General features: G+C 66.3%; 49 protein-coding genes, 1 other RNA gene and 1 pseudogene (2 of these 51 running past the window's edge). 26 read left to right on the top strand and 25 right to left on the bottom strand.

Annotation, left to right across the window (positions count from 1 at the left end; translation table 11 throughout):
- The 4 genes in view from cobC to ACZY1I_RS17450 are tightly spaced (each overlapping or abutting the next) and all read left to right on the top strand, a layout consistent with a single transcriptional unit that may run on beyond the window.
- On the top strand, positions 1–870 hold the 3' portion of the coding sequence (gene cobC / locus ACZY1I_RS17435; protein ID WP_463755676.1) for an Rv2231c family pyridoxal phosphate-dependent protein CobC. The gene continues 195 nt to the left of window position 1, outside the view; only the last 870 of its 1,065 coding nucleotides appear in the window; its start codon lies off the left edge, out of view; it ends in the stop codon at positions 868–870.
- Positions 867–2,009, top strand: a complete 1,143-nt coding sequence (locus tag ACZY1I_RS17440) for a Nif3-like dinuclear metal center hexameric protein (protein ID WP_463755677.1) — start codon at positions 867–869, stop codon at positions 2,007–2,009. Before cobC ends, ACZY1I_RS17440 begins: the two co-directional genes overlap by 4 nt.
- Entirely contained in the window at positions 2,006–2,743 is a 738-nt protein-coding gene (locus tag ACZY1I_RS17445; RefSeq protein WP_463755678.1) for a zinc ribbon domain-containing protein, read from the top strand. The genes ACZY1I_RS17440 and ACZY1I_RS17445 overlap by 4 nt, the downstream gene beginning before the upstream one ends.
- Entirely contained in the window at positions 2,740–3,873 is a 1,134-nt protein-coding gene (locus ACZY1I_RS17450; protein ID WP_463755679.1) for a bifunctional RNase H/acid phosphatase, read from the top strand. Before ACZY1I_RS17445 ends, ACZY1I_RS17450 begins: the two co-directional genes overlap by 4 nt.
- Positions 3,874–3,907: 34 nt before the next feature.
- On the opposite strand, the gene ACZY1I_RS17455 is transcribed toward ACZY1I_RS17450, so the two are convergent.
- The gene (locus ACZY1I_RS17455; RefSeq protein ID WP_463755680.1) at positions 3,908–4,618 is read right to left on the bottom strand and encodes a 2OG-Fe(II) oxygenase; all 711 of its coding nucleotides are present in this window, start codon (positions 4,616–4,618) and stop codon (positions 3,908–3,910) included.
- Positions 4,619–4,711: 93 nt separating this feature from the next.
- Between ACZY1I_RS17455 and rnpB the strand changes: the two genes are divergently transcribed.
- Positions 4,712–5,127, top strand: an RNA gene (gene rnpB / locus ACZY1I_RS17460) — RNase P RNA component class A.
- Positions 5,128–5,145: 18 nt separating this feature from the next.
- On the opposite strand, the gene ACZY1I_RS17465 is transcribed toward rnpB, so the two are convergent.
- On the bottom strand, positions 5,146–6,729 hold the full coding sequence (locus tag ACZY1I_RS17465; protein ID WP_463755681.1) for a CYTH and CHAD domain-containing protein: 1,584 nt from the start codon (positions 6,727–6,729) through the stop codon (positions 5,146–5,148).
- 151 nt (positions 6,730–6,880) lie between these two features.
- A complete protein-coding gene (gene panB, locus ACZY1I_RS17470; RefSeq protein ID WP_463755682.1) occupies positions 6,881–7,726 on the bottom strand; it encodes a 3-methyl-2-oxobutanoate hydroxymethyltransferase in 846 nt (281 codons plus the stop codon).
- A gap of 284 nt (positions 7,727–8,010) precedes the next feature.
- Here panB and ACZY1I_RS17475 point away from each other — a divergent pair, with 284 nt between their 5' ends.
- The 6 genes from ACZY1I_RS17475 (at position 8,011) to ACZY1I_RS17500 (ending at position 17,186) form a co-directional block, all read left to right on the top strand.
- Positions 8,011–9,570, top strand: a complete 1,560-nt coding sequence (locus tag ACZY1I_RS17475) for an alpha/beta hydrolase (RefSeq protein ID WP_463755683.1) — start codon at positions 8,011–8,013, stop codon at positions 9,568–9,570.
- Between the two features lie 94 nt (positions 9,571–9,664).
- Positions 9,665–11,230, top strand: coding sequence for an alpha/beta hydrolase (locus ACZY1I_RS17480; protein WP_463755766.1), 1,566 nt, complete (start codon positions 9,665–9,667; stop codon positions 11,228–11,230).
- Positions 11,231–11,298: 68 nt separating this feature from the next.
- Positions 11,299–12,639, top strand: a complete 1,341-nt coding sequence (gene glnA / locus ACZY1I_RS17485; RefSeq protein WP_463755684.1) for a type I glutamate--ammonia ligase — start codon at positions 11,299–11,301, stop codon at positions 12,637–12,639.
- Between the two features lie 49 nt (positions 12,640–12,688).
- Positions 12,689–15,673: a bifunctional [glutamine synthetase] adenylyltransferase/[glutamine synthetase]-adenylyl-L-tyrosine phosphorylase gene (locus ACZY1I_RS17490; RefSeq protein WP_463755767.1), complete on the top strand. Its 2,985-nt coding sequence runs from the start codon at positions 12,689–12,691 to the stop codon at positions 15,671–15,673.
- Entirely contained in the window at positions 15,670–16,329 is a 660-nt protein-coding gene (locus tag ACZY1I_RS17495; protein ID WP_463755685.1) for a PaaI family thioesterase, read from the top strand. The genes ACZY1I_RS17490 and ACZY1I_RS17495 overlap by 4 nt, the downstream gene beginning before the upstream one ends.
- Positions 16,326–17,186, top strand: coding sequence for a TIGR03619 family F420-dependent LLM class oxidoreductase (locus ACZY1I_RS17500; protein WP_463755686.1), 861 nt, complete (start codon positions 16,326–16,328; stop codon positions 17,184–17,186). Before ACZY1I_RS17495 ends, ACZY1I_RS17500 begins: the two co-directional genes overlap by 4 nt.
- A 116-nt stretch (positions 17,187–17,302) precedes the next feature.
- Here the strand turns inward: ACZY1I_RS17500 and ACZY1I_RS17505 are convergent, their stop codons facing one another.
- Positions 17,303–18,211 carry a class I SAM-dependent methyltransferase gene (locus ACZY1I_RS17505; RefSeq protein ID WP_463755768.1) on the bottom strand — a complete coding sequence of 303 codons (909 nt, stop codon included), beginning with the start codon at positions 18,209–18,211 and terminating at the stop codon, positions 17,303–17,305.
- Positions 18,212–18,295: 84 nt separating this feature from the next.
- On the opposite strand from ACZY1I_RS17505, the gene pdxR reads away from it, so the two are divergent.
- A complete protein-coding gene (gene pdxR / locus ACZY1I_RS17510) occupies positions 18,296–19,666 on the top strand; it encodes a MocR-like pyridoxine biosynthesis transcription factor PdxR (RefSeq protein WP_463755769.1) in 1,371 nt (456 codons plus the stop codon).
- A gap of 161 nt (positions 19,667–19,827) precedes the next feature.
- Here pdxR and ACZY1I_RS17515 read toward each other — a convergent pair whose 3' ends face one another.
- Both ACZY1I_RS17515 and glnA (ACZY1I_RS17520) read right to left on the bottom strand, forming a co-directional pair.
- Positions 19,828–21,522, bottom strand: coding sequence for a protein kinase family protein (locus ACZY1I_RS17515; RefSeq protein ID WP_463755687.1), 1,695 nt, complete (start codon positions 21,520–21,522; stop codon positions 19,828–19,830).
- Between the two features lie 66 nt (positions 21,523–21,588).
- Positions 21,589–23,025: a type I glutamate--ammonia ligase gene (gene glnA / locus ACZY1I_RS17520; RefSeq protein ID WP_463755688.1), complete on the bottom strand. Its 1,437-nt coding sequence runs from the start codon at positions 23,023–23,025 to the stop codon at positions 21,589–21,591.
- A gap of 230 nt (positions 23,026–23,255) precedes the next feature.
- On the opposite strand from glnA (ACZY1I_RS17520), the gene ACZY1I_RS17525 reads away from it, so the two are divergent.
- On the top strand, positions 23,256–23,678 hold the full coding sequence (locus tag ACZY1I_RS17525; RefSeq protein ID WP_463755689.1) for an RDD family protein: 423 nt from the start codon (positions 23,256–23,258) through the stop codon (positions 23,676–23,678).
- Between the two features lie 2 nt (positions 23,679–23,680).
- Here ACZY1I_RS17525 and ACZY1I_RS17530 read toward each other — a convergent pair whose 3' ends face one another.
- The 5 genes from ACZY1I_RS17530 to sucB all read right to left on the bottom strand — a co-directional run bounded on the left by ACZY1I_RS17530 (position 23,681) and on the right by sucB (position 28,985).
- The gene (locus ACZY1I_RS17530) at positions 23,681–24,433 is read right to left on the bottom strand and encodes a DUF4191 domain-containing protein (protein WP_463755690.1); all 753 of its coding nucleotides are present in this window, start codon (positions 24,431–24,433) and stop codon (positions 23,681–23,683) included.
- Between the two features lie 103 nt (positions 24,434–24,536).
- Positions 24,537–25,457: a lipoyl synthase gene (gene lipA / locus ACZY1I_RS17535; protein ID WP_463755691.1), complete on the bottom strand. Its 921-nt coding sequence runs from the start codon at positions 25,455–25,457 to the stop codon at positions 24,537–24,539.
- Positions 25,454–26,143 (bottom strand): lipoyl(octanoyl) transferase LipB, encoded by a 690-nt coding sequence (gene lipB, locus ACZY1I_RS17540; protein WP_463755770.1) that lies wholly within the window; start codon positions 26,141–26,143, stop codon positions 25,454–25,456. The genes lipA and lipB overlap by 4 nt, the downstream gene beginning before the upstream one ends.
- A 56-nt stretch (positions 26,144–26,199) precedes the next feature.
- Positions 26,200–27,111 carry a TIGR01777 family oxidoreductase gene (locus ACZY1I_RS17545; protein WP_463755692.1) on the bottom strand — a complete coding sequence of 304 codons (912 nt, stop codon included), beginning with the start codon at positions 27,109–27,111 and terminating at the stop codon, positions 26,200–26,202.
- 35 nt (positions 27,112–27,146) lie between these two features.
- Positions 27,147–28,985, bottom strand: a complete 1,839-nt coding sequence (gene sucB, locus ACZY1I_RS17550) for a 2-oxoglutarate dehydrogenase, E2 component, dihydrolipoamide succinyltransferase (protein ID WP_463755693.1) — start codon at positions 28,983–28,985, stop codon at positions 27,147–27,149.
- 225 nt (positions 28,986–29,210) lie between these two features.
- On the opposite strand from sucB, the gene ACZY1I_RS17555 reads away from it, so the two are divergent.
- Entirely contained in the window at positions 29,211–30,992 is a 1,782-nt protein-coding gene (locus ACZY1I_RS17555) for an SDR family oxidoreductase (RefSeq protein ID WP_463755694.1), read from the top strand.
- Between the two features lie 2 nt (positions 30,993–30,994).
- On the opposite strand, the gene ACZY1I_RS17560 is transcribed toward ACZY1I_RS17555, so the two are convergent.
- The 3 genes from ACZY1I_RS17560 to ACZY1I_RS17570 form a co-directional block, all read right to left on the bottom strand.
- On the bottom strand, positions 30,995–31,336 hold the full coding sequence (locus ACZY1I_RS17560) for an aminopeptidase (protein WP_463755695.1): 342 nt from the start codon (positions 31,334–31,336) through the stop codon (positions 30,995–30,997).
- 83 nt (positions 31,337–31,419) lie between these two features.
- The gene (locus ACZY1I_RS17565; RefSeq protein WP_463755696.1) at positions 31,420–32,967 is read right to left on the bottom strand and encodes a leucyl aminopeptidase; all 1,548 of its coding nucleotides are present in this window, start codon (positions 32,965–32,967) and stop codon (positions 31,420–31,422) included.
- Between the two features lie 11 nt (positions 32,968–32,978).
- Positions 32,979–34,082: an adenylate/guanylate cyclase domain-containing protein gene (locus tag ACZY1I_RS17570; RefSeq protein WP_463755697.1), complete on the bottom strand. Its 1,104-nt coding sequence runs from the start codon at positions 34,080–34,082 to the stop codon at positions 32,979–32,981.
- 42 nt (positions 34,083–34,124) lie between these two features.
- Here ACZY1I_RS17570 and gcvT point away from each other — a divergent pair, with 42 nt between their 5' ends.
- Both gcvT and ACZY1I_RS17580 read left to right on the top strand, forming a co-directional pair.
- Positions 34,125–35,228 carry a glycine cleavage system aminomethyltransferase GcvT gene (gene gcvT / locus ACZY1I_RS17575; RefSeq protein WP_463755698.1) on the top strand — a complete coding sequence of 368 codons (1,104 nt, stop codon included), beginning with the start codon at positions 34,125–34,127 and terminating at the stop codon, positions 35,226–35,228.
- Between the two features lie 53 nt (positions 35,229–35,281).
- Complete coding sequence (locus ACZY1I_RS17580) at positions 35,282–36,400, top strand: branched-chain amino acid aminotransferase (protein WP_463755699.1); 1,119 nt, start codon at positions 35,282–35,284, stop codon at positions 36,398–36,400.
- Positions 36,401–36,407: 7 nt separating this feature from the next.
- On the opposite strand, the gene ACZY1I_RS17585 is transcribed toward ACZY1I_RS17580, so the two are convergent.
- The 4 genes from ACZY1I_RS17585 to ACZY1I_RS17600 are packed head-to-tail and all read right to left on the bottom strand — an operon-like array spanning position 36,408 to position 39,454.
- Positions 36,408–37,157, bottom strand: a complete 750-nt coding sequence (locus ACZY1I_RS17585) for an adenosylcobinamide-GDP ribazoletransferase (RefSeq protein WP_463755700.1) — start codon at positions 37,155–37,157, stop codon at positions 36,408–36,410.
- Positions 37,154–38,206, bottom strand: a complete 1,053-nt coding sequence (gene cobT / locus ACZY1I_RS17590; RefSeq protein WP_463755701.1) for a nicotinate-nucleotide--dimethylbenzimidazole phosphoribosyltransferase — start codon at positions 38,204–38,206, stop codon at positions 37,154–37,156. The genes ACZY1I_RS17585 and cobT overlap by 4 nt, the downstream gene beginning before the upstream one ends.
- Positions 38,203–38,736: a bifunctional adenosylcobinamide kinase/adenosylcobinamide-phosphate guanylyltransferase gene (gene cobU / locus ACZY1I_RS17595; protein ID WP_463755702.1), complete on the bottom strand. Its 534-nt coding sequence runs from the start codon at positions 38,734–38,736 to the stop codon at positions 38,203–38,205. The genes cobT and cobU overlap by 4 nt, the downstream gene beginning before the upstream one ends.
- A gap of 37 nt (positions 38,737–38,773) precedes the next feature.
- Positions 38,774–39,454 (bottom strand): DUF3043 domain-containing protein, encoded by a 681-nt coding sequence (locus ACZY1I_RS17600; RefSeq protein WP_463755703.1) that lies wholly within the window; start codon positions 39,452–39,454, stop codon positions 38,774–38,776.
- A gap of 151 nt (positions 39,455–39,605) precedes the next feature.
- Here ACZY1I_RS17600 and ACZY1I_RS17605 point away from each other — a divergent pair, with 151 nt between their 5' ends.
- Together ACZY1I_RS17605 and ACZY1I_RS17610 are read left to right on the top strand one after the other, a co-directional pair.
- Complete coding sequence (locus ACZY1I_RS17605; RefSeq protein ID WP_463755771.1) at positions 39,606–40,682, top strand: glycerate kinase family protein; 1,077 nt, start codon at positions 39,606–39,608, stop codon at positions 40,680–40,682.
- Between the two features lie 114 nt (positions 40,683–40,796).
- On the top strand, positions 40,797–41,153 hold the full coding sequence (locus ACZY1I_RS17610; protein ID WP_463755704.1) for a HesB/IscA family protein: 357 nt from the start codon (positions 40,797–40,799) through the stop codon (positions 41,151–41,153).
- Positions 41,154–41,434: 281 nt separating this feature from the next.
- On the opposite strand, the gene ACZY1I_RS17615 is transcribed toward ACZY1I_RS17610, so the two are convergent.
- Complete coding sequence (locus ACZY1I_RS17615) at positions 41,435–42,127, bottom strand: Rv0361 family membrane protein (RefSeq protein ID WP_463755705.1); 693 nt, start codon at positions 42,125–42,127, stop codon at positions 41,435–41,437.
- Positions 42,128–42,343: 216 nt separating this feature from the next.
- Here ACZY1I_RS17615 and ACZY1I_RS17620 point away from each other — a divergent pair, with 216 nt between their 5' ends.
- Positions 42,344–43,318 (top strand): carbohydrate kinase family protein, encoded by a 975-nt coding sequence (locus ACZY1I_RS17620; protein WP_463755706.1) that lies wholly within the window; start codon positions 42,344–42,346, stop codon positions 43,316–43,318.
- A 79-nt stretch (positions 43,319–43,397) separates the two neighbouring features.
- Here ACZY1I_RS17620 and asnB read toward each other — a convergent pair whose 3' ends face one another.
- Positions 43,398–45,392 carry an asparagine synthase (glutamine-hydrolyzing) gene (gene asnB, locus ACZY1I_RS17625; RefSeq protein WP_463755707.1) on the bottom strand — a complete coding sequence of 665 codons (1,995 nt, stop codon included), beginning with the start codon at positions 45,390–45,392 and terminating at the stop codon, positions 43,398–43,400.
- A gap of 245 nt (positions 45,393–45,637) precedes the next feature.
- Here asnB and ctaC point away from each other — a divergent pair, with 245 nt between their 5' ends.
- From ctaC to ACZY1I_RS17645, 4 genes are all read left to right on the top strand, one after another.
- Complete coding sequence (gene ctaC / locus ACZY1I_RS17630; protein WP_463755708.1) at positions 45,638–46,738, top strand: aa3-type cytochrome oxidase subunit II; 1,101 nt, start codon at positions 45,638–45,640, stop codon at positions 46,736–46,738.
- Between the two features lie 7 nt (positions 46,739–46,745).
- Positions 46,746–47,165 (top strand): cytochrome c oxidase subunit 4, encoded by a 420-nt coding sequence (locus tag ACZY1I_RS17635; protein WP_463755709.1) that lies wholly within the window; start codon positions 46,746–46,748, stop codon positions 47,163–47,165.
- A 182-nt stretch (positions 47,166–47,347) separates the two neighbouring features.
- Complete coding sequence (locus ACZY1I_RS17640; RefSeq protein ID WP_463755710.1) at positions 47,348–48,304, top strand: MmpS family transport accessory protein; 957 nt, start codon at positions 47,348–47,350, stop codon at positions 48,302–48,304.
- Entirely contained in the window at positions 48,304–48,954 is a 651-nt protein-coding gene (locus tag ACZY1I_RS17645) for a DUF2561 family protein (protein WP_463755711.1), read from the top strand. Before ACZY1I_RS17640 ends, ACZY1I_RS17645 begins: the two co-directional genes overlap by 1 nt.
- Before the next feature lie 381 nt (positions 48,955–49,335).
- Here the strand turns inward: ACZY1I_RS17645 and qcrB are convergent, their stop codons facing one another.
- Genes qcrB through ctaE form a run of 4 tightly spaced genes read right to left on the bottom strand, consistent with a single transcriptional unit; the run spans position 49,336 to position 53,774 of the window.
- The gene (qcrB, locus tag ACZY1I_RS17650; RefSeq protein ID WP_463755712.1) at positions 49,336–51,048 is read right to left on the bottom strand and encodes a cytochrome bc1 complex cytochrome b subunit; all 1,713 of its coding nucleotides are present in this window, start codon (positions 51,046–51,048) and stop codon (positions 49,336–49,338) included.
- Positions 51,045–52,280, bottom strand: a complete 1,236-nt coding sequence (gene qcrA, locus ACZY1I_RS17655; RefSeq protein WP_463755713.1) for a cytochrome bc1 complex Rieske iron-sulfur subunit — start codon at positions 52,278–52,280, stop codon at positions 51,045–51,047. The genes qcrB and qcrA overlap by 4 nt, the downstream gene beginning before the upstream one ends.
- Positions 52,277–53,122 (bottom strand): cytochrome bc1 complex diheme cytochrome c subunit, encoded by an 846-nt coding sequence (gene qcrC / locus ACZY1I_RS17660; RefSeq protein ID WP_463755714.1) that lies wholly within the window; start codon positions 53,120–53,122, stop codon positions 52,277–52,279. Before qcrC ends, qcrA begins: the two co-directional genes overlap by 4 nt.
- 40 nt (positions 53,123–53,162) lie before the next feature.
- Positions 53,163–53,774: an aa3-type cytochrome oxidase subunit III gene (gene ctaE, locus ACZY1I_RS17665; protein WP_463755715.1), complete on the bottom strand. Its 612-nt coding sequence runs from the start codon at positions 53,772–53,774 to the stop codon at positions 53,163–53,165.
- 172 nt (positions 53,775–53,946) lie between these two features.
- Here ctaE and trpD point away from each other — a divergent pair, with 172 nt between their 5' ends.
- Positions 53,947–55,050, top strand: a complete 1,104-nt coding sequence (trpD, locus tag ACZY1I_RS17670; protein WP_463755772.1) for an anthranilate phosphoribosyltransferase — start codon at positions 53,947–53,949, stop codon at positions 55,048–55,050.
- On the opposite strand, the pseudogene ACZY1I_RS17675 reads toward trpD, so the two are convergent.
- Positions 54,988–56,856 (bottom strand): annotated as a pseudogene (locus tag ACZY1I_RS17675) (DEDD exonuclease domain-containing protein); the annotation flags it as partial. The gene trpD and the pseudogene ACZY1I_RS17675 sit on opposite strands and share 63 nt — an antisense overlap.
- Before the next feature lie 193 nt (positions 56,857–57,049).
- Here ACZY1I_RS17675 and ACZY1I_RS17680 point away from each other — a divergent pair.
- Both ACZY1I_RS17680 and ripC read left to right on the top strand, forming a co-directional pair.
- Entirely contained in the window at positions 57,050–57,313 is a 264-nt protein-coding gene (locus ACZY1I_RS17680; protein WP_463755716.1) for a hypothetical protein, read from the top strand.
- 173 nt (positions 57,314–57,486) lie between these two features.
- Positions 57,487–57,671 carry the 5' end (the start) of a peptidoglycan hydrolase RipC gene (gene ripC, locus ACZY1I_RS17685; RefSeq protein WP_463755717.1) on the top strand. 988 nt of this gene lie beyond the right edge of the window, so only the first 185 of its 1,173 coding nucleotides appear in the window; it begins with the start codon at positions 57,487–57,489; its stop codon lies off the right edge, out of view.

A 57,671-nucleotide genomic window follows, 5' to 3' on the forward strand; every position in this document is an offset into this window, starting at 1 on the left:
GCTCAGGATGCGGTTGCTTCCCGGCATGGCCGATCGCGCGATGAGGTGTTGCCGCTGGCCGGGGCCGCGGAAGGCTTCGCGTTGCTGACCAACCTGCGTCCGCGCAAAGCGGCCATCATCGCACCGTCTTTCACCGAGCCGGAGGCGGTGCTCGATGCGGCCGGAATCCCGGTGCACCATGTCGTTCTGGACCCACCGTTCAGCCTGGACGCTGCGGCCATTCCCGACGACGCGGATCTCGTCGTGGTGGGCAACCCGACCAATCCGACGTCGGTGCTGCACACTCGCGAGCAACTGCTCGCGCTGCGCCGGCCCGGGCGGATCGTGGTGGTCGACGAGGCGTTCGCCGACTCGATTCCCGGCGAGCCGCAGTCACTTGCCGGTGAGTCGCTACCCGACGTGCTGGTGTTGCGAAGTTTGACCAAGACCTGGGCACTTGCCGGTCTACGGGTCGGCTATGCCCTCGGGGACCCACCGGTATTGGCCCGGCTGACCGGCCAACGCGCGCACTGGCCGGTCGGGACCCTGCAGTTGACCGCGATCGAGGCATGCTGCGCCCCGCAAGCGGTCGCCGAGGCGACGGCCGACGCCGCCCGGTTGGTGGCGATGCGCGCACAGCTGGTGACCGCGTTGGAATCGTTGGGTGTCGCGGTGGTCGACGGCCAGGCCCCTTTCGTGCTGTTCACCAGCCCCGATGCGGAGCTGATTCGGCAGCAGTTGCGGAAAGACGGAATCGCGGTGCGACGCTGCGACACGTTTGTCGGCCTGGACGGCAGCTATATCCGCGCGGCGGTGCGTGCCGAGTGGCCACAGTTGATCGAATCGATGACCGAAGCCCTCGCCTGCGTGCACAGCGGGAGTTGCCGATGAGCGCACGGCTAGCCGACGTCATCGAAGTCTTGGACGAGGCATATCCGCCGCGGCTCGCGGAGTCGTGGGACTCGGTCGGCCTGGTGTGCGGCGACCCCGCGGACCTCCTTGATTCGGTCACCATCGCGGTCGACGCGACACCGGCCGTCGTCGACGAGGTGCCTGACGGCGGCCTGTTGCTGGCTCATCATCCGCTGCTGTTGCGGGGCGTCGACACCGTCGACGCCAGCACACCCAAGGGCGCCCTGATCCACCGCTTGATCCGCTCGGGCCGGTCGCTGTTCACCGCGCACACCAATGCCGACTCGGCTGCACCGGGCGTGTCTGACGCGCTGGCCGACGCGCTCGGCCTCACCGTCGAAGGCATCCTGGAAACCTCGCCAGTGGTGGCAAATCTCGACAAGTGGGTCATCTACGTACCGCAGGACAACGCTGCAGCCGTGCGGGAGGCCATCTTCGATGCCGGCGCCGGACACATCGGCGACTATTCGCACTGCAGCTGGAGCGTTGCCGGCATCGGGCAGTTCCTGCCTCACGATGGAGCCTCGCCCGCGATAGGCAGCATCGGCTCCGTCGAACAGGTTCTCGAGGACAGAGTCGAAGTCATCGCGCCCACTCGCGCGCGAGCCGGGGTATTGGCGGCGATGCGCAGCGCGCATCCCTACGAGGAGCCGGCGTTCGATATCTTCGCCCTGACTCCGCCGCCGGCCGACACCGGGTTGGGTCGCATCGGGTCGCTGCCGCAACCTGAAGCGTTGCGCGACTTCGTTTCCCGCGTCGGTGCGGCACTGCCGCCCACGTCATGGGGTGTCCGCGCCGCGGGGGATCCTGACCTGCCGGTGTCGCGGGTGGCCGTCTGCGGGGGCGCGGGGGATTCATTCTTGGGTGCGGTAACCGCCGCGGGCGTGCAGGCTTACGTCACAGCCGACCTGCGTCACCATCCGGCCGACGAGCATCGCCGGGGCTCTCCGGTGGCGCTCATTGACGTCGCACACTGGGCAAGTGAATTCCCTTGGTGCGCACAGGCGGCCGAACTGCTGCGGTCCCGTTTCGGCGAGTCGCTGCCGGTCCGGGTGTCCACCACCCGCACCGACCCGTGGAACCTGAGCACGACCGAGAAAGAGACCTGGAGATCATGAAGGCCGAAGTGGCACAGCAACGTTCGCTACTGGAACTGGCGAGTCTGGATGCTGAGCTGTCCCGGATCGCACATCGCGTCACCCGCCTGCCGGAGCGGGAGGCCTACGACCGGATACGAGGCGAGCAGACCGCTGCCCGCGACCGGCTGGCCGCGGTGCAGATTGCGGTGGAGGACCTGGAAGCCCAGATATCACGCTTCGAGTCTGAAATCGAAGCCGTGCGCACGCGGGAAGACCGAGACCGGTCGCTGCTCAGCTCGGGGACGACCGACGCCAAGCAACAGGCGGATCTGCAACACGAACTGGAAACCCTGCAGCGCCGGCGCGGCAACCTCGAGGACTCCCTGTTGGAAGTGATGGAGCGCCTGGAAGAGCTGCAAGCGCAACAGGCCGTCGAGTCAGATGCCATCGCGGGTTTGCAGCCCGAACTGACCAGCAGTCAGCAGGCTCTCGACGAGGCGCTCGCCGAAATCGACCAAACCCGCAATGACCGCGCATCGCGACGGGACGTTCTGGCCGCGGAGCTCAACCCCGATCTCTCGGCGCTCTACGAACGACTGCGCGCCGGGGGAGGACCCGGTGCCGGGCCTTTGCAGGGGCACCGCTGCGGTGTCTGCCGGATCGAGATCGGTCGCGGCGATTTGGCGCGCATCACCTCGGCAGCCGAAGACGAAGTGGTGCGCTGCCCGGAATGCAGCGCGATCCTGTTGCGCGTCAAGGCCGCTGCACAATGAAAGTCGTCATCGAAGCCGACGGTGGGTCGCGGGGTAACCCGGGGCCGGCCGGTTACGGCGCGGTGGTCTGGACCGCGGATCGCCGGACCGCACTCGCGGAGTCCAAACAAGCGATCGGGCGCGCGACGAACAATGTCGCCGAATATCGCGGCCTGATAGCGGGTTTGGACGACGCACTCAAACTGGGAGCCACCGAGGCTTCGGTGCTGATGGACTCCAAGTTGGTCATCGAGCAGATGTCGAGGCGCTGGAAAGTCAAGCACCCCGACCTGGTCGAGTTGCACGCGCAGGCGCAGGAGCTGGCAGCGCGGTTTCGCCGGATCGGCTATTCGTGGATTCCCCGGGCGCAGAACGCATATGCCGACCGGTTGGCGAACGAGGCGATGGACGCCGCCGCGGCAGCGCACCCGGATCGACGACCCGATAAGGTCGCTGTCCCGGTCGCCGACTCAGCGCGGCAGGCCTCGTCGGAATCCCCAGCCGAATCCAGCACCGGACCGGGTTGGACCGGTGCGCGCGGCACCCCGACCCGGTTTCTGTTGTTGCGGCACGGGCAGACTGAAATGTCGGCGCAGCGCCGCTATTCCGGGCGCGGCAATCCGCCGCTGAACGAAGTCGGTTGGCGCCAAGCCGGTTTGGCGGCGCGTTATCTGACCCAACGTCGCGGAATCGCGGCCGTCATCTCATCACCGCTGCAGCGGACCCATGACACCGCGACGACTGCGGCCCGGGCGCTGGGTTTAGAGGTAACCGTCGACGAGGACCTCATCGAGACCGACTTCGGCGCCTGGGAGGGCCTGACCTTCGCCGAGGCCGCCGCCCGCGATCCCGAGCTGCATCGGCGGTGGCTGTACGACACTGGTGCGCTGCCGCCGGGCGGCGAGAGTTTCGACGATGTGTTACGGCGGGTTCGACGCGGCCGGGACCGGATCATCGAAGCGTACGACGGCAAGAACGTCCTGGTGGTTTCGCACGTCACCCCGATCAAGTTGCTGCTGCGCATGGCGTTGGATGCCGGGGCCGGCATTCTCTACCGGTTGCATCTTGATCTGGCGTCGCTGAGCATTGCCGAGTTCTATCCCGACGGCGCCTCGTCGGTGCGCCTGGTCAATCAGACGAGCTACCTGTAGACACACCCGCACGACCGTCACCGGCGGCGACCAGTCAGGCGGCGTCGTGAAAAATCAGTCCCATCGCATAGCGCTCGCCGGTCCGAAGGGTCGAGATCCCGTGGCGCACAGGCGCAGCCGACCAGCCTCGGGCCGATGACACCGGGCGATCGCGAGTCGTGAAAACAAAACCGTGGCCCTGTGGCAATTGTGTTGCGGTGCCTCGAGATTGCGCCCGGAACCGTTGCTCGACGAGCAGGAACTCACCGCCGGTGTAGTCGGTGCCGGCATTGCTCAGGTTGATCACGACTTGAAGCGGAAAAACCAAGTCGCCGTACAGATCCTGATGCAGTGCATTCCAATCGTTGGTCTGGTACCTCAGCATCAGTGCCGTCGACCGGGTCTGGCCCGCGGCATGGCAGGCAGTCAACCAATCGTCGAAGTTGTCGGGCCAAGGCGCGTCTCGACCCAGCTTGGCCCACCAGTCGCGGGCTATCGGGAGTAGCCGTGGATACAGCGCCTGCTTGAGTTGTTCGATCGGCTCCGGATAGGGCGCATGAAAGTAGCGGTACTGCCCGGCGCCGTAGCGCTTCGGAGCCATGTCGATCGTCGAGCGGAACAGGGTGTCGTCGGTATAAAGCTTGCGCAGCCGTTCCGCCTCGCCCGGAGTGACCAGTCTCGGCAACAGCGCGCCGCCGAACTCGTTGAGCTCAGTCGTGATGGCGGTCCAGTCGCCGGAGTCGACGCGGGTAGCCCAGTTGGGCATGGGGCGGCCTCCTCACCAGTTGCGTTGCGCTATCCACCTTAGGGACCTCGTCTGGCTTGCACCCCCGCCAACGGGTACCGTGTTCGTCGCGGACGAGTTGGCTGGGCGGCCGCGGCTCCAACCGGCGCGTAAGCATCGGGGGAGTCGAGGAAAGTCCGGACTTCAAAGAGCAGGGTGATTGCTAACAGCAATCCGAGGTGACTCGCGGGAAAGTGCCACAGAAATCAGACCGCCATCCTTGTGATGGTAAGGGTGAAACGGTGCGGTAAGAGCGCACCAGCACCTCGGGTGACCGGGGTGGCTAGGCAAACCCCACCCGAAGCAAGGCCAAGAAGGTCGCGCCAAAAGTGCGGCCGCGCAGACGTTTGAGGGTGCTCGCCCGAGTCTGCGGGTAGGCCGCTCGAGGCACCCGGCAACGGTGTGTCCAGATGGATGGTCGTCGCCGTGCCGCCGTGGATAAAAGCCGCGGCGGCGTGGAACAGAATCCGGCTTACAGGCCAACTCGTCCGCCCCTAGGGGGGAGCAGCTCAGCGCTTGCTGCTTCGGACCGACTTGTCGAGTTTGTCCAGCGCGGATTCCAGCTGCGCGCGGCTACTGCGGGCGATTTCGCTCTCCTGCTGATAGAGCAGGCCGTAGGTGAAGGTGTCTTCACCTGCGAGATGCGCGACTTCGGCTTGGGCAAGCAGATGTTCCCGGCTGACTGAACTGTCTTGGTGATCGCCGAGCAACGTCTGGATCACCTTGGCCTGCTGGGCGACCTGACTCGCGCCGGTGGCCGCCGCGGTGTAGCGCAATCGCTTGGCGCGCTTGCGGATCGCGTGCAGGGCTTCTTCGGCGTCCTGGGCTGTTGCCCCGCTCGCTTCGGTGCGGTCGTCGCCGGCCCCGCTCGACGCAGCCGCTTCGGCCTCGGCTGCCCATGCCGCCTTTGTGGCTTTGCGGATTTTGCGGTACGCCGCATCGATGGTGACCGGCTTTGCTTCCTGGCCGGGCGTGGTGGCGGGCTGCTGGGTCACGATCGCGTCCAGCGCGTCGAGCAGGCGGAAGTACCGCTTGGACCGCATCGCGACCAACGAGCGGCGCAGTCCGGCCTCATAGCGGCGCTGGGACCCCTCGACGAGACGTCCCCATACGGGACCACGAACCAGTGCCGCGTCCAGTCGCGTCAGTTCACGTTCGTACCGCTCGCCGAGCACCTCGGCATCGCGTGCCACGCCCAAAATTCCTGCGAGTTCGCGAAGTTCGTCGAGAACCCATGCGCCGTCGGCTAATCCGAACGATTCCTGGGATTCCTTGAGCAGGCTGCGGATCTTGCGAATGGTGACTCGCATCTGGTGTACGGAATCGAAGACGTCGTCACGCACGGCACGGTCCCACACCAGCAACTCTTCGACATGCTGAGCCACCGCGCGGTGCACTGGATCCGCCGGTGGCGGTGCGGGAGCGGGCTTTGGTACGGATCCCAACGCCCGAGCCAACTTCGAACCGTGCCCGGCCGGCGCGGCACCGGCGTCCAGCAGCCGGTTGCTCAATCGGTTGAGCAACTCGTGACTCGCGGTCTGCTCCTTGCCACCGTCCGCGTTGACCAGCTCGAGTTCCCACTCCCGCCATTGCTGTTCGGCGGGCTCCGAGTCCGAGTTCGTGGCGGCCCACGCCGTGACGTGGTCGTTGCAGAACTCTGCGAGTGCCGCACCTTCGCCGCTATAGAGCACCTGAGTTTCCCGTTGGGTGGTGATGCGCGCGACCGGCGCGACGGGGCTGTCGCGGACGATCGCCAGCACCACGTCCAACAACTCGGCAGGAACGGCATCTACGTCGGCGGCGGAATCGTCGATAGGCGCGTGGATCTCGGTGCGAGAATCCGCTCCCGCGGGCAACTTCAGATGCCAGCCGGAGTCGGAACCACCGGTGCGGCGCCGCAGGGTGACCTTGTTGCGCGCCAGATCCTGCGTCGCAGTGTCGAAATACACCGCGTCGAGCTCTTGGGTCGTCGCCGTCGCGACATGCGCGACAGCGGCGATGCCTTCGAACGAGGGCGAGACCGTCGACTGGCCTACGTCGAACTTGCGCTCGACTTCCAAATGTCGCGCCGATTTTGGCGCTTTAGCAGGCATTTTCTTCTCCGTGAGAGCGCATTGCTGCCGATCGGGGGGCGTTCATCGGTGTCGATAGGCATCGACAGGCTCCCATAGAGTGCCACACCAGGGTTACGAGACCTCCAGCGATGGCGATCGGCTGCCCCCGGTAGGAGATCCAGCAAATGCTTTAGAAGCAGTGCTCCTCGGCCGGGAAAGTGCCGCTGGCTACCTCGTCGGCGTATTGCATTGCAGCACGGCGTAATTCGCCGCCCACGTCGGCAAATCGCTTGACGAAACGGGCCGCCTTTCCGCCGCTCATCCCGGCCATGTCCTGCCAGACGAGCACCTGGCCGTCGCAGTTCGGACCGGCGCCGATTCCGACCGTCGGGATGGTGAGTTTTCCGGTGATCTGCGTGGCCAGTTCGGCCGGCACCATCTCCATCACGACGGCGAACGCGCCGGCTTCGGCGACGGCAATCGCGTCGTGCACGGTCTGCTCGGCCGCGTCACCGCGCCCCTGAACTTTGAAACCACCCAGGGTGTTGACGCTCTGTGGGGTGAACCCGATGTGAGCCATCACCGGGATGCCCGCCGCGGTCAGGCAGGCGATCTGCTCGGCCACCCGCTCACCGCCCTCGAGTTTGACGGCGTGCGCGCCACCTTCCTTCATGAACCGGGTGCCGGCGGCCAACGCGGCCGCGGGACCGGACTCGTAGCTGCCGAACGGCAGGTCGGCGACGACCAGGGCATGCGGAGCGCCCCGCACCACGCCGCGGACCAGCGGAATCAACTCATCGATCGAGATCGGCACCGTGGTGTCGTAGCCGTACACGACGTTGGCGGCGGAATCGCCGACCAGCAGGACCGGGATACCAGCCTCGTCGAACACCCGGGCGGTCGAGTAGTCGTAGGCCGTCAGCATGCCCCACTTGTGGCCTTCGGCCTTCCATTTCTGCAGATGGAGAGTGCGAATCTTGGGTCGAGGCGCTGAAGAAGTAGCAGAGTTCGAGCCGTAAACGTTCTCAGACATCATTGTCCTAATTAATTGGTCTGGTCGATCCTCGTGGCCCGCACGCGGGTCCCCGGGTTCGTCTGACTGCTCCAGTTTGCCATCTTGTCCATACAGATGCACCGTGGGCTACGCCACGACACACCGCCGGTTGCCACGACCATGGGACGACTATGAGAGAGACGACTAGGAGAGCGATGCAGCGGCTCAGCGGGCTTGATGCCAGCTTCCTTGTCGCTACCAGCTAAATCGGCCCCCTGATGTGGCCTGACCTGGATTGGGTGGGCTTTCTGGCACCATAGGTTGCCATGTGCTTGTTTCGCCGCGACAACTTTGCGCGCATGCTGCTGATGTGGACCGCGCTGGGTGCCGTGGTGCTGGTTCTGGCGGGGTGCGTCCGCGTGGTCGGCGGCCGGGCATTGATGTCCGAGCCGAGGTTGGGTGCGCCGGTGGTGTGGACACCGTGCAAGAGCACCAACCCGGCGGTGAAGATCCCCGGGCACGCCATGTGCGGCAAGCTCGCAGTGCCCGTCGACTACAACCACCCCGACGGGGATGTGGCGGCGTTGGCCTTGATTCGGTTCCCGGCGAGCGGCGACAAGATCGGATCGCTGGTCATCAACCCCGGCGGCCCCGGCGAGTCCGGCATCGAGGCCGCCCTGGGCGTCTTCCAAACGCTGCCCAAGAGCGTCCACGAGCGCTTCGATCTGGTGGGTTTCGACCCCCGCGGAGTGGCGGGGTCGCGGCCGGCGATCTGGTGCAACTCCGACGCCGACAACGATCGACTCCGGACCGAACCGCAGGTCGACTACAGCCACGCGGGCGTGGAGCGCATGGAGAACGAGACCAAGCAATTCGTGCAGCGTTGTATCGACAAGGTCGGCAAGAACTTCCTGGCGAATGTGGGCACCGTCAGTGTCGCCAAGGATCTCGACGCCATCCGCAAGGCCTTGGGGGATGCGAAGCTGACCTACCTCGGCTACTCGTACGGCACCCGGATCGGCTCGGCCTACGCGGAGGCTTTCCCGCAGAACGTGCGGTCGATGATCCTGGACGGCGCGGTGGACCCCAACGCCGATCCGATCGAGGCAGATCTGCGTCAGGCCAAGGGATTTCAGGACGCGTTCAACGACTACGCCGCCGACTGCGCGAAGGACTCGGGCTGCCCGTTGGGCAACGATCCGGCAAAAGCCGTCGAGGTGTATCACAACTTGATCGACCCACTGGTGGACCCGGACAACCTGGCGGTGAGCAGGCCGGCGAAGACCAAGGACCCGCGTGGCCTGAGCTACAGCGATGCCATCGTTGGCACCATCATGGCGCTGTACTCGCCGAACCTGTGGCACCACCTCACCGACGGTCTCAAAGAATTGGCCGACGACCATCGCGGCGACACCATGCTGGCGCTGGCGGATATGTACATGCGCCGTGATTCCAAGGGCCACTACAACAACTCCACGGACGCCCGGGTTGCCATCAATTGCGTTGACCAGCCGCCGATTACCGACCGCGCCAAGATCATCGACGAGGACCGCCGCTCCCGCGAGGTCGCACCATTCATGAGCTACGGGAAGTTCACCGGCGACGCCCCATTGGGCACCTGTGCGTTCTGGCCGGTGCCGCCGACCAGCCAGCCCCATCTGGTGACGGCGCCCGAGCTGCCGCCGACCATCGTGGTATCGACCACCCACGATCCGGCGACACCGTACAAGGCCGGAGTGGACCTGGCCCAGCAACTTAAGGGCTCTTTGCTGACCTACAACGGCACCCAGCACACCGTTGTCTTCCAGGGCGACAACTGCATCGACGACTTCGCCGCGGCGTACCTCATCAACGGCACCACGCCACCCAGCGGCGCAAAGTGTTAGCCGTTCGACGCGGCGCGACACACCCCGGCCAGGGCTGATTAGAGACCAAGGCGTAACTGTTTCGCGTCCTACGCGGGTAGTCGGAAGTGAGACGATTTCCGCCATGTTGCGCCTGAGACTGGTGGGCTCGGCGCTGTTGCCGTTAGGGCTGGTGTTCTGTGGGCAGCCGGTGGCACTGCCGCTCGCTGCCGCGACTCCCGAAGCTGATGCCGGGCCGACCCAGGTTCCTGCGGCACCCGCCGCGACGTCACAACAGAGCTGGGGATCCTGCCGCGAGTTCGTCAAAGACCTCTCCGATCTGCCGACCGCGCAGTGCGCGACGGTGTCGGTTCCCGTCGACTACGACAAACCCACCGGCGCACAGGCCAAGTTGGCGGTGATCCGCGTCCCAGCGACGGGGCAGCGAATCGGATCGTTGCTGGTCAACCCTGGTGGACCCGGCGCATCGGCGGTCGATCTGGTCGCAGGCATGGCACCGGACCTCAAGGACAGCGATATCGCTCGCCACTTTGACCTGGTGGGTTTCGACCCCAGAGGAGTGGGTCACTCGACTCCGGAGTTGCGGTGCCGGTCGGACGCCGAGTTCGACGCGTTCCGACGCGATCCGATGGTGGATTACAGCCCGGCCGGTGTGGCGCACATCGAGCAGCTGTATCGCGGGTTGGCCCAGCACTGTGCCGACCGGATGGGGCAGGCATTCCTGGCGAACATCGGCACCGCGTCGGCCGCGCGCGACATGGACATGGTCCGGCTGTCCCTGGGCGACGAGCAGATCAATTACCTCGGCTACAGCTACGGCACCGAACTGGGCACCGCCTACGTCGAGCGGTTCGCACCCCACGTGCGCGCGATGGTGCTCGACGGCGCCATCGACCCGACCGTCGGCCCAGTCGAAGAGACCATCAACCAGATGGCGGGTTTTCAGACCGCCTTCAACGATTACGCCGCGGACTGCGCCCGGTCCACGGCTTGCCCGCTGGGCGTCGATCCGGCCCAGTGGGTCAGCCGCTATCACGCCCTGGTCGACCCGCTGGTGGCCACGCCGGGGAAGACTTTGGACCCGCGCGGCTTGGGCTATGCCGACGCGACCACCGGCACCATAAACGCGCTCTACACCCCGCAGCACTGGAAGTTCTTGACCAGTGGCCTGCTGGGGCTGCAGCACGGTACCGACGCCGGTGACCTCTTGATGCTGGCCGACGATTACAACGGACGGAACCGGCAGGGGCATTACGACAACGGTCAGGATGCGTTCAACGCGATTCGATGCGTCGACGCGCCCACGCCAACAGACGCTACGACGTGGGTTTCGGCCGACCAGCGCATCCGCGAGGTCGCTCCATTTGTTAGCTACGGGCAGTTCACCGGATCGGCACCGCGAGATATTTGTGCGCTGTGGCCGGTGCCGGCAACGTCCGCGCCGCACGCCGCGGCGCTTGCCCCGCCAGGCAAGATCGTCGTCGTCTCCACCACCCATGACCCGGCCACTCCCTATCAGGCCGGGGTGGATCTGGCCCGCCAACTGGGCGGCTCGCTCGTTTCTTTCGACGGCACCCAGCACACGGTGGTGTTCAACGGCAACCGCTGCGTGGATTCCGCGATGGTCAGGTATTTCCTGGACCTGACGTTGCCGCCGCCGAACTTGCGCTGCCAAAACTGAGCATCCGCAACGTGTCTGGCGTGGCATCCGTAACATCGATTTAACAGAACGTGCCTACTGTTCCGAGTATGGATCGGCAGAAGGAGTTCGTCCTCCGCACCCTCGAAGAGCGCGACATCCGTTTCGTGCGGCTCTGGTTCACGGACGTCCTCGGGTATCTCAAGTCGGTCGCGATCGCTCCGGCCGAACTCGAAGGCGCTTTCGAGGAGGGCATCGGCTTCGACGGCTCCTCGATCGAAGGCTTCGCGCGAGTTTCGGAATCCGACTGTGTGGCGCACCCCGACCCTTCGACGTTCCAGGTGTTGCCCTGGGCCACCAAGGCCGGACACCACCACTCGGCGCGGATGTTCTGCGACATCACCATGCCCGACGGTTCACCGTCCTGGGCCGACCCGCGGCACGTGTTGCGGCGTCAGCTGCAGAAGGCCAACGACCTCGGGTTCTCCTGCTACGTGCACCCCGAGATCGAGTTCTTCTTGCTCAAGCCCGGCCCGGATGACGGCTCGGTGCCAGTACCGGTCGACAGCGCCGGATACTTCGACCAGGCGGTGCACGACTCAGCGCTGAACTTCCGCCGCCATGCCATCGAAGCCCTGGAATTCATGGGTATCTCGGTCGAATTCAGCCACCACGAAGGCGGCCCGGGTCAGCAGGAGATCGACCTGCGATTCGCTGACGCCCTGTCGATGGCCGACAACGTGATGACCTTCCGCTACGTCATCAAGGAGGTCGCGCTCGAGGAAGGTGCGCGCGCGACGTTCATGCCGAAGCCGTTCGGTCAGCACCCCGGTTCGGCGATGCACACGCACATGAGCCTGTTCGAAGGCGACGTCAACGCCTTCCACAGCGACGACGACCCGCTGAAGCTGTCCGACGTCGGAAAGTCTTTCATCGCCGGGATCATCGAGCACGCCTCGGAGATCAGTGCGGTCACCAACCAATGGGTCAACTCCTACAAGCGCCTCGTGCACGGCGGTGAGGCGCCGACCGCGGCGTCCTGGGGTGCGGCCAACCGCTCCGCGCTGGTGCGGGTGCCGATGTACACGCCGCACAAGACGTCGTCGCGGCGGGTGGAGGTGCGCAGCCCGGACTCGGCCTGCAACCCCTACCTGGCGTTCGCCGTCCTGCTGGCCGCCGGCCTACGTGGAGTGGAGAAGGGCTACGTGCTCGGCCCCCAGGCCGAAGACAATGTCTGGGATCTGACACCCGAAGAGCGCCGCACGATGGGCTACCGTGAGCTGCCGTCGAGTTTCGACAGTGCGCTGCGTTCGATGGAGTCGTCCGAGCTGGTCGCTGAGGCGTTGGGGGAGCACGTCTTTGACTTCTTCCTGCGTAATAAGCGCGCCGAGTGGGCGAACTACCGCAGTCACGTCACTCCGTTCGAGCTGAGCACCTACCTGTCGCTGTAGGTCGGCTTGATGGGGGCGACCCGCCTGTCAGAAGGACTGCGCTAACGTCATTAGCGTGACTAAGCCTGCGACGCAGCGACCAAAGCTGCCCAGCGTCGGCCGGCTTGGACTGATGGATCCGCCGGCGGGGTCTCGGCTGGCGCAGTTGGGCTGGGACAAGCACGACGACCAGTCGCACGTCGACCTGTTGTGGTCACTGTCGCGCGCACCCGATGCCGACGCCGCGCTGCGGGCGCTGGTTCGCCTGTCGGAGAACCCAGAGGCCGGGTGGGATGAGCTGAACAAGGCTCTGCTCTCCGAACGAAGCTTGCGTGGGCGACTGTTCGCCGTGCTGGGTTCATCGCTGACACTCGGGGACCACCTGATCGCCAATCCGCAATCGTGGAAGCTGTTGCGCGGCAAGGTGAAGCTGCCGACTCGCGAGCAGTTGCACCAGTCATTCCTGGATTGTGTCGAGCAGCCCTCGGGGTCGCCGGGGTCGATCGTTCATCAACTGCGTGTCCACTACCGCGATCATCTCTTGGTTATTGCCGCTCTCGATCTGGCCCCCACAGTCGAGGACGAACCGGTAGTGCCATTCATCACCGTCGCTGCCCAACTCGCCGACACCGCGGACGCGGCACTTGCGGCAGCCCTGCGGGTGGCCGAGCAGACGGTGTGCGGCGAACGCGAGCCACCTCGCCTGGCCGTCATCGCGATGGGCAAATGCGGTGCGCGCGAACTGAATTACGTCAGCGACGTCGACGTGATCTTCGTCGCCGAGCGCGCCGACCCGATCTCCGCGCGCGTCGCCAGCGAGATGATGCGGCTGGCTTCGTCGGCGTTCTTCGAGGTCGACGCCGGACTGCGCCCCGAAGGACGCAGCGGAGAACTTGTTCGCACGGTCGAGTCCCATGTCGCCTACTACCAGCGCTGGGCCAAGACCTGGGAGTTCCAGGCGCTCATGAAAGCCCGCGCGGCCGTCGGTGACGTTGAACTCGCGCAGCGCTACCTCGAGGCGCTGACGCCGATGGTGTGGACCGCCTGCGAGCGCGAGGATTTCGTCGTCGAGGTGCAGGCCATGCGCCGCCGCGTTGAGCAGTTGGTGCCCGCGGAGGTCCGTGGCCGTGAACTCAAACTCGGCACCGGCGGCCTGCGCGACGTGGAGTTCGCCGTGCAGCTACTGCAGCTGGTCCATGGCCGCCGCGACGAATCCCTGCACGTGGCATCGACGGTCGACGCGCTGGCGGCACTGGGCGAAGGCGGTTACATCGGCCGCGAAGACGCGGCAAACCTGACCGCCTCGTACGAATTCCTGCGGCTGCTCGAACACCGGCTCCAACTGCAACGGCTCAAGCGCACCCATCTGCTACCCGCGCCCGACGATGAGGAAGCGGTGCGCTGGCTGGCGCGCGCGGCCCATGTCCGGCCAGACGGCCGCCACGATGCCGCCGGCGTGCTGCGCGAAGAGCTCAAGAACCAGAACGTGCGAGTCTCCCGGCTGCACGCAAAACTCTTCTACCAGCCGTTGCTGGAGTCCATCGGCCCGGACGGGCTGGCGATCGCCCACGGGATGACCTCGGAAGCGGCCGAACGCCAACTCGCCGCGCTGGGGTACGAAAGTCCTCAAACGGCGCTGAAACACATGTCGACGCTGGTCAATCAGAGCGGTCGGCGCGGACGGGTGCAGTCGGTGCTGCTGCCCAGGCTCTTGGACTGGATGTCCTATGCACCCGACCCCGACGCCGGGCTGCTTGCTTACCGTCGACTCAGCGAGTCACTCGCCGGCCAATCCTGGTATCTGGCGACGCTGCGCGACAAGCCGGCGGTGGCCCGTCGGCTGATGCACGTACTGGGCACCTCGCTGTACGTACCCGACCTGTTGATGCGGGCACCGGAGGTCATCCAGACCTACGGTGACGGGCCGTCCGGTCCGAGACTGATCGAGGCGGACCCCGCCCAGGTGGCGCGTGCGCTGATCGCCTCGGCCAACCGGCAGAGTGACCCGGCGCGGGCGGTCGCGGCCGCGCGCACATTGCGGCGTCCAGAGCTGGCCCGCATCGCCTCAGCGGACCTGCTCGGCCTGCTCGAGGTCAGAGACGTGTGTGCCGCCCTCACCTCGATCTGGGTCGCGGTTCTGCAGGCCGCGCTGAACGCGGCGATCCGGGCCAACCTGCCGGAAAATGGCAAGGCCCCGGCGGCTCTCGCGGTCATCGGGATGGGCCGACTTGGTGGCGCCGAGTTGGGCTACGGCTCGGACGCCGACGTGATGTTCGTGTGCCAGCCCGCCGACGGTGTCGAGGATTCTCAGGCCGTCAAATGGTCGACGTCGATCGCGGAGATGGTCCGAAAGCAGTTGGGCGCCCCCAGCGTTGATCCGCCGCTGGAGGTCGATGCCAATCTGCGGCCCGAGGGCCGCAACGGGCCGATGGTGCGAACGCTCGCCTCCTACGAGGCGTACTACGCACAGTGGGCGCAGCCATGGGAGATTCAGGCCCTGTTGCGCGCGCACGCGGTGGCCGGCGACCCGGAGCTGGGTCAGCGATTCTTGCTGATGATCGACAACACGCGCTATCCGCCCAACGGTGTGTCGGCCGAGGCGGTGCAAGAGATTCGCCGGATCAAGGCCCGCATCGAAGCCGAGCGGCTGCCGCGCGGGGCAGACCCCAAAACGCACACCAAGCTGGGCCGCGGGGGACTGGCCGATATCGAGTGGACCGTGCAATTGCTGCAACTACGGCACGCCCACGAAATCCAGGCCCTGCACAACACCTCGACACTGCAATCGCTGGACGTGATCGCTGAGACCGGTCTGGTTCCCGAGGACGAGGTCGACTTGCTGCGCCAGGCATGGCTGACCGCCACCCGGGCACGCAACGCGCTGGTGCTGGTGCGGGGCAAGCCCACCGACCAGCTGCCCGGCCCGGGACGTCAGCTCAACGCGGTCGCGGTGGCCGCAGGCTGGCACAACGACGACGGTGGAGAATTCCTGGACAACTATCTCCGGGTAACCCGACGAGCAAAAGCTGTGGTGCACAAGGTGTTCGGAAGTTGAGTCAGGAAGCTCGCCAGCAGGCCGGGTTGCTGGGCAACGCCCTTTTCGAAGAATTGAGTGTGGCGGAGGCTCAGCGAGCGACCGCCCTGTATGCGCCATTGGCACAAGCCGTCCGCGACCTCGTCGACGCCACCATCCGTACCGACGTCGACGATGCTCTTGTTGCCGAGGCCACGTCCGCAGTCGAGGCAGTCACCCGATCGTTGCGGCAACGGATCCGGCCTGCCGGTGTGAGTTACCGCGTCGGTGATCGGCCGTTGCCGTTGGGCAACGCCGTGGTGGGCGTGTGCAACCCGATCGCGCCGCCCGTCGTCGTGAACCACGAGGGCGGCGGACGCTGCTGGGCCGAGTTCGTCCTGGGCTGCGCATACGAGGGCCCGCCCACGCTGGTGCACGGCGGCGTCAGCGCCCTGGTGCTCGACCACATGCTCGGCGAGGCCGCCAGCGAGGGACTGTCCAAGCCGCGCTTCACCGGAACCATCACGGTCAAATATCTGCGCGGCACTCCGTTGGGGCCACTGCGTTCAGAGGCCTGGATCGAGAGCAAGCAGGGCGTCAAAGTCTTTGCACGCGGCACCATTTCGGATGCCGCTGGCGTCACCGTCGAGGCGGACGGTGTCTTCATCGAGCCGTCATGGGTAAGGAACGGGCAATGAAGTTCTACGTCAGCAGCGCGTTTCTGAACACCCCCGACATCATCGAGATCGCCAAAGCGGCAGATGATCTCGGCTATGACGGGCTCGGCATCCCCGATCATGTCGTCAACTTGGAGACTCTCGAAACTCCGTACCCGTACACCAAAGACGGCCAACGCCGCTGGCAACCCTTCACCGACTGGCCCGACCCCTGGGTGCTGGTCGGCGCGCTGGCACAGGTCACCACCCGGCTCAAATTCGTCACCACCGTCTACATCCCCGCGATGCGCAACCCCTATTCGGCGGCCAAAGCCATTGGCACAGCAGCATTATTGGCGTCGGGCCGGATAGAACTCGGCATCGGAGTGGGCTGGTGCCGCGAGGAATTCGAGTTGATGGGCGAACCGTTCTCCGCCCGCGGCAAACGCACCGACGAGATGATCGAGTTGATGCGAGCGTTGTGGGAACCGGGCTGGACCGAATTCGAGGGCAAGTTCTACCAGGCGCCACGCTTGGAAATGCAGCCGACACCGCCGCCCATCCCGGTGTACGGGGGCGGCCTCAGTGACATCGCGCTTCGTCGCGCGGCACGCTACGACGGCTGGATCGGCGACCTGATCACCACCGACCGCGCCATCGAAAGGGTGAACCGGCTGCGCGAGCTGCGAGCCGAAAACGGTTTATCGATGGACGATTTCACGATCCTGACGCCGCTAACCGATTCGTTCACCATGGCCCACTACCAACGGGCCGAAGATGCCGGGATCACCGGCATTATCACCATGCCGTGGATGTTCTACGCCGGGCCGAATGCAACGCTGGCCGAGAAGATCGATGGGCTGCAACGCTTTCGGAAGGATCTGGCGCTCGACGGCTAGTCGCGATCGCAAGCGCGGCGGCGTTTGGCCGCGCGCCGCGGGTCGCGACCAAACGGCTAGTCGCGATCGCAAGCGCGGCGGCGTTTGGCCGCGCGCCGCGGGTCGCGACCGCCGGACTAGCTGCCCGCGCTGCGACGCGCGCTCGCGACGGCGAGCCAGTCGTCGGCGGCCAAACCGCTGGTGTTCGCCGGGTCGTAGCGCTTCAGCAGCCCCGAGACGGTCAGGTGCTCGCGACCCTCGAAACCGTGTGCGGCGAGCAGTTCGTTGAGACTCCCCTCGGTGAAGTCACTGCGATACGGTTCGCCACGGCGGGCCACGTAGCGGGTCATCCGGCTTGCGCTGCGCCACGGTGTGGTCGCGGCCACGACACCGGCGCAGATGTAGTCGACGATCAATTGGCTGCCAGGCGCGCACAATTCGGTGAGGTCACCCAGCGTTGCCTCGATAGCTTCGCTGCTGAGGTAGGGAGTCACGCCCAGCCAGACGATCAGGCTCCGCTTCGTTGGGTCGAAGCCGCTTCCGACGAGGCGCTCCCGCAGTCGGTCCTGTTCGAAATCGCAGGGCACCCAGATTGTTCGGCTTTGGTCATGGCCCGCTAGCAGTCGCTCGGTCACGGGGCGTTTGCGCGCCTGGGTGGCGGGTGCATCCACCTCGAAGACCGTTACCGGCGCCCCGTCGAGCCGAAGGCTGGTGGTGTCGAAGCCGGCGCCGAGCAGTACGAGTTGGTCGATGCCGTCGCTGACGGCGGCCCGGCGGGCATCGTCGGCGTAGCGGACCCGCAACGCGATATGGGCGTGCAGTCCGCCCCACAGCCGGTCGAACGCACGCAGTGCGACATCGGCCAACAGCGGGTAAGCGAGTATCGCCCGCAGCGCCGGATGTTCGACGAAATGCCGCGACTGCGGGTCTTCGACGAGACGACGATTCGGTGGTCGCAGCGTTTCGGCGACCCGCTGGGCGGCGTTGGCCTGGGCGGTCAGGCTCGCGGTCCGGTCGAGGCGCCGGCCTGGTGCAGTGGAAACCATCACGTGATCGAGGCTACGAAAGCGATCGGTTCATCGGTAAGGTCCAATTCAGTGGCAAATTCATGGACCAGTGAATCGGGCGGAATCGACCTGCATCTCGACCTCCCGCCAGCGCGCGGACGCCGGGTGGCGCTGGAAAGTGCTCTGCGACAAGCGATCCGAGACGGACGCCTGGTTGCGGGCGAGCCGTTGCCGTCCTCGCGGGCGTTAGCCGCTCAACTCGAGGTCGCGCGCGGAACCGTGGTCGAGGTCTACTCACAGTTGGCGGCCGAAGGGTACCTGCGCACCCGGCCGGGCGCGGCCACCGAAGTGGCTCATGGGCCGCACCTGGCGGCACCGGTCAGCGCCGCACCTGTGCGCTCGCGCATCGTCGCCGACTTCCGGCTGGGTCGCCCGGACTTGAGCATGTTCCCTCGCGGCGACTGGCTGCGCGCGCAGCGACGAGCGCTGCACGTCACCGAGCACGCCGAACTCGGTCCGGGAGATCCGCGCGGATCGTTGCGGTTGCGCACCGTGCTGGCGAACTACCTGGGCAGGGTACGCGGTGTGCTCACCACCCCCGACCACATCGTGATCTGCGGTGGTTTCACGCAGGGACTGCGGCTGACCTGTGACGCGCTGGCCGCCCGCGGCGCCCGGGCGATCGCGTTGGAGAATCCGTGCCTGCCCGACCACCGCGCGGTGGTGGCCGCCAGCGGCCTGGCCGTCGCCGCGTTGGAGGTCGACGGCAGCGGTGCCCGGCCGGACGGTATGACCGACTCTGTCGGCGCCGCTCTGCTTACTCCGGCCCACCAGGCTCCGCTGGGTGCGACGCTCGATGCCGGGCGGCGCACGGAGTTCACCCGGATCGCCGCGGCGTGCGGCGTGTACCTCATTGAGGACGACTACGACGGGGAGTTCCGCTATGACCGGCACCCCGTCGGCGCGCTGCAGGGGCTGGCCCCCGAGCACGTCATCTACGCGGGTAGCGCCAGCAAGAGCCTGGCTCCGGGTCTGCGGCTGGGCTGGTTGGCCGTGCCCACCGACCTGGTCGACGCGGTGGTCGAAGCCAAGCGCCGAACAGATCGCGGCACCGATGTGCTGACGCAGCTGGCGTTCGCGGAATTGATCGACTCGGGCGCTCTTGATCGCCATATCCGACGGATGCGCCGCCGCTACCGGGATCGACGCGACGCGTTCGTCCAGACCCTGAATCGGTTCGCGCCGACGGTGGCCGTGCACGGAATAGCCGCCGGGCTGCATGCCGTGGTGTCGCTGCCCGACGGGTTGTCGGAGGGCGATCTACTGAACACCGCCCGGCAGCGCGGCATCGCGTTGACGGGCCTCGCCCCGTTCTGGCACCAGGCAGGCGCCGCGGGGATCGTCGTCGGCTACGGGACACCGTTCCAACACGAATACGGCACTGCGCTCGAACATCTCGGCCGGCTGCTGGGGCAACCGCTACGCACGAATTAGCCGTTGGCCAGCCACCATTGGTGGAGCGCGGCCATGTCCGTGTTGGCGGAGCGGATCGAGCCCAATACGTTATTGCCGTCGGTGGTCTAGGTGATCGTCGCGAGCCTAGTTGACTGCTCCCGACACCGGAAGACGCAACATTGCGGCGCTCCTGCTCGCAGCTACCTGAACTGGACTGCGCTCTGCAGCGTCACTTCGGAGATGTCGGAGTGGCTTCGCCCGCCGGTGCTGCCGAGGGTACTTATCCAGATCAATACGAATGTTGTTGGGGTGGAGGACTTTATAGGTATGACGTTGTGGCCGGGCTGCAGCGGCGACGGCGGAGTCAGTTCGGTGGTGTCACCGAGTTTGGCGGGCGCCATCCCTGCTGATGAGCGGATCTGGGCCACCGTGCCGGTGCTGTTCAAATCGATGGTGACGGCACTGAGCGGCGTTGGCTCAGGAAGTTGCAACATCAGTCCGACACCGTCTTTGAACTTCGGAAAGGGTTGGGGGTCGAAGTAAGTGTCGGTGGACCATGCGGTCGCGGGGTTGCCGTCGATCGCCAACCCGGCCGAGGCTGGGCTGTCTGGTGCGCCGCCTGGTGAAAAGACCGCTGCTTTAACGGGCTTCACTGTTGCGGGCTGGGTCGCCACCAGCGACGGCGTTGGCAGCGCCGATGTGGGCTGCAACCCGAGCTTGTTTCCGTCCATCGCGACATTGGTGTTGAACGCGCCGACGATCCGATCGATCGAGTTGGCAAAGCCGAGCAGGATGACGAGAGTGACTGCCGCCGCGGCGCCGAGAGTTGCTTTGAGGAGTTGACGCCGAGCATGCGCGGCCCGCTCGCTCGGCCCGAAGTTTCGAAAGCCGGCATAGCGCCCGGGAAGTGGCGTTGGGTGTGATTCGCGAGTCGCGCTGGAATTGGTGGAATTCTTTGCCTCGCTGCTTGCTTCGCGCAGCAGTGTCGCAAGTGTCGCGGTGCTGCGGATGCCGTCTCCATCACGCACCAGGCCGGCTGCGGCGGATGACAGCAGGAACGGGACAGCGGGGTCGATCGTCGCGGGTTCTCGGATTCGGCCTTCGGCATCGGTGCCGACCGCCTGCCAATCTCTGGCTACCGCCTCGTTCGCGAACGGCCACCGATTGACCAGCAACGCATACATGACAGCGCCAATACCGCGCAGATCATCCCGCAGTGCTGCGTTCGGATTCGTCGCCGGAAAAGCGAGCACGGCACGCCCATCCAAGTTGACGCGGATTCGATCGGGATGGTCAATTGACAACGCCAGCCCGGCACGGTCTGCCAACGCGGCGGCCTCGACAAGGGACAACACCGCGTCCGCGACACCTTTGGGTGACGGGCTGGTATTTGCCACCTCTTTCAACGTGGCGCCCCGGATCCACTGGGAGACAACGACTCCGCCGCACTCGTCGCGACCCACGTCGATCACTGTCGCCAAATAGGGGCAGTCGATGCCGCGCAGGCGGGCGGTGCGGGACAGGATGGTGTCGATGGTCGCGGTCGGCAGCGTGTTTTCCGGGTCGACCACTGTGACGGCCAGATGCTGGCCGGTCACTGTGTCGGCGGCTTGCCAGAACTGCAGATGCGGGGCTTCGCCATAGAAGAAAAGGAGGCGGATCCGACCGCCCGCGATAGTGGATCCGGCGACCAGTGGGTTCGCCTCGCCGCTAGGTAGCCGAGCTTCTGCCCATAAATATTTGAGGTGCGTGGTTGCCGTCTCGGGCGCCTGGCGTTGGATGGCGGTCATCGCTTTGTCTCGCTCCCGAAGTGCACCGGCCGCATCGGCCCAGACGCGAACGGTGCGGATATTTGTCGTCTTGAAGTAGCCGGGTACGGACGACCTCAAACTCATGAGCTGACGCAAAATCCCCCTGGAACAGCGCTCCAGAGGGACTTTGCGACTGCTTGCGACTAGGGCCTAGACGTCGTAGTACAGCGCGAACTCGTAGGGAGTCGGCCGGATCTGGACCGGCAGGATCTCCTGCTCCCGCTTGAAGTTGATCCACGTCTCGATCAGGTCGGACGTGAACACGCCGCCCTCGGTGAGGTACTCGTGGTCGTCCTCGAGACGGTTGATCACGTCGGCCAGCTGAGTAGGAGCCTGCGGGATGTTGGCGGCCTCCTCGGGTGGCAACTCGTAGAGGTCCTTGTCAACCGGCGACTGCGGCTCGATCTTGTTCTTGATGCCGTCCAGGCCCGCCATCAGCATGGCGGCGAACGCCAGGTACGGGTTGCCCGACGAGTCGGGGCAACGGAACTCGAGGCGCTTGGCCTTCGGGTTGCTGCCGGTGATCGGGATACGGACACAGGCCGACCGGTTGCGCTGGCTGTAGACCAGGTTGATCGGGGCCTCGTAGCCCGGAACCAGCCGCTTGTAGGAGTTCACCGTCGGGTTGGTGAACGCCAGCAGCGACGGCGCGTGGTGCAGCAGGCCGCCGATGTAGTGGCGGGCGGTGTCCGACAGGCCGGCGTAGCCGGTCTCGTCGTACATCAACGGGGTGCCGTCCCGCCACAGCGACTGGTGGGTGTGCATGCCGGAGCCGTTGTCACCGAACAGCGGCTTGGGCATGAACGTGACGGTCTTGCCGGCCTGCCAGGCAGTGTTCTTGACGATGTATTTGTAGAGCTGCATGTCGTCGGCCGCGGCCAGCAGAGTGTTGAATTTGTAGTTGATCTCGGCCTGACCGCCGGTGCCCACCTCGTGGTGGCCCTTCTCCAGGCTGAAGCCGGCCGCGATCAGGTTCTGCAGCATCTTGCTGCGCAGGTCGACGTAGTGGTCAACGGGGGCCACCGGGAAGTACCCGCCCTTGGGCCGCACCTTGTACCCCCGGTTAGGGCTGCCGTCGGCCTCGGTGGCCGAACCGGTGTTCCACCAGCCCGAGATCGCGTCGACCTCGTAGAACGAGCCGTTGGTGCGCGAGTCGAAGGCCACCGAGTCGAAGATGTAGAACTCGGCCTCGGCGCCGAAGTAGGCGGTGTCGGCGATGCCGGTGCTGATCAGGTAGTTCTCGGCCTTGCGGGCGACGTTGCGCGGGTCGCGGGAGTAGGGCTCGAGGGTGAACGGGTCATGCACGAAGAAGTTCAGGTTCAGCGTCTTGGCCTGGGTGAACTGGTCGACGATCGCGGTGTTGGGGTCCGGCAGCAGCAGCATGTCGGACTCGTGGATCGACTGGAAACCACGGATCGACGAGCCGTCGAAGGCCAGGCCGTCCTCGAACACGGCCTCGTCGAAGAAGGAAATCGGGATCGTGAAGTGCTGCATGATCCCGGGCAGGTCGCAGAAACGGACGTCGACAAACTCGACGTTTTCATCTTTGGCAAGTTTGAAGACGTCGTCGGGCGTCTTATCCGTCACAGAAGGCTCCTTTTACTTTGGTGATTCGCGGCCGACGCTAGGGAGCAGATGTTGCCCGTCAGTCAACCCCGTGTTGCGCAGAGGTTACGCACCACGGCGCCCGCAAGAGAGCCCGGATGAACGCCGGGCCCTAAAGTGAAGGCCATGGCCCGCAAGATCGTAACTCCTCCCCAGTTGACGCTTTGCGGGCTGTCCCGGTGCTCGCAGTCGCGGGCGATCGGACAAGCCCGATGACGGGGGGATCAACTCCGGGTTACCCAGGGGAAACGTTGGGCTTACCGCAGTCCGGGTCGCGTTCGCTGGCGCCGATGGGGCGCCGATTAGCCGCGCTGTTCGTCGACTGGCTGATTGCCGCGGGCCTCGCGCTGCTGGCGCTGGCGTTCGGTGCAATCTCCGACACCGTGCTGTCGACGGTGCAGTTGGTCGTCTGGCTGGTGCTCGGCGCGGTGTCGCTGCGGCTGTTCGGGTTTACGCCCGGGCAGCTGCTGTTAGGCCTCGAAGTGGGTGCGGTGGATGGCCGGTTGCCCATCGGAATCGGGCGCGCCTTCCTGCGCGGCGTGCTGATCTTCCTGGTGGTTCCGCCGTTGTTCACCGATGCCGACGGGCGTGGCCTGCAGGACCGGGTGACCAATACAGCGGTGCTGCGCCGCTGAGGCTACTTGCGGCGCACGGTCCGCTGGACGCCCTTCATCTTGCCGGAGTTCGGCAGCGGGCCCTTGGGCATCGCGGCGGTTCCGGCTCGCGAGCCCAGCGCGGCCAGTCGAGACTCCAGGGAGTCCAGCTGCTTGACGGTGATGTTGGCCGGCAGGCGGGTCAGGTGGCGCTCCAGCTTGGCCAGCGCCACCTCGCCCTCGCCGTTGCCAATGATGATGTCGTAGATCGGCACATCGCCGATCAGTCGCGCGGTGCGCTTCTTCTCCTGGGCCAGTAGCGGTTTGACCCGGTTCGCCGCACCCTCGCCGACCAAGATCACGCCGGGCCGTCCGAGCACCCGGTGCACCGCGTCGAAGTGACCGGTCGCGGCGACCCCGGGGGTGACTCGCCACTTGCCGCGCATGTTGTCCAACACCCAGGCTCCGGCGCCGGCCTGGCCCTCAGCTTGCTTGTAAATGCTCTTCTGAGCCCGCCGCCCGAAGACGATGAACGCCACCAGCGCGCCGAGCAGCAGGCCGAGCGGAATCATGAAAAACATGGTCATCCCGCCGGCATAGATGCCGGTCCCGACCGAGATGCCCGCGATCACGACAAACGCGGCGACCATGTACGGCACCAGCCGCTTGTCCTGCTTACGCTGCAGGTTGAACGCCTGCCACAGCTGCGCGCGGCGTTGTTTGGATGCAGCCTTACGGCCGGCCGCGGCCTCGGCCTTGGCGGCCTTGGCTTCGGCAGCACTTCGGGATTTAGCCATAATCAACAAGGATACGTATGCACTTACCCCCGCGGTCGCGTCGGGACCGCAAGCGCGGTCGTAGGTCGCGCGCCGCGGGTCGCGGCAATCCAGCTTGAGCGGGCTAGCGTGCGGAGCGGGCCTGCTCATAGAGCCGGCCGGCCCGGTAGGACGACCGGACCAGCGGCCCGGCCAGCACCCCGGCGAAACCGAGTCCCTCGGCATAGCTTGCAAACTCGACGAACTCATCGGGAGTAACCCAGCGGTCGACCGGGTGATGGCGGGCCGAGGGCCGCAGGTATTGGGTGATGGTGACGATGTCGCAACCGGCGTCACGCAGATCGCTCAGCGCGGTGCGCACCTCGTCGGGCATCTCGCCGAGGCCGAGAATGAGGTTGCTCTTGGTGACCAGTCCAAAGTCACGCGCCGCGGTGATGACCTCCAGGCTGCGCTGATAGGTGAAGGCCGGACGAATCCGCTTGAAGATGCGCGGCACGGTTTCGACGTTGTGGGCAAACACCTCGGGACGGGACTCGAACACCTCGGTGAGCCGGGTCGGCTCGCCGTTGAAGTCCGGGGCCAGCAGTTCGACGCCGGTGTTCGGGTTGAGCTCCTTGATGGCGCGCACCGTTTCGGCATAGAGCCACGCACCGCCGTCGGGCAGGTCGTCGCGGGCCACTCCGGTGATCGTGGCGTAGCGCAGGCCCATGGTCTGCACGCTCTCGGCCACGCGGCGGGGTTCGTCGCGGTCGAGTTCGGCGGGCTTGCCGGTGTCGATCTGGCAGAAGTCGCAACGACGGGTGCACTGGTCGCCGCCGATCAGGAAGGTGGCTTCCCGGTCCTCCCAGCATTCGAAGATGTTCGGGCAGCCGGCCTCCTCGCAGACCGTGTGCAGGCCTTCGCGCTTCACCAGGCCCTTGAGTTGGGTGTACTCCGGCCCCATGCGGGCACGCGTCTTGATCCACGGCGGCTTGCGCTCGATCGGGGTTTGGGCGTTGCGCACCTCGAGGCGCAGCAGTTTCCGGCCTTCCGGAACGACGGTCACCCAGCCAATGTTACGCGGGTAGCGTCGTGTTCCTGGACGGCCAGCGCCCCGTCCAACGCATCGCGAACGGCGTCGGCCACCGCCGCCCGAACGTCGCCGATGGCAACCGGTCGCCGCAGCTCGGCGGACAGCGACGTCACCCCGGCATCGGTGATGCCGCACGGCACGAACGTGGTGAACGCCGCCAGGTCACAGTCGCAGTTGAGGGCGAACCCGTGCAGCGTCGTCGCACGCGCCACGCGCACGCCGATGGCCGCGATCTTGCGCGCCGGTCGGCCGGGAATCCACACACCGGAGCGCCCGTCGACCCGGCCCGCATCCAGGCCGAGGTCGGTGCAGACCTTGATCAGGGCTTCTTCCAGGCGCCGGACGTAGTTGACCACGTCCAGGGGTTCGGCCAGCCCGATGATCGGGTAGCCGACCAACTGCCCTGGGCCGTGCCAGGTGATCTTGCCGCCACGGTCGGTGTCGATGACCGGGGTTCCGTCGAATGGCCGTTCGTGGGGTTCTGTGCGGCGCCCTGCGGTGTAGACCGCGGGATGTTCCAGCAGCAGCAGAGTGTCGGGACCGCCGGCGACCCGGGCGTCGGCCAACTCCCGCTGCAGCTGCCAGGCGGCCTGATACTCGAGGCTACCCAACTGCCTGACGTCGAGCGGGGCCGTGCTGGACCGGATGGAAGCCGTCACAGAAGCCGTCACAAAGGCCAGGTTACCGGGCTACGGGACGCTCGGCGCGGGTCCGTCTAGTCCTGATCCCGCCGCGCGGTGGCGTACCCGAGCGCCTCACCAATCGTGTTGTGGTGGAACTGGAAACCAGCCTGTTCCAACGCGGTGGGGATGGCGCGTTGGCCGGTGAGCAGCCCCTCGTCGGCGAACTCGCCGAGGGCGGCGCGCACCGCAAAGCCGGGTACCGCGAGGGGCGTCGGGCGGTTGATCGCACGGCCCAGGGCGGTGGTGAACTCGGCGTTGGTGACGGGCGCGGGACCGGTCATGTTCACCGGCCCGGACAGAGTCGGGTGCGCGATGACGAACAGCAGCGCCCGCACTTCGTCTTCAAGGCTGATCCACGACATGTACTGGCGGCCACTGCCCAGTCGCGCGCCCAGGCCGACCGAGAACACCGGCCGCATCATGCGTAGTGCGCCGCCCGCCGGTGACACCACTACGCCGATACGGGCCAGCACTACACGCGTGCCCACGTACTGCGCCGGCAGGGTGGCGGCCTCCCAGTCCACACACAGCTGTGCCAGGAAACCCCTTCCCGCTGCGTCGTTTTCGTCGACCACGCGGTCGCGGGTGTCGCCGTAGTAGCCAACCGCGCTGGCATTGATCAGGGTGCCGACGCCCGCGTCGGCGACGGCAGCGGACAACACTTCGGTCGGCGCGATCCGGCTGTCGCGCAGGCTCTGCTTGAAGGCACCCGACCAGCGGCGTTGACCCACGTTGACCCCGCACAGGTTGACCACGACGTCGACATCGATGAGCGCGTCGGGATCGAACTCGCCGCTCTCCGGATTCCAGCGCAGCTCTTCGGAATTCGCCGGCGTTCTGCGCACGATGCGCAGCACATCATAGTCGGCCGCGCGCAACGCCGCAGTTAACGCCGAGCCGATCAACCCAGACGAACCCGCTACGGCGATAACGGCTTTGGCCACAGTCGGTGTCTTCTCGAAGCCCCTTGGAGCCCCGGTCAGAGCCCCAAGTCTGCCTCGAAAGCCGCCTCTTCGAGACGGTGCTTGACGGTGGTCATGAAGCGGCCCGCGTCCGCGCCGTCGACGAGTCTGTGGTCATAGGTCAACGGCAGGTAGGAGACCGAGCGAATGCCGATCGACTCGTTGCCGAATTCATCGGTGACAACCCGGGGCCGCTTGACGATGGCTCCGGTACCCAACATGGCTGCCTGCGGCGGCACCAGGATCGGAGTGTCGAAGAGCGCGCCCTGGCTGCCGATGTTGGTGATGGTGAAGGTGCCACCGGACAACTCGTCTGGCTTCAGCTTGTTCGACCGGGCTCGTGCGGCGATGTCGACGATCGCGCGGGCCAGTCCCGCCAGCGACAGGTCACCGGCGTTGTGGATGACGGGGGAGAGTAGGCCCTGATCGGTGTCGACGGCGAAGCCGAGGTGCTCGGCGTCGTAGTAGGTGATCTCCTTGCTTTCCTCGTTGTAGCTGGCGTTGACGTTCGGGTGCGCCTTGAGGGCGTCGATGACCGCGCGCGCGATGAACGGCAGGTAGGTCAGGTTCACGCCCTCGCGTTCGGCGAACGCCGTCTTGGCCCGGGCACGCAGCGCCACGATCCGAGTCATGTCGGCTTCGTGGGTCTGGGTGAGCTGCGCCGTCAACTGCAGCGATTCGCGGGTCTTCTTGGCGGTGATCTGCCGGATCCGGCTGGCCTTCTGCGTGGTGCCGCGTAGATGTGCCAGCGACGGCGCCGGCGATGCCGCAGCCTTCGCGGCCGGCGGCGCCGATGCGGCGGCGGGAGCCTTCGCCGGCTCCTCCTTCGGCTGCTTCTTCTTCTCGGCCGCTGCCAGCACGTCCTGTTTGCGGACGCGACCGCCAACGCCGGTGCCGGTCACTTCGGCGAGGTCGATGTTGTTCTCGGAGGCGAGCTTTCGCACCAGTGGCGTCACGTACGGCGCGCCGTCGGATTCGCCCTCGGACTCGGTCTTTGCCTGCTGCGGGGCGGGCTCTTCCTTCGGAGCCTCTTTCTTGGGCTCCGGCTTGGGCTCTTCCTTAGGCTCTGGCTTCGGCTCTTCCTTGGCCTCCGGCTCGGGCTCCGGCTCCGGTTCGGGCTCGGGCTCGGGCTCGGGCTCCGGTTCGGGCTCTTTCTTCGCCTCGGGCTTGGGCTGAGACTTCGGCTCGGACTTCTGCTTCGAAGACCCACCGCCGGAGTCGGAACTGCCGACCTGGGCCAGTTCACCGCCAACCTGGACGACGTCGTCTTCCTCGGCGGTGATGCTCACCAGAACGCCCGCCACCGGGGACGGAATCTCGGTGTCGACCTTGTCGGTGGACACCTCCACCAAGGGCTCGTCCACCTGGACCGAATCGCCGACCTTCTTCAACCAGCGCGTCACCGTTCCCTCGGTGACCGACTCGCCCAGCTCGGGCATGAGGACCGGCGTCGCGTCGCCACCGGAGGACTCGTTGGACTTTGCCGGCTCGGGCTCGGGCTCGGGCTCCGACTCCGGTTCGCTGTCGGCCACTTCTTCAGCCGGCTCCGGCTCATCTTCCTGGGCCGCGGCTTCCTGCTTCGAGGAGTCGTCCGACTGGCCGCCGCCGTCGTCGTCGCCTGGGTCGCCGATGAGGGCGAGGTCTCCGCCGACCTCAACGGTGTCGTCCTCTTGGGCGATGATCTTGGTGAGCACCCCAGCGGCCGGCGACGGGATCTCCGTGTCGACCTTGTCGGTAGAGACTTCGACGAGCGGCTCGTCGACTTCGACCGTGTCGCCCTCTTGCTTAAGCCAGCGGGTGACCGTTCCCTCGGTGACGCTCTCACCAAGTGCAGGCATCTGGACTGAGAAGGCCATCTGGTTTGACTCCTCGATCGGTCGGCGGTCGGCACAAGTCGACCTCGGGCTGCTGCGGTCGTGCACCGGGTGCGAAACCCGAGCGAATGACGACGCTATCCTGTCACCCCGCTATCGGGCGCTCGCAGCCAGGGCGTGGCGTACTTCGGGTGCGGGTTGGACGGATCGGCCTTGCTACGGTGTGGCGACTGATCGAGACAGCAAGTCGCAGGTGGCGGAGGTTTGATGCCGGCAACACAACATGCACCCCAGCAGTTCGTCGACAGCGCGGACGGAGTCCGCATCGCTGTTTACGAAGAAGGCAACCGGGAGGGCCCGACGGTCGTGCTGGTGCACGGCTGGCCGGACTCGCACGTGCTGTGGGACGGCGTCGTTCCGCTGCTGGCACAGCGCTTTCGGATCATCCGCTACGACAATCGCGGTGTCGGACTGTCGTCGGCGCCCAAGCCTGTCTCGGCCTACGCGATGGCGCGTTACGCCGACGACCTGGCCGCGGTCATCGGCGAGTTGAGCCCGGGACAGCCCGTGCATGTGCTGGCCCACGACTGGGGTTCGGTGGGTACCTGGGAATACCTGAGTCGGCCCGGTGCCGGCGACCGGGTCGCCACCTTCACATCGGTGTCCGGTCCGGCCCAGGATCAATTGGTCAAGTTCGTCTTCGGCGGTCTCGGGCAACCATGGCGACCCCGTCGCTTCGCCCGTTCGCTCAGCCAGGCGCTGCGGCTGACCTACATGGCGTTCTTCTCGATTCCCGTGTTGGCGCCGCTTCTTCTCCGGCTCGCGTTCCGCAGCGCGGCGGTGCGCCGCAACGTCGTCGACAACATCCCCGTCGACCAGATCCGCCACTCCGACAATGTCGCCAGCGACGCCGCGAATTCGGTGAAGGTGTACCCGGCCAACTACTGGCGTTCCTACTCCAGCAAGTTCCGTCGTCAGGGCGTGCACATCGTCGACGTACCGGTGCAACTGATCGTCAACACAGGCGACAAATTCGTGCGGCCGCACGGCTACGACGAGACTTCCCGCTGGGTGCCACGCCTGTGGCGGCGCGACATTCGGGCCGGGCACTTCTCGCCGATGTCGCACCCGCAGGTGATGGCCGCGTCCGTGCACGACTTTGCTGACCTGGCCGAGGGCAAGCCGGCCAGCCGTGCGCTGCTGCGTGCGCAGGTCGGCCGCCCACGCGGACATTTCGGTGACACGTTGGTTTCGGTGACCGGCGCGGGCAGCGGTATCGGACGCGAGACCGCGATCGCGTTCGCCAGAGAGGGTGCCGAGATCGTCATCAGCGACATCGACGAGGCCACCGTCAAGGAGACGGCAGCGCAGATCGCCGCCCGCGGCGGCGTCGCGCACCCCTATGTCCTCGACGTGTCTGACGCCGATGCCGTCGAGGCGTTCGCCGAGCAGGTCTGCGCTGAGCACGGACTGCCCGACATCGTCGTCAACAACGCCGGCATCGGTCAGGCCGGAAACTTCCTGAACACCCCGGCCGAGCAGTTCGACCGGGTGCTGGACGTCAACCTCGGCGGCGTGGTCAACGGCTGCCGGTCATTCGGGCAGCGCCTCGTTGATCGCGGCACCGGCGGGCATATCGTCAATGTGTCGTCGATGGCGGCCTACGCGCCGCTGCAGTCGCTCAACGCGTACTGCACCTCGAAGGCGGCGACGTTCATGTTCTCGGACTGCCTGCGGGCCGAACTAGATGCTGCCAACGTCGGTCTGACCACGATCTGTCCGGGCGTGATCGACACCAACATCATCGCGGCAACCCGTTTCGACTCGGGCGGCAAGGGCGACGAGGTGGTCGACGGACGGCGCGGGCAGTTGGACAAGATGTTTGGCATCCGCAGTTTCGGACCGGACAAGGTCGCCAACGCGATCGTCTCCGCGGTGCGGAAGAACAAGCCGATCAGGCCGGTGACGTTCGAGGCCTACGCGCTCTACGGCGTATCCAAGGTGCTGCCGCAGGCGTTGCGCAGTACGGCACGCATGCGGGTGATTTAGTGCTACACCCCGACGGTCGCGCCGGTCCGTCGCAAGACCAGCGCGCCGGCGACACCGACGAGCCCGATCACCGTCAGCGGGATCGTCCACATCCGTCTGCTCGACACCGCAGAGTCGCAGAGCGCCACGAAGTCGGTATGTGGGATGAGGTCGTTGAGAATGGGAATGTCGGCCACGGTGCCTTTATTGGCATCCCGGGCACCGGCTGTGTCGGTGACGACGCCGTTCCCACAGCTAACGGTTCCACCATTGCTGTTGGACACCGTGACCGGCACGAGCAGCCCGATCACGCCGAACAGCAGGAGTGCCGCACTTACTGCGATAACCAACCTTTTTGCCGTCACTGTCCCGCGCCTTTCTCGATGGAGAAATCCACTGGGTGCGTAGTAGCCGCCGTCGTGTACGGCTAAACCAGTAGGACTCGGGGTCAGCCGTTCTGCGCGATGTCTTCGAGCACGGCGAAGATGGTCCGGGTCGGCACACCGGTGGCACCCTTGGCGGTATAGCCCCACGGGCCGCCGGTGTTGTAGGCAGGACCGGCGACGTCGATGTGTGCCCAGTCGACTCCATCGGCGACGAACTCCCGCAGGAACACCCCGGCCACCAGCATCCCGGCGAAGCGCTGACCGCTGATATTCGACAGATCAGCCACCGTGGACTTCAGGTCGTCCTTCAGTTCGTCGGGCAGCGGCATCGGCCAGCCGTTCTCGCCCACCCGCTGCGAGATCGAGGCGACGCGGTCGCGGAACTCGTCGCTGCCCATCACACCGGGGATGCGGGCACCCAGCGCCACTGTCTGCGCGCCGGTCAACGTGGAGGTTTCGATCAGGTAGTCCGGGTTGTCCTCGCACGCGCGCACGATGGCGTCGGCCAGAATCAGCCGGCCCTCCGCGTCGGTGTTCTGCACCTCGACGGTGATTCCGCCGTACTGGGTCAGTACATCGCCGGGCCGCTGCGCGGTCGACGACGGCATGTTCTCCGCCATCGGCACGGTGGCGATCACGTCGATCGGCAGTTCCAGTTGAGCCGCCAGCGTCACTGTTGCGATGACCGCGGCCGCTCCGCCCATGTCCGAGGTCATGTGGTGCATTGACGCGGCCGGCTTGATCGAGATGCCGCCGGTGTCGAAGGTTATGCCTTTGCCGACGAGTGCGACCTTCTTGACCTGTTTCGCGTTCTTGGCCAGGCGGGACCCGCGGTGGATCAGCCGGACCAAGCGCGGCGGCCGCGACGAGCCCTGCCCGACGCCGATCACGCCGCCGTAGCCGGCCTTCTTCAGCGCCTTGTCGTCGAGGATCTCCACCTCGAGGCCGACGGACTCACCCAATGTTTTTGCACGCGTGGCGAATTCAGCGGGGAACAGAGCGTTCGGGGGAGTGTTGACGAAGTCCCGGGCGGTCGCGACGGCGGTGGCCACCGCAGCCCCGTGCGCCGCTTGCTTTTTCGCGTCTTTGGCGGTCGAAAGCACGGTGATCTTGCGCAGCCCAGCGTCTTTCGGTGCCGTCTTGCCGCTGCGGAAAGCGCTGAATCGATAGCTGCCCAGGACCAGGCCCTCGACGGCTGCGTCAGTGATTCCCTCGCCGGGTAATGCGGCCAGCGTCGTGACCACCGCCTCGGTCTTGGCCAGCGACCGCGCCGCAACCCCGGCCGCACGCCGAACCAGATCCGCGGGCCATTCGTGCCGCGACTTGCCCAGACCGATCGTCAACACGCTCGCGACCGGCAGCGACGACACCACCAACCGGTTCACCTGCTCGGTGCCGCCGGAGGCGTCCAGGGCCTTCAGTCCGGCCTCGATCTCGGCCACCGCATCGGCGGGCAGAAACGGTTCGGCAGCGGCGACAATGGCGCTCGATTTGTCGTCATCGCCGGATGAGACGACGGGCACCAGCAGGACCGTGGAACCCAGCCCGCGTTTGGGCAGCGCGGTGGCGACGTTGACAGTGGGTGCTCGGTAGCCCGGTTCGGTGGTCACGGGCGCATAGCTTAGTCGGCAGTCTGCGTAGTAGGAGTGCCGAGCAGTTCGTACGCGGGCACCGGAGCGTCAAAACCCTTGAGCGTCAACGGGCCGTGGTCGGCGGTAGGCCAGTTCGGCAGTTTCTCCTGGAGCGCCGTATCGGCAAGTATCTGCGACGGCGCAGCGGCCGAGACCAGACGTGCCGCCAGATTGACGGGGTTGCCGAAGTAGTCCCCATTGATGGCCAGCACCGTGCCGTAGGCGAGCCCGGCGCGAACCTGCAGTCCCTCGGCGCGCGCTTGGGGGTGCTCGACGAGATCAACGGCAGCCTTGACCAGCTCTTCGGGCGACGCGCTGACCCACATCACCTCGTCGCCGATGAACTTCACTACCCGGCCGCCGTGGGCATGGACCACGTCGGACACGGCGCCCGCGAACGCGTTGAGCAACTCCGACAACTGGGCGGGTGTCAGAGTCTGGGTCAGCGCAGTGAAGCCGGACAGATCCGCGAAACCGACACCGCACACCACACTTGCCGATGTGTCGCGCATGACGCCCTCAAAATGGGTCCGGGCGCTGGTCAGATGATGACGATGGACGGCGTCGATCAGCGAGCCGAGTCGCGGGACGAACTCGGCGACTGCGCGGTACGCCTGCGCCGTCGCGAATTCGTCATGCGTGTACGTCACGTGGATGTCCGGCGTGCCGGCCCGGATCATTGTCGACTCGGCCTCGGCGAGCCGTGCCATCGCGGCGCCGAGAACGCGCAATAACCCGAACGCGCCGTCCTCGCCGACCAGTCCTTTGAGCGCGACGAATGTCTTCAGCCCATCGACATCGGCCTGACTCAGCGACGGAACATCGGAGCCGGCAACGGTCAGGCCGAGCAACGCCCAGGCGTGTGCAACGTCGGCGGGGGCGAGTCCTAGTTCGTCGGCGGCTGCAGCCAAGGTGTAGGTCGGGCGTCCCGACCACTGCAGGACATCGCCCGCCAGCCCGAACAGCCGACCGCGCTGCTCGGCCTCGGCCATTTCTTCCGTCGTGAAACCCAGTTCGTCCAGGTACTTGATCAGGTCGGCCCGTCCGCGCGCGTTGGCGATCCCGGCCGCCTCCAGCGCATCCCAATCGAACACCTGCCCAAGTGTGCCAGCAGCGGCGCACTAGGGTGAGACGGCGTGAGTGACGCGCCAGAGCTGCTTCAGGGACCGTTGGACGATCGTCATCGCGAGTTGGGCGCGAGTTTCGCCGAGTTCGGTGGCTGGCTGATGCCGGTCTCGTACGCCGGAACTGTGAGCGAGCACAATGCCACCCGCGAGTCGGTGGGCCTCTTCGACGTCAGCCACCTGGGCAAAGCGCTGGTCAAAGGCCCGGGCGCGGCGCAATTCGTCAACGCCGCGCTCACCAACGACTTGGGCCGTGTCGGTCCGGGCAAGGCGCAATACACCTTGTGCTGCACCGAATCCGGCGGCGTCATCGACGACCTCATCGCCTACTTCGTGGATGAAGACGAGATCTTCCTGGTCCCGAATGCCGCGAACACCGCTGCAGTGGTCGAAGCGCTGCTGGCTGCGGCTCCGGCTGAGTTGACCGTCACCAACCTGCACCGCGACTACGCGGTGTTGGCGGTGCAGGGGCCGCGGTCGACCGACGTGCTGACCGCGCTGGGCCTGCCGACCGACATGGACTACATGGGCTATGCGGATGCGTCGTATTCCGGTGTGCCGGTGCGCGTTTGCCGGACCGGGTATACCGGCGAGCACGGTTACGAGCTGCTCCCGCCGTGGGACACCGCGGGAGTCGTGTTCGACGCCCTGGTAGCGGCGGTCGCCGACGCCGGCGGCCAGCCCGCCGGTCTGGGCGCGCGGGACACGTTGCGCACCGAAATGGGTTATCCCCTGCACGGGCATGAACTGTCGCTGGACATCTCGCCGCTGCAGGCCCGATGCGGGTGGGCGATCGGCTGGAAGAAGGATGCGTTCTTCGGCCGTGACGCGCTGCTGGCCGAGAAGGAGGCAGGTCCTCGACGGCTGTTGCGCGGGCTGCGGATGACCGGCCGCGGGGTGTTGCGGCCGGGGCTGACCGTACTCGATGGCGACTCCCAGATCGGGACGACGACGTCGGGGACGTTTTCGCCGACCTTGCAACTGGGCGTCGCGTTGGCGTTGATCGACGTCGATGCCGGGGTCGACGACGGCCAGCGCGTCACCGCCGATGTTCGCGGTCGTGCCGTCGAATGCGAAGTCGTGCGTCCGCCTTTCGTCGAAGTGAAGACGCGTTAGACCACTACGTCGCACGCAAAAAACTCGTTCGCGCCCGGTTATAGACTCTTCTCATGACCAGCGGCCCCCTCGAATTCACGGTTTCGCGCGCGGACAACCCCGCTACCGAGGCCGAGCGGGTAGCGATTCTGGCCGACCCCGGCTTCGGCAAGTACCACACCGACCACATGGTGTCGATCGACTACGTCGCCCCGGATGCGGGTGGCCCGGGCTGGCACAACGCCCGGGTGCTCGGGTACGGCCCGATCGAATTGGACCCGTCGGCGATCGTGCTGCATTACGCGCAGGAAGTGTTTGAGGGGCTCAAGGCATATCGGTGGGTTGATGGTTCCGTGGTGTCGTTCCGGGCCGACGCCAACGCCGCGCGGTTGCGCTCGTCGGCCCGGCGGCTGGCGATGCCTGAGTTGCCTGACGAACTCTTCCTCGAGTCGTTGCGCCAGCTCATTGCCGTCGACAGCGCCTGGGTGCCCAGGGCCGGCGGTGAAGAAGCGCTCTATCTGCGACCGTTCATGATCGCCACCGAGCCGGGACTGGGGGTGCGGCCCTCCAAGGAGTACCGCTACCTGTTGATCGGATCGCCCGCCGGCGCGTACTTCAAGGGCGGCATCAGCCCCGTGACCGTCTGGATCTCAACGGAATACGTGCGCGCCAGCCCGGGTGGCACCGGTGCGGCCAAATTCGGCGGCAACTACGCCGCATCCCTGCTGGCCCAGGCGCAGGCCGCCGATCACGGTTGCGACCAGGTGGTGTGGCTGGACGGTGTCGAACGGCGTTACGTCGAAGAGATGGGCGGCATGAATCTGTTCTTCGTGCTCGGCAGCGGGGGCTCGGCGCGCCTGGTCACCCCTGAGCTGTCCGGTTCGTTGCTCCCCGGTATCACCCGAGATTCCCTGCTGCAGTTGGCTTTTGATGCCGGCTTCGCGGTCGAGGAACGCAAGATCGATATTGACGAGTGGGGGAAGAAGGCCGGATCCGGCGAGATCACCGAGGTGTTCGCCTGCGGCACCGCTGCCGTCATCACCCCGGTTTCGCAGGTGAAGCACGGCGACGGCGAATTCACCATTGCCGACGGAAAGCCGGGCGAGGTGACCATGGCGTTGCGCGACACGTTGACCGGCATCCAGCGCGGCACCTTCGCCGACACCCACGGCTGGATGTCGCGGCTGGGCTGAGGCGGCGTCAGAACCGCACCAGGCCGGCCAGCAGCACAGCGCACACCGTCGTGTTGAGTTCGATCGCCGCGCCCAGCACGTCACCGGTGATGCCGCCGAATCGGCGCACGCAGTGTGCGACTAGACCGGCCCCACAACACAGCGCGACCAGCACGGCGACCGGGCCCTGCCACAGCCGCGGACCCGTGAACACCGAACCGGCGAACAGCACCACCACCCAGGCCGTAACCACCAGGACGCGCTGAGTCCCGGCGACCTGGACTCCCAGCGCGCTGCCCTCGGCTGCCGGCACCGACCGTCGACAGGCCAGCACTGCGGTCACGCGTCCGGCGAACACGGCCAGCAAGATCCCGGCGAGAGCCGTGCTGCCAAGCGTCGCGAACGCCATCCCCTGCAGTGCGATCACCATGACGACGGCGGCGACACCGAACGGTCCGGTCGAACCGTCGCGCATCACCGCCAAGGCCCGTTCGGGCGGCCCGTAGCAACCCAGTCCGTCGGCGGTGTCGGCGACACCGTCGATGTGCAGGCCACGAGTGGTCACCAGCAGCACCGCCACGGCCAGCAGCCCGGACAACGGACTGGACGCACCGAATGCCACCCCGGCGCCCCACGTGACGGCCGCCGCGAGTGCGCCCAATGCGGCACCGACCACCGGTAGCGTCGACATCGCTCCGGGGCGCATCGGGCCCGTCCAGGAGTCCGGCACCGGCAGTACGGTTCCGAAGGCGAAAGCCGTTGCCAGCGAACGGATCACGGGGCGTCGGCTTGGGGGAGCGCCCCGGAAACTCCTGCCTCGGTGAACGTCGCCATCGAGGACAGCGCCGCCACCGCCGCGCGCAGCACCGGCAACGCCAGCGCGGCGCCGGTACCTTCGCCCAGACGCATGCGCAGGTCCAGGATCGGCTCCAAGTCGAGTGCGGTCAGAGCCAGCGAATGACCTGGTTCGGTGGATCGGTGGCCGGCCCGCCACCACTGCCGGGCGCCGGGGGCCAGTCGCTCGGCGACCAGGGCCGCGGCCGTCACCGCCATGCCGTCCAGCAGCACCGGAGTACGCCGAACCGCGGCCTGGGCGCAGAAGCCGGCCATTGCCGCGAAGTCCGCGCCGCTGCAACTGCGCAGCAATGCGACCGGGTTGTCGACTACCGGGCTGGTCCGAAACAGCGAATCGCGCACTGCCGCCGTCTTGCGGATCCAGGCGGCGTCGTCGATACCGGTTCCGAAGCCGACCACCGCGACCGGTTCGGTGTTCGTCAGCGCCGCCACCAGGACCGCGGCCGGGGTGGTGTTGCCGATGCCCATGTCACCGACGATGAGCAGGTCGGCACCCGCGTCCACCTCGTCGTCGGCGATCTGCTGGCCTGCCGCGATGGCCCGGGCGGTTTCGTCATCGGTCAGCGCGTCTTCGACGGCGATGTCCCCGCTGCCTCGGCGAACCTTGTCTGTTCCCTCGACGGCGTCGCTGTCCACGGACAGGTCGGCAAGGCGCACGGTCGCGCCCGCGACCTCGGCCAGTGCGTTGATCGCTGCCCCGCCGCTTTCGATGTTGGCGACCATCTGGGCGGTCACCTCTGGCGGATAAGCCGACACTCCCGACCGGGCGACGCCGTGATCGCCGGCGAACACCACTACCCGGACGCGCTCGAACTGGCGCGGTGGGCACTGACTCTGACAGGCCGCAACCCAGATCGCGAGATCTTCCAGCCGGCCGAGCGCACCGCGCGGCTTGGTCAGGGTGTCCTGCCGGGCGCGGGCGGCGGCTTCGGCGCCCGGATCGGGCGGCGAAACGGGGGCGAAGCCGATCATGCCGGCTGCTTGATGGACAGAGGTTGCCCGGCTACCACCAAGACCACCCGTTCACACAGCGCGGCTACCCGCTGATTGAGGCTGCCCATTTCGTCGGCGAATCGGCGACCGGCCGCGGTGGGCGGCACCACGGTCAGACCCACTTCCGGGCTGACCAGCACCAGCGTCGAGTCGAAGACGTCGACCGCGTCGAGCAGCTCGCCGACCGGCTCGGCCACCGATCCACCGTCCCAACCGTGGCAGTGGTCCAGCGTGCTGGCCAGCCAGGTGCCTAGATCGTCGACCAGCGTCGGGATGTCGGGAGATTGCCGCAATTCGGCGGCCAGGTCGTCGGTCTCCACCGTCGTCCAGTGTGCGGGGCGGCGGTCGCGATGCGTGGCGACCCGCTGCATCCAGTCTCGGTCGGCCTCGTCGACCGGCCCGGTAGCCACGTAGTGCACCGGCTGATCGGGTGCCAGTGATTTAGCGATGGTTTCCTCCGCCCACCGGGACTTGCCCGACCTGATGCCGCCGAGTACCAGCGTGCGCACGTGCGTTCAAGCGGCTTTCAGATGGTGTGTCGACTTTTCAGGACACATCGCTGCCACGCTTTACCTGCGGTCTGGGCGCCCGCATCCGCCGCATCTGCGAGGCCCGGCCCGCCGCGTAAATGCCTAGCTTCCACCGGCTCTCGGTGTTGTCCGGGAACTTCGCATCGACCAGCTTGCCCACCTTGTGAGCCAGCACGAACCCGTCGCCCGTCATCAGGACCATCAGTCCCAACATCGCGGGCGACACGTAGAACTGCAGTTGCGGCAGGGCGAACATGAAGGCCAGCAGCGCCAGGGCGGACGGCATGAACAGGCCCAGCATGTTGCGCCGGGCGTCCACGATGTCGCGGACGTAACGACGCACCGGACCCTGGTCACGCGGCAGCAGATAGCCCTCTTCGCCGGACATCATGCGTTCCCGCCGATCCGACATCTTGGTACGGCTGGCGTCGCGTTCGGCGCGCCGTTCCTCTTTGCTCAATTTGGGGCCGGCCAAGGTCTTACGACGGGCCCGGGCTTCCGAAGCGGTCATCGGTGCCGGCGCGACCGGGCCCTTCCGGCCCTGTCGCCTCGCCTCGTTGCGCTTGGGTGTCGGCCGGCCCTTTGGGCCGGTTCGCGCCGCCCGCGACGCTGCGTCGGCCTGTTCGGAATCGTGGTCGGGAGCGGCCGACACGTCGTCACCCTCATCGCGGCCCTTGCTACGGCCCAGCAGCTTCACAGTCGCCAGGTTACTTCGCCGGTAATCGGTCTTTCGAATTGCGCCTGTAACGCCTGCGGTGGGATGCCGTGAACACCTACGCTGGCCAGTAATGAATGGCTCGGATGGCGCAGGCGGGGGTGTCGGGCCCGGCCGGCTCCAGCTCCCCTCGATGCGGGTGCTGGTGGCTCCCGATTGCTACGGGGACAGCCTCTCGGCGGTAGAGGCTGCCGCCGCGATCGCCACTGGCTGGACTCGGTCACGGCAGGGTGATTCGTTCATCGTGGCCCCGCAGTCCGACGGCGGTCCGGGGTTTGTCGAGGTGTTGGCCAGCCGGATCGGTGGGTTGCGCCGGCTGCAGGTGTCTGGGCCGCTGAACAAGCCGGTGAACGCCAACTGGGTGTACGACGAGCGCACCCGAACTGCGTTCCTGGAGAGCGCGCAGGCGTGTGGTCTGGCAGCTCTGGACGGCCCGCCGACGCCGGAGACGGCCCTGGCGGCCCACAGCAGCGGTGTCGGCCAGCTCATCAGTGCCGCATTGGAGGCGGGCGCCGCGCGGATCGTCGTCGGGCTGGGCGGCAGCGCGTGCACCGACGGAGGCCAGGGGATGGTCAACGAACTCGGCGGCCTCGACACCGCACGCAAGTGGATGGCCAACGTCGATTTGATCGCCGCGTCGGACGTCGAATACCCGCTGCTCGGCCCATGGGGGGCGGCCCGGGTGTTCGCGCCGCAGAAGGGGGCCGATTCGGCCACCGTCGCCAAGCTGGAGCTTCGCCTCGAGGATTGGGCGCAAGTGCTGGACACGGTCGCCGGCCGCGACGTCAGCGCCGAGCCTGGCGCAGGCGCGGCAGGCGGGATCGGGGCGGCGTTGCTGGCGCTGGGCGCCAGGTGCGAGTCGGGAGCCGCCATCTTCGCCGAACTCACCAACTTCGATGACGATCTGCAAGACGCTGACATGATCGTCACCGGCGAGGGTCATTTCGACGAGCAGTCCCTGCACGGGAAGGTGGTCGGCGAGATCGCGGCCGCAGCCCGAGAACTTGGAATCCCGGTGATTGTGCTGGCCGGCCAGGTGTCTGTGGACAAGGCCACCACCCGTGTGTCAGGCATCATGTCGGCGCTGGCTATGTCTGAATACGCAGGTTCGGTGCGGTTGGCGCTGGCCGACGCGGCCAATCAGCTGATGGGATTAGCCTCCGAGACGGCCGCGCGACTCGGGAATAGCGGCCCGCCGGGGTACCGTTGACCTAGAAGGAAATGCCCTGAGTAGGACCCTGCCTTAACGCAGGTCTGATTTGGGGCGGTACCTGACCCAGAGCTGGCCGGGCCCCACCCGCAGATGAGGCATGTAGGAGAAGCAATGACGGTGCAGAACGAGACGTCCACCACCACCCACGGCGCATCCCTGACGGAGGCCGCTGCCATCAAGGCGAAGTCGCTCCTGGACCAGGAAGGGCGCGACGATCTGTCACTGCGGATCGCGGTCCAGCCGGGCGGGTGCGCTGGCTTGCGCTACAACCTGTTTTTCGACGACCGGGCACTGGACGGCGACTTGACCGTGGAGTTCGGCGGTGTGAAGTTGACGGTGGACCGGATGAGCGCGCCCTACATCGAAGGCGCATCGATCGACTTCGTCGACACCATCGAGAAGCAGGGCTTCACCATCGACAACCCCAACGCCACCGGTTCGTGCGCGTGCGGGGACTCGTTCAACTGATCGATTAGATTCCAGCGTTAACGGGTCGGTCCGGAGACCGGCCCGTTAATCGTCAGTACTGGCCGGCGTGGCGATCGCGAGCCGCGCAGCGGGGTGAAGCGGGTCGCCACCATTCACGTCGGCCGGCCTAATACTGGCCGGCGTGGCGATCGCGAGCGCCGCGCAGCGGGGTGAAGCGGGTCGCCACCATTCACGTCGGCCGGCCTAATACTGGCCGGCGTGGCGATCGCGAGCGCCGCGCAGCGGGGTGAAGCGGGTCGCCACCATTCACGTCGGCCGGCCTAATACTGGCCGGCCGTCCTGAGCACGTAAGAGCACACCATGATCTGGCCGCGCTGGAAGAGCAACTGCGCGATGCCCTGCACCTGTCCTCGCGGTGGCCCACCGTTCGAGGGTGTCACCTGCATGCTGAACAACACCTGGGCCTGATACGGCGATAAGTAGACGATCTTGTCGATCGTCGTGATTTCGACCTCGGTGAACTGCTTGCGGAACGCGTCGCTGCTCAACTTGGCCAGCGCCTGGTCGGACCGCTTGTCCTTCACGGCGTCGTAGATGCCACACAGCGAGTTGCGAACGATGACCTCGACGTCTCGGTGCGCCAGCGCGGTGAGATAACTCTGAATGGCCGTCTTGGCCGAGCCTTCGGAAAAGGTGTTGCCGGTGTTGGCGCCGTTGGTGCGCACCCCGTACACGATGGCCGTCGTCAATGCCGCCACCAGCGCAATCGCCAGCAGAGCACCGATGATCAGTCGCTTGGACCTGCGGTTCGGGGCCTGGTTCGGGTATTGCGCGGGCGCCTGCGTGCCCGGATACGACGCCGGTGGGGGCCCAGCCTCCCCGCCGGGACCCGCAGGAAAGTTGCGGGGAAACTCGAGCGTCTCGGGCTCGTTCTGCCCTGTCTCGGGGTACGGCTGTACCTGCGCCGACCCCTCGGCGCCCACAGCGGGATTCGGCGGGTGCGGACCGGCCATCGTTGGTCTCCTACGCTGGTGGATGAGGCGACGAGCGGTTGCCGTCCGAATAATGGAATTCTGGCAACGAGATGAGTGCTCTAGGCAGGCTAGCGCAAGAGCTGCAGGTGACCTCGGACGTCGGCCTCGGTGCGCAAAGTGTTGGACTTTTGAATTTGGTCGTTCAGCGGATGTCCATGAGAGGCTAACGACCTTAGAAATGAAGGGCGGAAATTAGTGACCATCGCAGTAACGGGTTCAATCGCGACAGACCATCTGATGCGCTTTCCTGGCCGATTCTCTGAGCAGCTTTTGCCGGAACACCTGCATAAGGTGTCGCTGAGCTTCCTGGTTGACGACCTGGTGGTGCACCGCGGGGGAGTCGCCGGAAACATCGCCTACGCGATCGGTGTTCTCGGGGGTAGCGCCGCGCTGGTCGGCGCGGCCGGCGACGACTTCGGCGACTACCGCGACTGGCTGCAGTCCCACGGCGTCAACACCGACAACGTGCTGATCTCCAAGACCGCGCACACGGCGCGGTTCGTGTGCACCACTGACACCGAGATGGCCCAGATCGCGTCGTTCTATCCCGGTGCGATGTCCGAGGCTCGCGACATCTCGCTGGCCGAGGTGGCCAAGAACATCGGCACCCCGGATCTGGTGATCATCGGGGCCAATGACCCGGCCGCGATGGTGGTGCACACCGAAGAGTGCCGCAAGCTCGGGCTGGCCTTCGCCGCGGACCCATCCCAGCAGCTGGCCCGGCTCTCCGGGGACGAGATCAGGCAGCTCATCGACGGCGCCGCCTATCTGTTCACCAACGATTACGAGTGGGATCTGCTGCTGTCCAAGACCGGTTGGTCGGAAGCGGATGTGATGGCGCAGGTCGATCTGCGGGTCACCACGCTTGGTGCCAAGGGCGTCGACATCGTCGACCGCGACGGGAACAAAGTGCACGTCGGTGTCGTGCCGGAGACCAGCCAGACCGACCCCACCGGTGTCGGCGACGCATTCCGGGCGGGTTTCCTGACCGGACGCAGCGCCGGGCTGAGCCTGGAGCGTTCGGCGCAGCTGGGTTCGCTGGTCGCGGTGTTGGTGCTGGAGTCGACGGGAACTCAGGAGTGGGAGTGGGACAAGTCGGTCGCCGCGTCCCGGTTGGCCAGCGCCTTCGGTGAGGACGCCGCCGCCGAGATCGCCGCGGTGCTCGCCTAGCGGCTCACTGCCCCCCGCCGAGCAGACGCAAAGTCGCACAAAAAGCGCCCTGCGCGTGCGAGTTTGCGTCTGCTCGCGGTTATAACTCGACCGGGTAGACCGGCTCGCTGATCTGTGGCACCACGGTGTGTTCGACGAAGATCGCGTGCCACAGCATGAAGATGAGCACGGTCCACAGTCGGCGGCTGTGGTCGCTGGTGCCGAGGCGGTGCTCGTCGAGCATGCGACGCACTGCTGCGAGGTCGACGAGGTGACCGGCTTGCGAAGACTCGACCATCTCGTAAGACCATTCCAACAGTTCGCCGGCGCGCAGCCAGTGCCTGATCGGAACCGGGAAACCCAGTTTGGGCCGGTGCAGCACGTGCGCTGGCACGATCGGCTCCAGGGCGCGCCGCAGCGCGTACTTCGTGGTGGTCCGGGTGATCTTGGCCTGGAACGGCAGCCGCGACGCCACCGCGAACACCTCGGGGTCCAGGAACGGCACCCGCAGTTCCAGTGAGTTGGCCATCGTCATCTTGTCGGCCTTGACCAGGATGTCGCCGCGCAGCCAGGTGAACAGGTCGATGTGTTGCATCCGGGCGACCGGATCCCAGCCGGCCGAGTCGGCGTAGATCGACCCGGTGACGTCGGTGTGGGTCCAGTCTTCCCGGAATCCGGGCAGCACGTCGCGCAGTTGCGCATCGGAGAAGCTGCGGGCGTTGCCGTAGTAACGCTCTTCGAGCGTCAGCGACCCGCGGTGCAGCAGGCTCTTGCCCCGCATGCCCTCGGGTAGCGGTTTGGACATCTTGCCCATCGACCGGCGCAGCGGTCGGGGGAGGTAGTTGAAGGGCTTCAATGACAGCGGCTCGCGGTAGATCGTGTAGCCGCCGAACAATTCGTCGGCGCCCTCACCGGACAGCACCACTTTGACGTGCTTGCGCGCCTCACGGGCGACGAAGAACAGCGGTACCAGCGCCGGGTCGGCGACCGGCTCGTCCAGGTACCAGACGATCTCGGGTAGGGCGGTGACGAACTCGTCGGCGCTGACCACCTTGGTGATGTGGCGAGCCCCGATCGCCTCCGCTGAGGCGACCGCGACGTCGAGTTCAGAGAACCCTTCGCGCTCGAAGCCGGTGGTGAAGGTGATCAGCTTCGGATTGTGGCGGATGGCGAGCGCCGCGATGGCCGTGGAGTCGATGCCGCCGGACAGGAAGGAACCGACGGTGACGTCGGCGCGCATGTGCTTGGCTACCGAGTCCTCCAAGACAGCGGTGATCTCGTCGTAGCGGGCCTGTTCGGTGCCGGACGCGATCGGGACCGCGGCGAACCGCGGCACGAAGTAACGGGTGACGACCGGGTCGGCTCCCGGCCGAATCCGGGCGTAGCAGCCCGATTCCAGCCGCCGAACGCCGCGGTGCAGCGTCTCGGGCTCCGGAACGTACTGCAGGACGGTGTAGTGCTGCACCGCCCGCTCGTCGATCGCGGTATCGAAACCGACCAGGTCGACCAGATCGAGCAGGCACTTCTTCTCGCTGGCCAGCGCGGTGCCGCCGGGGCCGGTTGCCATGAACAGCGGCTTGATGCCGAACGGGTCGCGGGCGCAGAACAGTTCACGGGTGGTGGTATCCCACAAGGCGAACGCGAACATGCCGCGCAGTCGCTTGAGGACCTCGGCGCCCCAGAAGTGGTAGCCCGCGACGATGGCTTCGCCGTCACCGTCGGTGGCGAACACGGCGCCGTGCTCGGCGCGAAGTTCCTCGCGCAGTTCCAGATAGTTGTAGATCTCGCCGTTGAAGACCAGCACGAAGCGGTCTGGTGTCTCCGGCGGCCCCCAGCGCAGCGGCTGGTGCGAATGTGCGATGTCGATGATGGAAAGCCGGTTGAAGCCGAAAACCACCGAACCGTCGGCATCGGGGTCGGTCCAGGTGCCCGGTTCGTCGGGCCCTCGGTGGCGCATCAGGTGCGATGAGTGCGAAATCGCGCTGTCGGCCAGGGCGGCGTGGGCCGCCGCGGTGTCACGTCCATCGCGCGCGTCAGTGCCGTCCGGGCTATCTGGGCCACCCGGGGCCGCGACAAACGCCAACAGTCCACACACGGCGCCCCAGTATGCCGCACTCCGGCAACCCGTGCGGTGTCGCGCCCCGCGGGCCGCATAACCAGGCAGTGGCGGCGCGAAATTCGGGGGCGAGACGCCACGCCACGCCTTCGCCACGCCTTCGAAGGCGCAATTGGGCACGCATCGTCGCTCGCGCGGGCGCGGTGGTCTACGCTGCGTAGTATTCGACATCCGAGGTAGCCGACTGCCCAGTCGGCACAGCTTGCGGTACAGGAGGCGCCAACGTGACACCTCGCGGGCAGGATCGTTCGCAACGCTTGTCGCAGAGCAGTTCTCGGCACCGTTCCGACGGTGCGCGTGGCCTGTCTCGTCGTCTGCGTCCGGTGGCGCTGGTTGTGGCACTGGGCGTGCTGGCGGTGACACTGAGCGGGTGCAGCTGGTCGGAGGCACTGGCGCTGGGATGGCCCGAGGGCATCACTCCCAACGCCCACGCCAACCGTCAGCTGTGGATCGGCTCGGTGATTGCGGCTCTGGTGGTGGGCGCCCTCGTCTACATCCTGATCTTCTGGACTTCGCTGTTCCACCGGAAGAAGAAGGACGACGCGGATTTCCCCCGCCAGTTCGGCTACAACATGCCGCTTGAGCTGGTGCTGACCGTGGTGCCCTTCCTGATCATCTCGGTGCTGTTCTACTTCACCGTCGTGGTGCAGGAAAAGATGGTGCACCTGGCCAAGGACCCCGAACTCGTCATCGACATCACTTCATTCCAATGGAACTGGAAGTTCGGTTACCAGCGGGCGGCCTTCAAGGACGGCACGTTCAACTACGAAGGCGCCGACGAGGCGAAGAAGAAGGCGATGACGTCCAAGCCTGAGGGCAAGGACCGCCACGGCGAGGAACTCGTGGGCCCGATACATGGGCTCAACACCGAGGACCGCCAATACCTGAACTTCGACAAGGTCGAGATTCTGGGCACCAGCACCGAGATTCCAGTCCTGGTATTGCCCGCCCACAAGCGGATCGAGTTCATCCAGGCCTCGGCCGATGTGATCCATGCATGGTGGGTGCCGGAGTTCCTGTTCAAGCGCGACGTGATGCCGAACCCCATCGCCAACAACTCCGTCAACCGTTTCCAGGTCGATGAGATCACCAAGGTCGGCGCGTTCGTGGGCCACTGCGCTGAGATGTGCGGCACCTATCACGCGATGATGAACTTCGAGGTGCGGGTCGTGGAGCCCAACGACTTCGTTGCCTTCCTGCAGCAACGTATCGCCGGCAAGACGAATGCCGAGGCATTGCAGGCGATCCATCAGCCGCCGCTTGCGACGACCACCGAGCCGTTCGACACGCGTCGCGGCGAACAGGCCCCGAACCCACGAGGTTAGGACACCCATGCACATCGAAGCCAGGCTGTTCGAGTTCATCGCCGCATTCTTCGCTTTGTGCGCGGTGCTTTACGGCGTGCTGACGGCGCTGTTCGCTACCGGCGGCACCGAATGGGCCGGCGAGACCGGGCTGGTTCTGACCACCGGGCTGGCGCTGATCGTGGCCACCTTCTTCCGCTTCGTCGCCCGTCGGCTCGACACGCGGCCCGAAGACTACGAGGGCGCTGAAATCAGCGACGGCGCAGGCGAATTGGGTTTCTTCAGCCCGCACAGCTGGTGGCCGATCATGATTGCCTTGTCAGGCTCGGTGGCGGCCGTCGGAATCGCGCTGTGGCTGCCATGGCTGATTTTTGCCGGCGTGGTGTTCATCCTCGCATCGGTGGCCGGCTTGGTCTTCGAGTACTACGTTGGCCCCGAGAGGCACTGATCGGACCTGAAAGGTCACAATCAGGTCACCAGTTGATCCGTGGCCAGTTTGCCGGGGGACCGCTGTCCCAGCCCGTTGGGTAGGGTTTTCCAGGCACCAGGAGAATTCACTGAGTGCGCCGTGCACGGATGCAGCCGCGGAGCCCCGCGCGCTGGTGAAGCAGTTGGACAGGGTAGGCAGACATGAGCGGGCCGCATCCCCCAGGACATGATCCTGAGGAATCCGACCTTGCCGGTCAACCTGCCGAACTGGACCCCTTCGATGACGGTGACGAGCTGGGCCAGCACCAGGACCAGCAAGATGACCTGGCACACCCCGATGACGGCGGGTCGGCGCACACATCCGAGACTGACGCATATTCCCGGGCGTACTCGGCGCCTGAGTCGGAGCAATTCACGAGCAGTCCCTACATGCCGGCCGACATGGCGCTTTACGACTACGACAGCTACGACGACTCCGACCGCGACACCGATGCGCCGGCTCCGCGCTGGCCGTGGGTCGTCGGCGTTGCTGCGATCCTGGCCGCGATCGCGCTGGTGGTTTCGGTATCGCTGCTCGTGACGCGCACGGATACCAGCACACTGGCAAACCCCGACACCACCAGCTCATCAGTACCGCCGGTACAAGACCAGATCACCACCACCAAGCCGCCGCCCCCGACGTCCGAGGAACCGCCGCCACCGCCACCACCGCCGCCGCCGTCCGAAATCCCCACCGCGACGGAGACGCAGACAGTGACCGTGACGCCCACGCCGCCACCGCCACCGCCACCGTCGTCACCGTCGCCGACACCGACCACGTCGGCGGCTCCACCGGCCAGCCCGACCGCGGCCGCACCGCCGCCACCCCCGACCACCACCCTCGCCGGCCCGCGGCAGGTCACCTACTCGGTGACCGGCACCAAGGCGCCGGGCGACATCATTTCGGTAACCTACGTCGATGCCTCCGGACGGAGGCGGACACAGCACAACGTCTACATCCCCTGGACAATGACCGTGACACCGATCTCGCAATCCGACGTGGGATCGGTGGAAGCGTCCAGTCTTTTCCGGGTCAGCAAACTCAACTGCACGATCATCACAAGCGACGGAACGGTATTGTCCTCGAACAGCAACGACTCACCCCAGACCAGCTGCTGATGGTCGGCAGGTACTCCTCTTATCGGCGTGGGCCGGATCCGGTAGTCAACCCACGACTCATCGACAGGGTGATGGCCAGCATCTGTGCGGGCATCTGGCTGGTTCTGGTGGGGGTGAGCGTGGCGGCGGCCGTCGCGCTGACCGACCTGGGCCGAGGCTTCCACAAGATGTCGCGGACTCCGCACACCACGTGGGTGCTGTACGCCGTCATCATCATCTCCGCTCTTGTCATCGCGGGGGCGATCCCGGTTCTGTTGCGTGCCCGCCGGCTGTCCCAGGGCGAACCGGTTGTTCGGTCGCGCGCCCTGCAGGGCGGAGCAAGCCGGCCAGCAGCAGCGCGACAGACCGCACGCAGTAGCCCACGGGTGACGATCGAGCCGGCGCGCCGGGAGCCGGTCAAAGCGTATGGGGCGCTGGACGAGTGGTCCGGCGAAGTGGTGGACCGAATCTGGTTGCGCGGGGCTCTCGCGCTGACCAGCGCCATCGGCGCCGCGCTGACCGCCGTTGCGTTGGCGACGTATTTGATGGCAGCCGGTCACGACACGGGGTCGTGGATCAGCTACGTGTTCGCGGGTGTCATCACGGCCGGGATGCCGGTAATCGAGTTTTTCTGCGTCCGGCAGCTGCGCCACGGGCACGACGCGCACTAGCGCTAGCCCTGTAAGTAGCGCCGAGACTGCGGCTGCTGCGCCGAGACTGTGGTAGCTGCGCCGAGACCTGCGGTAGCTGGGCTGATTGGCGCCTCACATGCACTATGGACGCACTTCCGATGCCGCCTCTTTGAGGTTCGATGCTGTGGCGGGCCGCCTGGCCCGCGCCCGGCGGGGGAGGGGAGGGGCTTCCGCGCCCTGCGCTCCGACTGACAGGCATCGCTGCGCTGACTCCACGTCCAAGCGAGCCCATTCGCGAACCGGTGTCGCGCGATCCCCGTCGCGGCAGGGCCACATACGCCGCAGCCCGGCCGATGAACTTCATCAGCCGGGCTGGACGTACATCTCGTGGACCGCTGGGCGGTCCAGAACGGAGAACCTCTAGTGATGCTCTCCGTTGGAGCCCTCGCCATTGCTGCCGTGGCCATTGCTGCCATGTCCGTTGCTGCCATGGCCGTTGGACGAACCGTTGGGGCTCTCCTGGCGCTCGCGCAGGACGGTGAGAGCGCGGTGCTCGGCCCGGTGGTGAGCCTCCCGCAGTGCCGCATCCTCGGAAACCGGATCCGCCCGCATCAGGCTGCCAATGCCCGGCGAACCGGCCGACCCCAGCTTGTTCATCCGCTTGGGCAATGGCGCGCCCTGGTACTCCAGCGGAATCGGGTGGCCGTGGTCGTCGACCGGGCCGAGGGGCTGGTGCAGCTCGATGTAGGCACCGTGCGGCAGACGCTTGATGATGCCGGTCTCGACGCCGTGCTCAAGCACCCCACGGTCGCTGCGCTGCAATCCGATGCACCACCGGTAGGTGATGAAGTAGATCAGCGGCGGCAGGATCACCATGCCGATGCGCCCGATCCACGTTGTCGCGTTCAGCGAGATATGGAATTTGAACGCGATGATGTCGTTCATCGCGCAGAGGGTGAGCACCATGTAGAAGCTGATCGCCATCGCGCCGATGGCCGTGCGCACCGGCACGTCACGAGGACGCTGCAGCAGGTTGTGGTGCGCGCGATCGCCGGTGAACCGCTTCTCGAGGAAGGGGTAGACGACCAGCAGCCCGAAGACCAGGCCCATGATGATCGCGACCCAGACGACGGCGGGAATCGTGTGGTGCCAGAAGTAGAACTCCCAGGCCGGCCAGATACGGGCCAGGCCCTCCGTCCACATCATGTAGAAGTCTGGCTGCGAACCCGCGGACACCTGAGATGGCTTGTAGGGACCGAGGTTCCAGATCGGGTTGATCTGCAGCAGCCCGCCCATCAGGCCGAGCACGCCGACGATGCAAGCGAAATATGCACCGGACTTGACCGCGAAGCCGGGCATGACGCGCACGCCGACGACGTTGTGCTCGGTGCGTCCGGGGCCGGGGAACTGGGTGTGCTTCTGGAACCACACCAGCGCCATGTGCGCGCCGATCAGCGCCAGGATGATCCCCGGCAACAGCAGGATGTGCAGGGCGTACAGCCGGGGGATCAGGATGGTGCCCGGGAAGTCGCCGCCGAACAGCGCCCAGTGCAACCAGGTGCCCATCACCGGCATACCCAGCGTGATCGAGGAGAGCGCCGCGCGCAGGCCGATGCCGGAGAGCAGGTCGTCCGGCAGGGAGTAGCCGAAGTAGCCCTCGAACATGGACAAGATCAACAGCAGCGAACCGATGACCCAGTTGGCTTCACGCGGGCGCCGGAATGCTCCGGTGAAGAAGATGCGCGCCAGGTGCACCATGATCGACGCCGAGAACATCAGCGCGGCCCAGTGGTGGATCTGACGGACGAACAGGCCGCCGCGGATCTCGAACGAGATGTTCAGCGCCGTCTCATAGGCACGCGACATCTCAACACCGCGCAGCGGTTGATAGACGCCGTTGTAGGTGACTTCGGCCATCGACGGGTCGAAGAACAACGTCAGCCACACGCCGGTGATCAGCAGCACGATGAAGCTGTACAGCGCGATCTCACCCAGCAGGAATGACCAGTGCGTCGGGAACACCTTATTGAGCTGACGCCGCACCGCCCCGGACGGGTGATACCGGCTGTCCATAGCTTCGCCCTGGCTGGCCAGGATGTCGCCGATTTTCGGGGGTTTCAATGAAGGACTCATGTTGTTGTGCGCTCCCAGAATGCCGGTCCGACGGGCTCGACGAAGTCACCGTTCGCGACTAGATACCCGCTGGAGTCGATTGTGATGGGCAGCTGCGCCAACGCACGTGCCGCCGGCCCGAAGATCGGCTTGGCGAAATGCAACGCGTCGAACTGCGACTGATGACATGGGCACAAAATCCGGTAGGACTGCTGCTCATAGAGCGAGGACGGGCAGCCCAGGTGCGAGCAGACCTTGGTGAAGGCGAAGAATTCGCCCCAGTTGAAGCTTTCCTGCCCCTTGCGCTTGACCACGCGGTCCAGGTCGCTGGGCTTGATCCGAATGAGCATCACCGGATTACGGATACCCATCGATACCGCCGCCAATTTCTCGTGCGATTCCACTGTGGTGCCATCACCGTCGGACTCCCGCCACGGGAACACGGTTTCCATGCCGCCAGCGTCGATGTCCTCGGGACGCATCTTGGTGTACGGCGGGCCGTCGTGAGCGCCGGTGGCACGCGCCAGGAAGATCGTCTCGCCCTTGAAGCGTGGAGTCCAACCCGAAGTCCAGAGCACCGCCTTCATGCCTTCGGCGGTGGGGACTACCGGCTTCCACGGGTTCTTGATCAGGCCGCCGGCAAACGCGACCAGAGTGCCGAGGCCGAAAGCGCCCAGCCCTATCCCGAACGAGGCTCCGATGAGCTTGCGGCGCCCGATTGTCGAGCCCTCATACGCGTCGGTCAGGTTGGCCACGACCGTCCGGCGGTCGATTTGGCGCGAGGCCCCGTCGTGCCGGTCCTGGATGGTGATCTCTTCGGGGATGAACTTCTTCTGCAGCAACACCGCGCCGATGGCGATCGACAGAATCGACATCCCGAAGGTGAATCCGTAGAGCGGGGTCGACAGCGAGTACAGCCAGTTGCCCTCGGTCCCGTTCGGCTTGTACTCCCAAGGCCAGAACAGGAATATCAGTAGCAGTGCGAGGCCAAACCCGCCGCCGCCCAACAAAAGCCACCGCGCCACCCTGCGCTCGGCCCGCTTCTCGGCTTTGGTGCCTTCGACCGGCCAGCGCGGTTCCTTGAAGACGATGTCGACGCCGTCGATCTTGCTGCCCAGGTCCAGCAGTTCCTGGGTCGACATGGTGGCCAACGCCGCGTCGTCGGGCTCTTGCTGGCCCGCGTGGGTGTGGCTGCCGGTGTCAGAACCGACCTTGCTGCCTGCGCCGTCCCTCGGGTTCGATACGTCGCTCATGTGCGCGCCCCAATCCACATTGCCAAGCCGATGGCGGCGACGATGCCAATGATCCACATCGCCATACCCTCGGGCGCCGGTCCGAATCCACCCAGTCCGTAACCGCCTGGCGAGTGCTCCTCGGCGGCGTACCGGACGTAAGCGATGATGTCTTTCTTCGATTCGAAGGACAGCTGACGGTCGGCGAACTTCGGCATGTTCTGCGGGCCGGTCAGCATCGCGGTCAGAATCTGCTGCTCATTGGCCGGGCCCAGGTCGGGCGCGTACTTGCCGGATGACAGCGCCCCGCCTTTGCCGGTGAAGTTGTGGCACGAAGCGCAGTTGAGGCGGAACAGGTCGCCGCCACGGCCCAGGTCGGTGCCGCGTAGCGACCGCATCGCGAGGCTGCCGTCTGGGTTGCGGACGACCGTCGGGCCACCGCCGTTGGCTTGCACGTAGGCGCCGATCGCGTCGACCTGAGTCTCGTCGAAGATCGGGTCCTTGCGTGCCGCCTGCGCCTCGCCGCGCATGGCGGGCATCCGGCCGGTTGACACCTGGAAGTAGACGGCGGCCTCGCCGACTCCGATCAGGCTTGGTCCGTGGTCGGGCACGCCCTGCAGGTTAGCGCCGTGGCAGGACACGCACGAGGTGTCGAAAAGCTGCTTGCCGGTACGCAGCAGCGCCGAGCCCGACTCGTCGGCGACGGCCACCTGCGGTGTCGGAGTGAGCACCGCCGCCAGTCCGCCGGCGATGGTCAGGGCGATCAGCAGCAGCAGACCGCCCGACAACCGGCGACGTAGGCGCCGACGCGAGCGGGCCGCTTGATCGCGGCTACCGGATCGAGTAGACCCAAATTTCTTCAACCGAGCACTCCTGTTCATAGAGGTATTCGGAGCCGCAGACTCATCGGATGAAATAGATGACGGTGAACAGAGCGATCCACACGATGTCGACGAAGTGCCAGTAGTACGAGACCACGATGCTGGCAGTCGCCTGCGCCGGCGTGAATTTGCTCATCTTGGTGCGGGCTAGCAAGAAAATGAAGGCGATCAGGCCACCCGTGACGTGGAGTCCGTGGAAGCCGGTTGCCAGATAGAACACGCTGCCGTACGAACTGCCGGGGATGGTGGTGCCGTGAGTCACCAGGTTCCAGTACTCCTCGGCCTGTCCGAGGACGAAGAACAGCCCCATTAGGAAGGTGATCACGTACCAGCGGCGTAGCCCGAAGACGTCGCCGCGTTCTGCGGCGAACACACCCATCTGGCAGGTGAACGACGAGGCAATCAACACCAGCGTCACCGGCACGGCCTGATAGAGATTCAACTCCGTCGGCGGCGGTGGCCAGGCCCCGCCGGCCTGCGCTCGCGCCGTGAAGTAGAACGCGAACAGGCCAGCAAAGAACATGAGCTCACTGGAAAGCCACACTATGGTGCCAACACTCACCATATTGGGGCGGTTCAGCGAATGCACTCGCGACGTAATCGCAGTACCCGAGGTCCCTACAGCACTCGTCACATCCGCAAGTATGACGCTTTGTAGTTGTCGAACTCTACCCGGGGCGGAAATTAGGTCGGTGCGTGTTGCGAGGGAGCCTGCCGAGGGGCACTCGGAGGCCCCGGACGGGCCGTCGCTGGCCAGTCCGGGGCGGCGGTTGGGGGCGGGTGAATCTCGTGGGACCATCGGCGGCGTGACTGCGTCTTCCGAGGCTTCCGGGTCCGGGCGTACCGGCCCGGGCTCAGCCGGCCCGGGACTGTCCTGGCCGCAGGTTCTCGGCCGCCTGACGGACGGGGTGAACCTGGGGCGGGGCCAGGCGGCCTGGGCGATGGACCAGATCATGGCCGGCGACGCCCAGCCGTCGCAGATTTCGGCGTTTGCCGTGGCGCTGAAGATGAAGCGCCCGACCGCGGACGAAGTCAGCGAACTGGCCGGCGTGATGTTGGCCCACGCCCGGCCCATGCCGCTCGACGCGGCCCACGGCGACGCGGTCGACATCGTGGGCACCGGTGGCGATGGCGTCAACACCGTCAATTTGTCCACCATGGCGTCGATCGTGGTGGCCGCGACGGGTGTGCCGGTGGTTAAGCACGGCAACCGGGCGGCGTCCTCTTTATCGGGCGGTGCCGACACGCTGGAGGCGCTCGGGGTGCGTATCGACCTGGGCCCCGAAGACGTCGCGCGCAGCCTGGCCGAGGTCGGCATCGGATTTTGCTTCGCGCCCCAGTTCCATCCGTCGTATCGCCACGCGTCGGTGGTGCGTCGCGAAATCGGGATCCCGACGGTGTTCAATCTCCTTGGGCCGCTTACTAATCCGGCGCAACCACGGGCCGGGCTGATTGGCTGCGCCTTTGCGGACCTGGCTGAAGTGATGGCAGGAGTGTTTGCTGCACGACGATCCAGCGTGCTCGTTGTGCACGGCGATGACGGGCTCGACGAACTGACGACCACGACGACGAGCACCATCTGGCGAGTGCAGGCGGGCACCGTGGACAAGCTGAAGTTCGACCCCGCGGGCTTCGGGTTCGAGCGCGCCGAACTGGACGAACTCAGGGGCGGCGACGCGCAAGCCAACGCCGCCGAGGTTCGCGACCTACTGGCCGGTACCCAAGGGCCGGTGCGCGATGCGGTGGTGCTCAACGCCGCCGGCGCCCTGGTAGCGCACGCCGGCTTATCCAGCCGCGCTGAATGGTTGCCGGCGTGGGAGGACGGGCTGGAGCGGGCCGGCGCTGCGATCGACAGCGGTGCGGCCGAACAACTGCTCGCGAGATGGGTGCGGTTCAGCCAGGAGGTCTGACTGCCATTCATTGACGCCTCCGCTCGTCTGTTGGCTGGCCAGTCGCGCCGAACGGGCCGTCGCCGCCCAGCCGGCCCACGCGCCCGCCGATCGCAACGGCGAGGTCCAGCCCGTGTCTTCGATGTCTCCGACGGCGGTCACGCGCACGATCCGCACCCCGGGCGCGGCCAGCCAGCGCGCGATGAGCGCCGTCTCCTCGACGAGTGCACCGCCAAGCGGGGCCTGCGACGGCAATATCGTCTGGGCGCCGGCTCCGATGGCTTCGACCACGGGCATCGGTGGTACGCCGCGCCGGGCCGTACCCGCGGCTGCGAGTTGGCCGTGTCGAATGACGGCGAGCTGCCAACCACCGGCCCCGTCGGGGGCCGCGGCGATCAACTCCGGCAATGCGGCCAAGGTCCGGAGTCGCTGCCCGCGCCACAACACCTCCACCGCGGTGGCGATGTGATCACGCAACCGGCCGGCGCTCTCGTAGTGCCGTCGTTCCGCCAGCGCTGCGACCTGTTCGACAGCAGCCCCCAACGCGGAGTTGTCCGTGCCGTCCATCAATGCCCGGGCCCGCCGCGTGGCCTCGGCGTACTGATCGGCCGTCACGTCGCGGTCGGCCGGGCAGGGCGATACCTCGACCTCGGGGCATGCGGGACCGTGTAGTGCCGACCGCGCCAGTCGCTTGGTGCAGGTCCGCACCCCGGTGAAGCGGGCGAGCAGGGCCGCGGTGTCGGCGGCGTCGGCGCGCGAACGGAACGGCCCGACGGCGTGGTCGTGGCGCGGGTTGCGGACCACCGACAGGCGTGGGAACGCCTCATCGGTGAGCACCACCCACCACCATCGGTGTGGAAACCGCGACTTCCGGTTGTACGGCGGGGCGTGGGCAGCCAGCATGCGGAGTTCGCGCACGCCGGCTTCCAGCGCGTGCGCGCATTCCACATGGTCGAGGGACCCGGCCAGGGCGACCATTTCCTTCATGCGGCCCCGCGGATCGGTGCCGTTGAAGTACTGGCTCACCCTGCGCCGCAGATCTACCGCGGTGCCGACGTACAGCACCTCGCCAGAGGGGCCGCGGAAAAGATAGATCCCGGGTCGTCGCGGCAGGCCGTCGGCCAGCACCCGTTTGCGGCGTTGAGCCGGGGTCACGTCAGGCAGGTACGCCCGCAACTCGGCGTAGGTGTGCACGCCCTGGTTGCCCACCCGCTCGATGAGTGCGTGCAGCACGTCAACGGTGGCGCGGGCGTCGTCGAGTGCGCGGTGGGTGGGCTGTGTCGACACCGCGAACAACCGCGCCAACGCCGCCAGTCGCACACTCGGGGCTTCCTCGCGACTCAGCACCCGGCGCGCCAACCGGACCGTGCACAGGACTCGTGGTCGGCGCCAGCCGATCTGGCACTGTTCGGCGGCGGCGCGCAGGAAGCCGATGTCGAACCCGGCGTTGTGGGCCACCAGTACCGAGTCGCCGGCGAAGTCGAGAAACATCGGCAGGACTGCGTCGATGGTCGGGGCGTCACACACCATCGCCGTGGTGATCCCGGTCAGCTGGACAATCTGGGGTGGGATGCTGCGCTGCGGGTCAACCAGGGTGGCGAATTCGCCGACCACTGCGCCCCCGCACACTTTGACCGCCCCGATCTCGGTGATCGCGTCGGGGACGGCCCCGTCGTGTCCCACCGCGCGCCCACCGGTGGTTTCCAGGTCGACGACGACGAAAGTCGTCTCACGAAGCGACCGTTCTTCGGGTGAATCCCACGCATCCAGCGTGGCGAGACTGAGTTGAGTCCCACCGGTCGCACCCATGGCCGTGACGTTAGGCATGCGCACTGACAGCCATCGGTTCCCACGCCGTGGCGACCGCAAGCGCGGCGGAGCCGGGCGCGGCGGGTCGTCACCATTGGGCCGACTGCGGCGGTCGCCGCCATTGACGAACTCAAACTTGTCGGGGGTGACCGTTACCGTCCGACTTAGCCCGACTTTGCGATGAAAGATTTCGAGGAGAGGACCGACTCAGATGGCACACAGCGGCGGAACCGCAGGCGGCGGCGACACAGCGGCCAGGCCGGGGGAGCCGGTAATCATCGATTGTGACGATTGCGCGGTGCGAGGTGCGGGATGCCACGACTGCGTGGTGAGCGTCTTACTCGGTGTGCCCGAAACCCTTTCGTACGACGAACAAGTCGCGTTGGAAGCGCTCGCTGAGGTGGGCTTGGCTCCGCGGTTGCGTTTGGTGCCGATCCAGCGGGACCGCGTGATGTCGCCTAAAGGCGTCGCGTAGCTCAGTCGTGTATGGTCAACGAGGCAATGGCGCCGTTTCTTAGAGAAATGACATAAATCTTTCCAATTTCTTAGTTCTCCCCTTTGGACAAACGTCGATATCGTTTCGTAACCTGTTTGAGACCTAAACCAGCTCGGCGGATTTACGTCGATGGCAGTTTAAGGAAGCAAATCTTGAAGCTCGATAGGCCTTCGACCGCGCGTCTCATCAGACGGTCTGCCATCGGTTCGTTAGCCAGCTTCGCGGTGTTCTCCAGCATCTCGACTGCCATCGTGGTAGCCGATCCTGCCGGCGACGCCCTGGCGAAACTCAACGAGCTGTCGCGGCAGGCTGAGCAGACCACCGAAGCGATGCACAG

The organism is Mycobacterium sp. IDUB_37 (assembly GCF_055419245.1).

Bases quoted from the DNA above. Each gene is read 5' to 3' on its own strand.
- ACZY1I_RS17440 (WP_463755677.1), top strand. From the start codon at position 867: ATGAGCGCACGGCTAGCCGACGTCATCGAAGTCTTGGACGAGGCATAT.
- ACZY1I_RS17445 (WP_463755678.1), top strand. From the start codon at position 2,006: ATGAAGGCCGAAGTGGCACAGCAACGTTCGCTACTGGAACTGGCGAGT.
- ACZY1I_RS17450 (WP_463755679.1), top strand. From the start codon at position 2,740: ATGAAAGTCGTCATCGAAGCCGACGGTGGGTCGCGGGGTAACCCGGGG.
- ACZY1I_RS17455 (WP_463755680.1), bottom strand. From the start codon at position 4,618: ATGCCCAACTGGGCTACCCGCGTCGACTCCGGCGACTGGACCGCCATC.
- ACZY1I_RS17465 (WP_463755681.1), bottom strand. From the start codon at position 6,729: ATGCCTGCTAAAGCGCCAAAATCGGCGCGACATTTGGAAGTCGAGCGC.
- panB (WP_463755682.1), bottom strand. From the start codon at position 7,726: ATGATGTCTGAGAACGTTTACGGCTCGAACTCTGCTACTTCTTCAGCG.
- ACZY1I_RS17475 (WP_463755683.1), top strand. From the start codon at position 8,011: ATGTGCTTGTTTCGCCGCGACAACTTTGCGCGCATGCTGCTGATGTGG.
- glnA (WP_463755684.1), top strand. From the start codon at position 11,299: ATGGATCGGCAGAAGGAGTTCGTCCTCCGCACCCTCGAAGAGCGCGAC.
- ACZY1I_RS17500 (WP_463755686.1), top strand. From the start codon at position 16,326: ATGAAGTTCTACGTCAGCAGCGCGTTTCTGAACACCCCCGACATCATC.
- ACZY1I_RS17505 (WP_463755768.1), bottom strand. From the start codon at position 18,211: ATGGTTTCCACTGCACCAGGCCGGCGCCTCGACCGGACCGCGAGCCTG.
- ACZY1I_RS17515 (WP_463755687.1), bottom strand. From the start codon at position 21,522: ATGAGTTTGAGGTCGTCCGTACCCGGCTACTTCAAGACGACAAATATC.
- ACZY1I_RS17525 (WP_463755689.1), top strand. From the start codon at position 23,256: ATGACGGGGGGATCAACTCCGGGTTACCCAGGGGAAACGTTGGGCTTA.
- ACZY1I_RS17530 (WP_463755690.1), bottom strand. From the start codon at position 24,433: ATGGCTAAATCCCGAAGTGCTGCCGAAGCCAAGGCCGCCAAGGCCGAG.
- sucB (WP_463755693.1), bottom strand. From the start codon at position 28,985: ATGGCCTTCTCAGTCCAGATGCCTGCACTTGGTGAGAGCGTCACCGAG.
- ACZY1I_RS17555 (WP_463755694.1), top strand. From the start codon at position 29,211: ATGCCGGCAACACAACATGCACCCCAGCAGTTCGTCGACAGCGCGGAC.
- ACZY1I_RS17580 (WP_463755699.1), top strand. From the start codon at position 35,282: ATGACCAGCGGCCCCCTCGAATTCACGGTTTCGCGCGCGGACAACCCC.
- cobT (WP_463755701.1), bottom strand. From the start codon at position 38,206: ATGATCGGCTTCGCCCCCGTTTCGCCGCCCGATCCGGGCGCCGAAGCC.
- ACZY1I_RS17605 (WP_463755771.1), top strand. From the start codon at position 39,606: ATGCGGGTGCTGGTGGCTCCCGATTGCTACGGGGACAGCCTCTCGGCG.
- ACZY1I_RS17610 (WP_463755704.1), top strand. From the start codon at position 40,797: ATGACGGTGCAGAACGAGACGTCCACCACCACCCACGGCGCATCCCTG.
- ACZY1I_RS17615 (WP_463755705.1), bottom strand. From the start codon at position 42,127: ATGGCCGGTCCGCACCCGCCGAATCCCGCTGTGGGCGCCGAGGGGTCG.
- ACZY1I_RS17635 (WP_463755709.1), top strand. From the start codon at position 46,746: ATGCACATCGAAGCCAGGCTGTTCGAGTTCATCGCCGCATTCTTCGCT.
- ACZY1I_RS17640 (WP_463755710.1), top strand. From the start codon at position 47,348: ATGAGCGGGCCGCATCCCCCAGGACATGATCCTGAGGAATCCGACCTT.
- ACZY1I_RS17645 (WP_463755711.1), top strand. From the start codon at position 48,304: ATGGTCGGCAGGTACTCCTCTTATCGGCGTGGGCCGGATCCGGTAGTC.
- qcrB (WP_463755712.1), bottom strand. From the start codon at position 51,048: ATGAGTCCTTCATTGAAACCCCCGAAAATCGGCGACATCCTGGCCAGC.
- qcrA (WP_463755713.1), bottom strand. From the start codon at position 52,280: ATGAGCGACGTATCGAACCCGAGGGACGGCGCAGGCAGCAAGGTCGGT.
- ACZY1I_RS17680 (WP_463755716.1), top strand. From the start codon at position 57,050: ATGGCACACAGCGGCGGAACCGCAGGCGGCGGCGACACAGCGGCCAGG.